This is a genomic window from Kribbella ginsengisoli (assembly GCF_039537185.1).
In the GTDB taxonomy this organism is placed as follows: Bacteria; Actinomycetota; Actinomycetes; order Propionibacteriales; family Kribbellaceae; genus Kribbella; species Kribbella koreensis.
The window spans coordinates 168,305-219,207 of record NZ_BAABAA010000010.1 but is presented as its reverse complement, the minus strand read 5'-3'; the positions used below and the strand labels follow the sequence as shown (position 1 = coordinate 219,207).

At 67.7% G+C, this 50,903-nt stretch carries 49 protein-coding genes and 1 tRNA gene (1 of these 50 cut by a window edge); 21 read left to right on the top strand and 29 right to left on the bottom strand.

What is annotated here, in order from left to right; genetic code table 11:
* The 3 genes from ABD768_RS31470 to ABD768_RS31460 form a co-directional block, all read right to left on the bottom strand.
* Positions 1-246: DUF222 domain-containing protein (locus tag ABD768_RS31470; protein ID WP_344846646.1), on the bottom strand; the 246-nt coding region annotated here is incomplete at its 3' end.
* 569 nt (positions 247-815) lie between these two features.
* A complete protein-coding gene (locus ABD768_RS31465; protein WP_344846644.1) occupies positions 816-2,246 on the bottom strand; it encodes an ATP-binding protein in 1,431 nt (476 codons plus the stop codon).
* Positions 2,247-2,248: 2 nt separating this feature from the next.
* Positions 2,249-2,932 carry a response regulator gene (locus tag ABD768_RS31460; RefSeq protein ID WP_343980708.1) on the bottom strand — a complete coding sequence of 228 codons (684 nt, stop codon included), beginning with the start codon at positions 2,930-2,932 and terminating at the stop codon, positions 2,249-2,251.
* 204 nt (positions 2,933-3,136) lie between these two features.
* Here ABD768_RS31460 and ABD768_RS31455 point away from each other — a divergent pair, with 204 nt between their 5' ends.
* The 5 genes from ABD768_RS31455 (at position 3,137) to ABD768_RS31435 (ending at position 8,977) form a co-directional block, all read left to right on the top strand.
* Positions 3,137-4,939, top strand: a complete 1,803-nt coding sequence (locus ABD768_RS31455; protein WP_343980705.1) for an ABC transporter substrate-binding protein — start codon at positions 3,137-3,139, stop codon at positions 4,937-4,939.
* Positions 4,940-4,942: 3 nt separating this feature from the next.
* Positions 4,943-5,932 (top strand): ABC transporter ATP-binding protein, encoded by a 990-nt coding sequence (locus tag ABD768_RS31450; RefSeq protein ID WP_344846642.1) that lies wholly within the window; start codon positions 4,943-4,945, stop codon positions 5,930-5,932.
* Positions 5,929-6,966: an ABC transporter ATP-binding protein gene (locus ABD768_RS31445; protein ID WP_425552217.1), complete on the top strand. Its 1,038-nt coding sequence runs from the start codon at positions 5,929-5,931 to the stop codon at positions 6,964-6,966. The genes ABD768_RS31450 and ABD768_RS31445 overlap by 4 nt, the downstream gene beginning before the upstream one ends.
* A 115-nt stretch (positions 6,967-7,081) precedes the next feature.
* Entirely contained in the window at positions 7,082-8,005 is a 924-nt protein-coding gene (locus ABD768_RS31440; RefSeq protein WP_343980696.1) for an ABC transporter permease, read from the top strand.
* A 12-nt stretch (positions 8,006-8,017) separates the two neighbouring features.
* Positions 8,018-8,977, top strand: coding sequence for an ABC transporter permease (locus ABD768_RS31435; RefSeq protein ID WP_343980692.1), 960 nt, complete (start codon positions 8,018-8,020; stop codon positions 8,975-8,977).
* Here the strand turns inward: ABD768_RS31435 and ABD768_RS31430 are convergent.
* Positions 8,974-9,885, bottom strand: coding sequence for an AraC family transcriptional regulator (locus ABD768_RS31430; protein ID WP_344846639.1), 912 nt, complete (start codon positions 9,883-9,885; stop codon positions 8,974-8,976). The two genes, ABD768_RS31435 and ABD768_RS31430, sit on opposite strands and share 4 nt — an antisense overlap.
* Before the next feature lie 111 nt (positions 9,886-9,996).
* On the opposite strand from ABD768_RS31430, the gene ABD768_RS31425 reads away from it, so the two are divergent.
* Positions 9,997-11,016, top strand: a complete 1,020-nt coding sequence (locus ABD768_RS31425) for an aldo/keto reductase (RefSeq protein ID WP_344846637.1) — start codon at positions 9,997-9,999, stop codon at positions 11,014-11,016.
* 146 nt (positions 11,017-11,162) lie between these two features.
* On the opposite strand, the gene ABD768_RS31420 is transcribed toward ABD768_RS31425, so the two are convergent.
* Positions 11,163-13,256, bottom strand: a complete 2,094-nt coding sequence (locus ABD768_RS31420; protein ID WP_344846635.1) for an AAA family ATPase — start codon at positions 13,254-13,256, stop codon at positions 11,163-11,165.
* 1 nt (position 13,257) lies between these two features.
* On the bottom strand, positions 13,258-13,716 hold the full coding sequence (locus tag ABD768_RS31415; protein WP_344846633.1) for a VOC family protein: 459 nt from the start codon (positions 13,714-13,716) through the stop codon (positions 13,258-13,260).
* Positions 13,717-13,780: 64 nt separating this feature from the next.
* Here ABD768_RS31415 and ABD768_RS31410 point away from each other — a divergent pair, with 64 nt between their 5' ends.
* Positions 13,781-14,419, top strand: coding sequence for a TetR/AcrR family transcriptional regulator (locus ABD768_RS31410; protein ID WP_344846631.1), 639 nt, complete (start codon positions 13,781-13,783; stop codon positions 14,417-14,419).
* Here ABD768_RS31410 and ABD768_RS31405 read toward each other — a convergent pair.
* Positions 14,416-14,817: a methyltransferase gene (locus tag ABD768_RS31405; protein ID WP_344846648.1), complete on the bottom strand. Its 402-nt coding sequence runs from the start codon at positions 14,815-14,817 to the stop codon at positions 14,416-14,418. The genes ABD768_RS31410 and ABD768_RS31405 overlap by 4 nt on opposite strands.
* A 146-nt stretch (positions 14,818-14,963) precedes the next feature.
* Between ABD768_RS31405 and ABD768_RS31400 the strand changes: the two genes are divergently transcribed.
* On the top strand, positions 14,964-15,962 hold the full coding sequence (locus ABD768_RS31400) for a 2-dehydropantoate 2-reductase (RefSeq protein ID WP_344846629.1): 999 nt from the start codon (positions 14,964-14,966) through the stop codon (positions 15,960-15,962).
* 52 nt (positions 15,963-16,014) lie between these two features.
* Here ABD768_RS31400 and idi read toward each other — a convergent pair whose 3' ends face one another.
* Positions 16,015-16,605 carry an isopentenyl-diphosphate Delta-isomerase gene (gene idi, locus ABD768_RS31395; RefSeq protein ID WP_344846627.1) on the bottom strand — a complete coding sequence of 197 codons (591 nt, stop codon included), beginning with the start codon at positions 16,603-16,605 and terminating at the stop codon, positions 16,015-16,017.
* A gap of 346 nt (positions 16,606-16,951) precedes the next feature.
* Here idi and tyrS point away from each other — a divergent pair, with 346 nt between their 5' ends.
* From tyrS to ABD768_RS31375, 4 genes are all read left to right on the top strand, one after another.
* Positions 16,952-18,157, top strand: coding sequence for a tyrosine--tRNA ligase (gene tyrS / locus ABD768_RS31390; protein ID WP_344846625.1), 1,206 nt, complete (start codon positions 16,952-16,954; stop codon positions 18,155-18,157).
* A gap of 10 nt (positions 18,158-18,167) precedes the next feature.
* Entirely contained in the window at positions 18,168-19,352 is a 1,185-nt protein-coding gene (locus ABD768_RS31385) for an aminoglycoside phosphotransferase family protein (protein WP_344846623.1), read from the top strand.
* 482 nt (positions 19,353-19,834) lie between these two features.
* Positions 19,835-20,545: a 3-keto-5-aminohexanoate cleavage protein gene (locus ABD768_RS31380; RefSeq protein WP_344846621.1), complete on the top strand. Its 711-nt coding sequence runs from the start codon at positions 19,835-19,837 to the stop codon at positions 20,543-20,545.
* Complete coding sequence (locus tag ABD768_RS31375; protein ID WP_344846619.1) at positions 20,542-21,369, top strand: NAD(P)H-binding protein; 828 nt, start codon at positions 20,542-20,544, stop codon at positions 21,367-21,369. The genes ABD768_RS31380 and ABD768_RS31375 overlap by 4 nt, the downstream gene beginning before the upstream one ends.
* Positions 21,370-21,372: 3 nt before the next feature.
* Here the strand turns inward: ABD768_RS31375 and ABD768_RS31370 are convergent, their stop codons facing one another.
* From ABD768_RS31370 to ABD768_RS31360, 3 genes are all read right to left on the bottom strand, one after another.
* Entirely contained in the window at positions 21,373-21,603 is a 231-nt protein-coding gene (locus ABD768_RS31370; RefSeq protein WP_344846617.1) for a hypothetical protein, read from the bottom strand.
* Positions 21,604-21,763: 160 nt separating this feature from the next.
* Positions 21,764-22,285: an isochorismatase family protein gene (locus ABD768_RS31365; protein ID WP_344846615.1), complete on the bottom strand. Its 522-nt coding sequence runs from the start codon at positions 22,283-22,285 to the stop codon at positions 21,764-21,766.
* Between the two features lie 11 nt (positions 22,286-22,296).
* A complete protein-coding gene (locus ABD768_RS31360; protein WP_344846613.1) occupies positions 22,297-27,090 on the bottom strand; it encodes a DUF2961 domain-containing protein in 4,794 nt (1,597 codons plus the stop codon).
* Between the two features lie 188 nt (positions 27,091-27,278).
* Here ABD768_RS31360 and gndA point away from each other — a divergent pair, with 188 nt between their 5' ends.
* From gndA to ABD768_RS31345, 3 genes are all read left to right on the top strand, one after another.
* Complete coding sequence (gene gndA / locus ABD768_RS31355; protein WP_344846611.1) at positions 27,279-28,721, top strand: NADP-dependent phosphogluconate dehydrogenase; 1,443 nt, start codon at positions 27,279-27,281, stop codon at positions 28,719-28,721.
* A gap of 147 nt (positions 28,722-28,868) precedes the next feature.
* Positions 28,869-29,363, top strand: a complete 495-nt coding sequence (locus ABD768_RS31350; RefSeq protein ID WP_344846609.1) for a DUF6319 family protein — start codon at positions 28,869-28,871, stop codon at positions 29,361-29,363.
* A gap of 350 nt (positions 29,364-29,713) precedes the next feature.
* Entirely contained in the window at positions 29,714-30,250 is a 537-nt protein-coding gene (locus ABD768_RS31345) for a DUF6817 domain-containing protein (RefSeq protein ID WP_343980644.1), read from the top strand.
* A 19-nt stretch (positions 30,251-30,269) separates the two neighbouring features.
* On the opposite strand, the gene ABD768_RS31340 is transcribed toward ABD768_RS31345, so the two are convergent.
* Complete coding sequence (locus tag ABD768_RS31340; RefSeq protein ID WP_344846606.1) at positions 30,270-30,665, bottom strand: hypothetical protein; 396 nt, start codon at positions 30,663-30,665, stop codon at positions 30,270-30,272.
* A gap of 93 nt (positions 30,666-30,758) precedes the next feature.
* Between ABD768_RS31340 and ABD768_RS31335 the strand changes: the two genes are divergently transcribed.
* Complete coding sequence (locus ABD768_RS31335; protein ID WP_343980639.1) at positions 30,759-31,172, top strand: hypothetical protein; 414 nt, start codon at positions 30,759-30,761, stop codon at positions 31,170-31,172.
* A gap of 152 nt (positions 31,173-31,324) precedes the next feature.
* On the opposite strand, the gene ABD768_RS31330 is transcribed toward ABD768_RS31335, so the two are convergent.
* From ABD768_RS31330 to ABD768_RS31290, 9 genes are all read right to left on the bottom strand, one after another.
* Positions 31,325-32,047 carry a PIG-L deacetylase family protein gene (locus tag ABD768_RS31330; RefSeq protein WP_343980636.1) on the bottom strand — a complete coding sequence of 241 codons (723 nt, stop codon included), beginning with the start codon at positions 32,045-32,047 and terminating at the stop codon, positions 31,325-31,327.
* A gap of 70 nt (positions 32,048-32,117) precedes the next feature.
* Entirely contained in the window at positions 32,118-33,425 is a 1,308-nt protein-coding gene (locus tag ABD768_RS31325) for a D-arabinono-1,4-lactone oxidase (protein ID WP_343980632.1), read from the bottom strand.
* Positions 33,422-34,576 (bottom strand): amino acid deaminase/aldolase, encoded by a 1,155-nt coding sequence (locus tag ABD768_RS31320; protein WP_344846603.1) that lies wholly within the window; start codon positions 34,574-34,576, stop codon positions 33,422-33,424. Before ABD768_RS31320 ends, ABD768_RS31325 begins: the two co-directional genes overlap by 4 nt.
* A 43-nt stretch (positions 34,577-34,619) precedes the next feature.
* Positions 34,620-35,378, bottom strand: a complete 759-nt coding sequence (locus ABD768_RS31315) for a hypothetical protein (RefSeq protein WP_344846601.1) — start codon at positions 35,376-35,378, stop codon at positions 34,620-34,622.
* Positions 35,375-36,739: a M15 family metallopeptidase gene (locus tag ABD768_RS31310; protein WP_344846599.1), complete on the bottom strand. Its 1,365-nt coding sequence runs from the start codon at positions 36,737-36,739 to the stop codon at positions 35,375-35,377. Before ABD768_RS31310 ends, ABD768_RS31315 begins: the two co-directional genes overlap by 4 nt.
* A gap of 101 nt (positions 36,740-36,840) precedes the next feature.
* Positions 36,841-37,947: a succinyldiaminopimelate transaminase gene (gene dapC / locus ABD768_RS31305; RefSeq protein ID WP_344846597.1), complete on the bottom strand. Its 1,107-nt coding sequence runs from the start codon at positions 37,945-37,947 to the stop codon at positions 36,841-36,843.
* The gene (locus ABD768_RS31300; protein WP_344846595.1) at positions 37,944-38,921 is read right to left on the bottom strand and encodes an alpha/beta fold hydrolase; all 978 of its coding nucleotides are present in this window, start codon (positions 38,919-38,921) and stop codon (positions 37,944-37,946) included. The genes dapC and ABD768_RS31300 overlap by 4 nt, the downstream gene beginning before the upstream one ends.
* 22 nt (positions 38,922-38,943) lie before the next feature.
* The gene (locus ABD768_RS31295; protein WP_343980612.1) at positions 38,944-39,540 is read right to left on the bottom strand and encodes a TetR/AcrR family transcriptional regulator; all 597 of its coding nucleotides are present in this window, start codon (positions 39,538-39,540) and stop codon (positions 38,944-38,946) included.
* A 43-nt stretch (positions 39,541-39,583) separates the two neighbouring features.
* Complete coding sequence (locus tag ABD768_RS31290; RefSeq protein WP_343980609.1) at positions 39,584-40,063, bottom strand: MarR family winged helix-turn-helix transcriptional regulator; 480 nt, start codon at positions 40,061-40,063, stop codon at positions 39,584-39,586.
* 89 nt (positions 40,064-40,152) lie between these two features.
* Between ABD768_RS31290 and ABD768_RS31285 the strand changes: the two genes are divergently transcribed.
* A complete protein-coding gene (locus ABD768_RS31285; protein WP_344846593.1) occupies positions 40,153-40,530 on the top strand; it encodes a DoxX family protein in 378 nt (125 codons plus the stop codon).
* A 76-nt stretch (positions 40,531-40,606) separates the two neighbouring features.
* On the opposite strand, the gene ABD768_RS31280 is transcribed toward ABD768_RS31285, so the two are convergent.
* The 6 genes from ABD768_RS31280 to ABD768_RS31255 are packed head-to-tail and all read right to left on the bottom strand — an operon-like array spanning position 40,607 to position 45,737.
* Positions 40,607-40,945 carry a GroES family chaperonin gene (locus tag ABD768_RS31280; RefSeq protein ID WP_343980603.1) on the bottom strand — a complete coding sequence of 113 codons (339 nt, stop codon included), beginning with the start codon at positions 40,943-40,945 and terminating at the stop codon, positions 40,607-40,609.
* Positions 40,942-41,205: a DUF3618 domain-containing protein gene (locus ABD768_RS31275; protein ID WP_344846591.1), complete on the bottom strand. Its 264-nt coding sequence runs from the start codon at positions 41,203-41,205 to the stop codon at positions 40,942-40,944. Before ABD768_RS31275 ends, ABD768_RS31280 begins: the two co-directional genes overlap by 4 nt.
* A gap of 53 nt (positions 41,206-41,258) precedes the next feature.
* Complete coding sequence (locus ABD768_RS31270) at positions 41,259-42,302, bottom strand: glucose 1-dehydrogenase (protein WP_344846589.1); 1,044 nt, start codon at positions 42,300-42,302, stop codon at positions 41,259-41,261.
* A gap of 36 nt (positions 42,303-42,338) precedes the next feature.
* Entirely contained in the window at positions 42,339-43,181 is an 843-nt protein-coding gene (locus tag ABD768_RS31265) for a transglutaminase family protein (protein WP_344846587.1), read from the bottom strand.
* The gene (locus ABD768_RS31260; RefSeq protein WP_343980591.1) at positions 43,178-44,125 is read right to left on the bottom strand and encodes an alpha-E domain-containing protein; all 948 of its coding nucleotides are present in this window, start codon (positions 44,123-44,125) and stop codon (positions 43,178-43,180) included. Before ABD768_RS31260 ends, ABD768_RS31265 begins: the two co-directional genes overlap by 4 nt.
* A gap of 16 nt (positions 44,126-44,141) precedes the next feature.
* Positions 44,142-45,737, bottom strand: a complete 1,596-nt coding sequence (locus ABD768_RS31255; RefSeq protein ID WP_425558462.1) for a circularly permuted type 2 ATP-grasp protein — start codon at positions 45,735-45,737, stop codon at positions 44,142-44,144.
* Positions 45,738-45,920: 183 nt separating this feature from the next.
* On the opposite strand from ABD768_RS31255, the gene bcp reads away from it, so the two are divergent.
* The 3 genes from bcp to ABD768_RS31240 all read left to right on the top strand — a co-directional run bounded on the left by bcp (position 45,921) and on the right by ABD768_RS31240 (position 48,478).
* A complete protein-coding gene (gene bcp, locus ABD768_RS31250; RefSeq protein ID WP_343980588.1) occupies positions 45,921-46,391 on the top strand; it encodes a thioredoxin-dependent thiol peroxidase in 471 nt (156 codons plus the stop codon).
* Between the two features lie 327 nt (positions 46,392-46,718).
* Positions 46,719-48,350 carry a substrate-binding domain-containing protein gene (locus tag ABD768_RS31245; protein ID WP_343980584.1) on the top strand — a complete coding sequence of 544 codons (1,632 nt, stop codon included), beginning with the start codon at positions 46,719-46,721 and terminating at the stop codon, positions 48,348-48,350.
* Between the two features lie 47 nt (positions 48,351-48,397).
* A tRNA-Leu gene (locus tag ABD768_RS31240) sits at positions 48,398-48,478 on the top strand.
* Between the two features lie 16 nt (positions 48,479-48,494).
* Here ABD768_RS31240 and ABD768_RS31235 read toward each other — a convergent pair.
* Entirely contained in the window at positions 48,495-48,920 is a 426-nt protein-coding gene (locus ABD768_RS31235; protein WP_344846584.1) for a hypothetical protein, read from the bottom strand.
* A gap of 336 nt (positions 48,921-49,256) precedes the next feature.
* Between ABD768_RS31235 and ABD768_RS31230 the strand changes: the two genes are divergently transcribed.
* Positions 49,257-50,864, top strand: coding sequence for a DUF6119 family protein (locus ABD768_RS31230; protein ID WP_344846582.1), 1,608 nt, complete (start codon positions 49,257-49,259; stop codon positions 50,862-50,864).
* Positions 50,865-50,870: 6 nt separating this feature from the next.
* Here ABD768_RS31230 and ABD768_RS31225 read toward each other — a convergent pair whose 3' ends face one another.
* A protein-coding gene (locus ABD768_RS31225; protein WP_344846580.1) for a hypothetical protein crosses the window boundary here: on the bottom strand, positions 50,871-50,903 show its 3' portion. Its footprint extends 552 nt past the window's final position; the window shows 33 of its 585 coding nt (coding positions 553-585); its start codon lies beyond the right edge, outside the window — the gene reads right to left on this strand; the stop codon is at positions 50,871-50,873.

The window sequence follows — 50,903 nt, the reverse complement described above, 5'->3', positions numbered from 1 at the left end:
CGGGTGTTTCGGGAGTGCGAGGGCCAGGCGGACGCGGCGGCGGGCCTCGGCGGGGTCGAGGCGGTAGCGTTTCTCGAGCAGCCGGGCGGTGTCGTGGGCGCCGATCTCCTCGGCGTACCTGATCTCGTCCAGGCGGCGGATGACCTGGTGGCGGCGGGCCAGCAGTTCCTCGATCGTGGCCTCGATGACGTCGGAGTCGCACAGCAGCTCGTCGCCGCTCATCGTCTCCACCGCCCGGTCATCCATACCCGTAACGTTAGACGAGTCCGGGGACAGTTTCGGGCCGGAAAGCCCTTATCCACAAGGTGAATTCCTCACCACTTCACATCGACCAAGTACCTGTAGGTTGTTTGAAGGGCCGGCCTCGTTCGGGGTAGGCGTCTTCGCCACTTGAGTTCGATATCGACCGACCCCAACGCTGTCCTCACACTGACACCCAAGGTGACCATCGGCCAACCAGGGACTCTCTTTTACGTTATATGTTGCTCATAGCAACATACGCTCCGCGTGGGCAGGTCTCTTGGGTGGGGAGAGTCTGTTGCCTTCCAGCGAGGCGCTCGACAAGCCCCCGCTAGCTTTCACAAGCCCTTGAAACGCCGGAGTCTCAGCCCCAGCACGATGGCAGCACCAGCATGACTGCCGTTTCCGCGACTGCGGTCGCCGCCCGAGAATCAACCCCCGGCCCGGAGCCGCGTGAACTACAGCGGCTGCAGTCCGTCTCTGCAGTCCGTCTCTGTAGTTCGTCTGGCCTCCGCACCTGGGCTCCCGGCGCCGCCTTAACCACAGCAGCAGCTGGGACTGTCTGTTGCTTTTGGTTATGGGTTTTTGGCGGGGAGGTCGATGATGAAGCGGGCGCCGCCTTCGGGGCGGGCGGTGGCTTGGATTGTGCCGTGGTGCCATTCGACGTGGCGGGCGACGATGGCCAGGCCCAGGCCGGTGCCGGTGCGGTGGGGGTTGGGGGGTGTGCCGGGGGTGCCTCGGCCGAAGCGTTCGAAGATTCTTTCGCGGTCGGCTTCGGGGACGCCGGGGCCGGCGTCGTCCACGTAGATGACTACGCCTTTGCCGCCGGCTTGGACGAGGACGCCCTTGCAGCCGCCGGCGTGTTGTTCGGCGTTGTCGACCAGGTTGGCGATTACGCGTTCCAGGCGGCGTTTGTCGGCTTCCATGGTCAGGTCGGCGGCGTCGGGGGCCACCTCGGTGATTTCGCGGCCGGCGGTGGCGTCGGCGGCGGCGCGGACCAGGTCGCCGATCCGGACGAGTTCGCGGCTGCCCTGGTCGCCGCCGTCGTCGCGGGAGATCTCGAGAAGGTCGACGACCAGTTGGCGGAAGCGGTCCAGGTCGTCGCCGAGGAGTTCGACCGGCTCGCGGACGGACGTCGGTAGTTCCGCGCGGTGGTTCTGGATCAGCTGCATCGAGTTCATCATCGTCATCAGCGGGGTGCGCAGCTCGTGGCTGACGTCGCCGGCGAAGCGGGCGTCGGCGATCACCCGTTTCTCCAGCGCAGCGGCTGTTTGGTTGAAGGATCGCGCCAGGCCGCCTAGGTCTGGATCGTTCTCAGCCTCCAGTCGGGCGTCGAGCCGCCCGCGTGCGACGGCCGCCGCGACCTGGGTCAGTTTCGCCAGCGGCCGCAGCGCCACCGTGCTGGCGAGCCGCCCGACCGCCAGCCCGAGCAGCGCGGTCACGATCGCGGCCAGGATGAGCGTGAGCTTCAAGGTCCGCAGCGTGTTGTCGAGCCGGTTCAAGGGGTGGAGTTCGAAGAAGGCCTCGCCCGGGCGCCCCACCGGCACCCCGACCGCGAGCACCTCGTCGCCGCCGACCTCGAGCCGCCGGTCCACCTTGACCCCACCCTGGGCGCTCTCCACCATGTCGGCCGGGATGTCGCTCGACTTCGCCGACACCGTGTACCAGGCGCCGTCGTAGTGCATCAGCATCGCGGCTGTGTCGGTCGACGGCAGCGCCTCCACCAGGTTCATCACCATGGACGGCGACTGCGGCACAACCGTCCCGCAGGCGGGCTCCTGGCCCAGCCGGCGTACCGGTCCGCAGGATGACGTCAGGCCGTACAGCCCGTAGTGCAGGGTGTTCGCGTTGTCGGTCGTCTCCACGATCGCCGACGAGATCCGCTGATTGGTCAAGTAGTTGGAGACGACGCTCCAGGTGACCAGCGCCAGTACGCCGGACAGCCCGAGCGCAAGCAACCCGTACGCGAGCATGACCCGGTCACGCAGGCCGAACCGCCGCCGCAACGTCAGCTCACCAGTCGATAGCCGAGACCCCGGGCGGTGACGAGGTGCTTGGGGGTGGCCGGGTCGCGCTCGATCTTCAGCCGCAGCCGGCGGATGTGCACGTCGACGATCCGGCTGTCCCCGAAGTACCCGTAGCCCCAGACCTTCGACAGCAGGTGCTCGCGGCTGCACACCTTGCCCTGCAGGCTGGCCAGCTCGACCAGCAGCTTGAACTCGGTCCGGGTCAGCGGCAGCACACACCCGTCCCGGACCACCTCGGCGGCCGGTACGTCGATCTCCAGGTCGCCGATCACGAACTGCTCGAGCACGGGCGTACCGTTCGGCTCGACCCGGCGCAGCAGCGCCCTGATCCGCGCCGACAACTCTTTGGCAACAAGCGGCTTCGTAACGTAGTCGTCCGCGCCCGCCTCGAGCCCGGCAACGATGTCGTGGCTGTCGGTCCGCGCCGTCACCATGATCACCGGTACGTCGCTGGTACGCCGGATCTCCCGGCAGACCGTGAATCCGTCCCGGTCCGGCAGCATCAGGTCGAGCAGGACCACGTCCGGCGGCTCGTGCCGCAGCGCCGTCAGCGCGTCCAGGCCGTTGGCCGCCTCGGACACCTCGTAGCCCTCGTCCTCGAGGGCGAGCCGCAGTACCCGCCGGATCCGCGGTTCGTCGTCAACCAGTAACAAGCTGTGCGCCACGGGACCAGTGTCGCTCGTCGAAGGGCTGCGGCCCAACCACCTGCACCTAACTGCAGATGACGGCTGTCACGACTTCGTCATAGAAGCGCCTGGCCGTAGATGACAAGACGTTGACGCTTCAGTGACCACGGCCGCGAGACCAGCCCGCAGTTCTAGCTTCGGCCCCATAGGGGCGAACACAGCAAGTCTCGCGAGGAGGAAGTAATGGCCAGTTCCGGAAGACGGCTCGCGGCGGTGGCGATCGTCGCCGTCACGAGTCTCACGCTGGCAGCGTGCAACGCCGACCAGGGAACCACAACCGCGGGCGGCGGCACCAATTCAGGCGGTACGCCGGTCACCGGCGGCACCCTGAACATGCTGGGCAAGGGCGATGTCGACTACATGGACCCGAACGTCAGCTACTACTCGGTCGGCTACACCAACCTGCGGATGTGGAGCCGCCAGCTGTTCACCTACCCGGCCGATCCCGGGGGCAAGAACACCACGCCGGTCGCCGACCTGGCCACCGAGCTGCCGACCGTCGCGAACGGCGGGATCAGCGCGGACGGCAAGACGTACACGATCAAGATCCGCACCGGCGCCAAGTGGAACACCAGCCCGGCCCGCCAGGTGACCGCGGCCGACATGGTCCGCGGCGTCAAGCGGACCGCGAACCCGGTCCAGCCGTTCGGCGGCATCCCGGACTTCTACGGCCTGATCGACGGCTACTCGAAGTTCGCCGACGGGTTCGCCAAGGTCGCCAAGACCCCGGCCGCGATCCAGGCCTACATCGACAAGACGCCACTGCCCGGCGTGGTCGCCAAGGACGAGACCACCGTCGTGTTCAAGCTGACCCGCCCCGCCTCGTACTTCGTCGGCATGCTGACGCTGTCCGCCTTCTCCCCCGCCCCGGTCGAGTCGCTCAAGTACCTCCCGGCCAGCACCGAACTCGGCAACAACTTCCCCTCCGACGGCCCGTACAAGGTCGACTCGTGGGTACCGACCAAGTCGGTCAACTACTCCCGCAACCCCGCCTGGGACCCGGCCAGTGACCCGGTCCGCAAGGCGTACGTCGACAAGATCGTCGTCAACGAGACGGTCAGCCAGGACTCCGTCCAACAGCAACTGCAGACCGGTACGCCGTCCGCCGACATGGAGTGGGACGTCGCCCCACCGCCGTCGCAGCTCCCCGCGTTGCAGGCCAAGAAGGACCAGAACCTGACCATCGGCGACACCGCGGGCAGCAACCCGTATGTCATCTACAACACCGTCTCGCCGAACAACAACAAGGCACTCGCCAACCCCAAGGTCCGCCAGGCGCTCAGCTACGCGATCAACCGCGACCACATCCTGCAGGTGCTCGGCGGCAAGACGCTCAACCCGCCGCTGACCCACGTGCTGCCGGACGTCATCGTCGGCTCCAAGCAGATCGATCCGTACCCGTACGACCCGGACAAGGCCAAGCAGTTGCTCGCCGAGGCAGGCTTCCCGCACCTGACGCTGAAGTTCCTCTACCGCAACGCGACCGAGGGCAGCAGCAAGACGTTCCAGACCATCCAGCAGGACCTGTCCAAGGCCGGCATCACCGTCACCGGCGTACCGTCGCCGAACGCGGACTTCTACGTGAAGTACCTGCAGGTGCCGACCGTCGCCCAGCGCGGCGTCTGGGACCTGTCGCTGGCCGGCTGGGGTGCTGACTGGTACGGCAACGCCGCCCTGTCGTTCTTCAACCCGCTGTTCTCGGGCAAGCCGTCCTTCCCGCCGGTCGGCAGCAACTTCGGCCTGTACGACGACGCGACCACGAACACCCTGATCCAGCAGGCCATCGCCGCGCCGACCGAAGAGGCGGCAGCCGACCTCTGGGCCAAGGCGGACGCCCGGGTGATGGAGCAGGCGGCCTTCTACCCGCTGACCAACAACAAGCAGGCGAACTACCACGCCGAGCAGGTGCACAACGCCGTCTACGTCCCGTCGCTGCAGAACTACGACCCGACGAACGTGTGGCTGGCCAAGGACAAGCAGGGCTGACCAGTGCCCAACACTGAGGCTTTGCTGCAGGTACGGGATCTCCGGGTCTCGTTCGACACCCCGGACGGCACCGTCCGCGCCGTCCGGGGGCTGTCCTTCGACGTCGAGCGTGGCCGCACGCTCGCCGTCGTCGGCGAGTCCGGTTCGGGCAAGAGCGTCTCGACCCAGACCATCACCGGTCTGACCCGAGGCGCCCAGGTCTCCGGTACTGCGTACTTCGACGGCACCGACCTGATCACCGCCGACGCCGGCACTCTCCGCCGGTTGCGCGGCGCCAAGATCGGGATGATCTTCCAGGACCCGCTGTCGAGCCTCCATCCGCAGTACCGGATCGGCTGGCAGATCGTGGAGATGATCCAGGCGCACGACCGGCAGATCTCCAAGCAGGCGGCCCGTCGCCGGGCCGCCGAGCTGCTCACCCTGGTCGGCATCCCGCGGGCGGCCGAACGGATCGACGACTACCCGCACCAGTTCTCCGGCGGGATGCGGCAGCGGGTGATGATCGCAATGGCGATGGCGCTCGACCCGGCGCTGCTGATCGCCGACGAGCCGACGACGGCGCTCGACGTGACCGTCCAGGCGCAGGTGCTGAGCGTGATGCGCAAGCTCCAGGAGGAGTTCGGCACCGCGATCATCCTGATCACGCACGACCTGGGCGTGGTCGCGGAGATGTCCGACGAGGTGATCGTGATGTACGCCGGCGCGGTGATGGAACGGGCGCCCCGCCGGGACATCTTCTATCGCAACCATCACCCTTATACCCAAGGGCTGCTGGCCTCGCTGCCGGCCCAGAGCGGGAAGCGGCTGACCCCGATCCAGGGCACGCCGCCGAGCCTGATCAACCTGCCGGCGGGCTGCCCGTTCGCCAACCGGTGTACGCACGTTTTCGATCGTTGCCGGGTGGAGACGCCGCCGCTCACCGACGTACAGGGTGATCCACGGCATCAGTCGGCCTGCTGGCTCGACCATGACATCACCAAGGCGGTGGCCTGATGACCGAAACCCTAGTCCAGCAAGCGGAAACCTTGCTCAAAGTGCAGGACGTCCGCAAGGAGTTCCCGACCCAGAGCAAGGAGGTGGTCAGAGCCGTCGACGGCGTGTCGCTGGAGGTGCGCAAGGGCGAGACGCTCGGCCTGGTCGGCGAGACCGGCTGCGGCAAGTCGACGTTGGCCCGCTGCATCGCTCACCTGTACGACGTGACGGACGGCTCGGTCTGGTTCGACGGACGGGACATCACCCGACTGACCCGTCGCCAGATGCGGCCGTTGCGGCGGGAGGTCCAGATGATCTTCCAGGACCCGTACGGTTCGCTGAACCCGCGCCGCCGGGTCGGCTCGATCATCGGCGACCCGTTCGCCATCCACGGCATCGCGTCGGGGGCCGAGCGCAAGCGCAAGGTGCAGGACCTGATGGCGCTGGTCGGGCTGAATCCCGAGCACTACAACAGGTTCCCGGCCGACTTCTCCGGGGGCCAACGGCAACGGATCGGGGTGGCCAGGGCGCTCGCGCTGCGGCCGAAGCTGGTGATCTGCGACGAGCCGGTGTCGGCGCTGGACGTGTCGATCCAGGCACAGATCATCAACCTGCTGGCCGATCTGCAGCACGAGTTCGACCTCACGTACGTGTTCATCTCGCACGATCTGTCGGTGGTCCGGCATGTGAGCGACCGGATCGCGGTGATGTATCTGGGCAAGATCGTCGAGGTCGCGCCGACCGCCGAGCTGTTCAAGGAGACCCGGCATCCCTACACGAGAGCGCTGCTGTCCGCGCTGCCGGTCGCGGATCCGGACACCTCGGACAGCCGGGAACAGATCATCCTGATGGGCGACATCCCGTCGGCGACGAACCCGCCGCCGGGGTGCCGGTTCCACACCCGGTGCCCGAAGGCCCGAGTGCAGTGCGCCGAATCCGAGCCGGGGTTGGAGCCCGCGTTCGACGACGACCCGGCGCACCGAACAGCGTGCTTCTTCCCGTTGCGAGTCGGCGAGGACCTGTCGGCCGCAGTACCGGAGTTGAAGGCATCATGACCGTGTATATGCCACGCCTCCGGCGCGGCGGCTCATGGTGCTGGAACTCCTGCCCTTCCCTCGTCCCTCCAGTCGCTTCGCTCCTTCCACTCCTCAGTCCAGGGCAGGAGGCACCATGAGCAGCGCACTGGAGGTGATCGAGGCGCCGGCGGCTGCGATCGAGGGGCGTAGTCCGCTGGTGCTGGCGGTCGCGCGGCTGCGCAAGGACAAGGTGGCGATGATCTCGCTGGCGGTGATCGTGCTGATCGTGCTGATGGCGATCTTCGCGCCGGTCTTCGCCTCGATCACCGGGCATCCGCCGAACGAGCAGTACCGCGACATCGGGCTGACGCCGGACGGGCTGCCCAAGGGGCCGAACGGGACGTTCTGGCTCGGCACCGACGATCTGGGGCGCGACATCCTGGTCCGGATCGCGTACGGGGCGAGGGTTTCGTTGCTGGTCGGCGTACTGGCGACCGCGATCACGGTCGTGATCGGCGTCGTGCTCGGCCTGGCGGCCGGGTTCCTCGGCGGGATCGTCGACACCATCCTGGCCCGGCTGATCGACGTGGTGCTGTCGGTGCCGTTCCTGCTGGTGGCGATCGCGCTGGTGTCGGTGACGGGCCCGAGCCTGACGGTGACGGTCTGCGTGATCGGCTTCTTCAGCTGGGCCTCGGTGGCGAGGATCGTGCGTGGGCAGGTGCTGTCGCTGCGCGAACGCGAGTTCGTCGAGGCGGCCCGCTCGCTGGGCGCCGGCGACACCCGGATCATGTTCGTCGACGTGCTGCCCAACGTGCTCGCGCCGGTGATCGTCTACACGACCCTGCTGATCCCGGTCGTGATCGTCACGCAGGCGACGTTGTCGTTCCTCGGTCTCGGGCTGCCGCCGCCGACGGCTGACTGGGGCGGGATGATCAGCGCCTCGCAGAACTACTACACGACCGCCTGGTGGTTCATCTTCTTCCCCGGGATCGCGCTGCTCGTCACGACGCTCGCCTTCAACCTGTTCGGCGACGGTGTGCGGGACGCGTTCGATCCACGGGCCGACCGGTTGCGCTGAAGGGAGTCTGCGATGGCGCTGTTCCTGATCCGCCGGATCGGTCACGGCATCCTGGTGCTCTGGCTGATCTCACTGGCCGTCTTCGGTCTGTTCTTCGTTGCCCCCAGCAACGTCGCGCAGACGCTGGCCGGCCGGCAGGCGACGCCGGAGACGATCGAGTTGATCAAGCACCGGCTCGGCCTCGACCTGCCGGTCTGGAAGCAGTACCTGCACTTCGTCGAGAACGCGGTGCAGGGCAATCTGGGCTACGACTACTACCACCAGGTCGCGGTGACCTCGATCATCGGGCAGGCGCTGCCGATCACGGTCTCACTGGCGCTCGGTGCGGCCGTGCTGTGGCTGCTGCTCGGGGTGTTCAACGGAGTGATCTCCGCCGTGCATCCCCGGTCGCTCGCCGATCGCGGCCTGACCCTGTTCTCCTTGTTCTTCTACTCGTTCCCGTCATTCCTCCTCGGTCTGCTGCTCCTGTACTTCCTGTACTTCCAGTTGACCCTGGCCGGCTACAAGTGGTTCCCGGCCGGCGGCTACAGCAGCATCACCCAGGGCATCGGGCCCTGGTTCCAGCACATGCTGCTGCCGTGGGTCGCGCTCGCGTTGCTGCTCGCGGCGACGTACACGCGGCTGACCCGCGGCGCGATGCTCGACGTACTGGGTGAGGACTACATCCGTACCGCGCGGTCGAAAGGCATCCGCGAGCGCCGGGTGATCGTCCGGCACGGACTGCGCAGCGCACTGACGCCGGTCGTCACCCAGTTCGGCATCGACCTCGGGCAGCTGATCGGTGGCGTGGTCGTGATCGAGACGGTGTTCAGCCTGCCGGGGCTCGGCCAGACGGCGATCACCGCGATCAACCAGCAGGACCTGCCGGTGATCATCGGGATCGTCCTGTTCGCCTCCGCGGCGGTCGTGGTCTCGAACATCCTGGTCGATATCGCCTACGCCGTCCTCGACCCGAGGGTGAGGTTGCACTAATGAGCGCGGTATTTGGCTGGGGACTGTCCGGTCATGCGTTTGAAGGCGTTGCTGAAGGCGCTCTCGGAGCCGTAGCCGAACTCGCCGGCGACGGAGAACACGGTGCGGTCGGTCGAGCGGAGGACCCGGCCGGCGGCCTGGATCCGCCAGCGGGCGAGGTAGTCGAGAGGGGACATCCCGACGAGGGTCTTGAAGCGGAGCGCGAAGGTACTGCGGGACATGCCGACCTTCTCCGCCAGCTCGGCCACGGTCCACCGGCGGGCTGGTTCACGGTGCAGCAACTCCAGCGCCACGCCGATGCTGGGGTCGGCGAGCGCGCCCAGCCAGCCGGACGGACGCTCGTCGGAGGCAATCATCGCCCGGAGCGCCTGGACGAAGAGCACCTTCGTGAGCTGGTCGCGCACGGTGGCGGCACCGGGTTCGGCGTGCGCGAACTCCTCGCCGAGAAGCTCAAGCAGTGGGCGGAGAGCAGCAGCGGGCTTGCTGTCGGCAGGGATCCGGACGGTGGTGGGTAGATGATCCAGCAACAACGCCGCGGTGGTCTGGTCGAAGTCGACCGCGCCTCCGACGATCACCGTCTGGTCCGGAGCGCCTTCGGTGGTCTGGTACCGGACGGTGTCCGGGTAGCCGCCGTTCTCGAAGACGGCGGTCCCGTCCACCGGAGCGAGGGCGGGATCGGAGGTTGCGCCGAAGGCCCGGGCGCTGGCCACCAGATAGCAGTCACCCGTTGCCAGATGCAACGGTTCGCAGCCCTCCGCGGTGATCCAGCAACTACCCTCCAGAACGGCGCCGACCTTGATGTCGGCGTACCCGCCGAATTCGAGAGCCCAGTCGCCTGCCGCCTCGAAGCGGGACGGGAGCGCGGCCTGGAGGTTGAGCAGGGCAAGCATCTCCGACAGCGGATCCATCCCGGCTCCTCTCAGCCTCGGACGCTCGATCAAGTAGTCCGGACGCCTACTCATGGAGTATGCACGGTCGTCCTCCTAGCGTGGTGAGTAGACCACGAGAGGAAGAACGCAATGAAGTTCGCTCAGCTTGGTGCGACTGGTTTGTACGTGTCCCGGATCGCGCTGGGCGCCATGTCCTTCGGCGGGGCCGGTACGCCGCCCTGGAACTTCGTCGGCGGGCTCGACGACGCCGCGGCCGGGCTGCTCGTCAACACCGCCCTCGACGCGGGGGTGAACCTGATCGACACGGCCGACATGTACGCCGACGGCGAGTCCGAGGAGATTCTCGGCCGGGTGATCAAGTCCCGCCGCGACGAGGTCATCCTGGCGACCAAGCTGGCCGCACGGATGGGACCGGGGCCGAACGACGCCGGGCTGTCGCGGTACCACGTCACGAACGCGCTGGACGCGAGCCTGCGGCGACTCGGGACCGATCACATCGACCTGTACCAGATCCACAACATCGACCCGATCACGCCGATCGAGGAGACGCTGCGCGCGCTCGACGACGCAGTGCGGGCCGGGAAGATCCGGTACCTGGGTGCGTCGAACCTGGCCGCGTGGCAGCTCGCCCGGGCGCTCGGCAAGTCGGATCAGCTCGGGTTGTCGCGGTTCGTCGCGTCGCAGTCGTACTACTCGCTGGCTGGCCGGGATATCGAGGCCGAGCTGGTGCCGTTGCTGACTGAGGAGAAGGTCGGGCTGATCGTGTGGAGCCCACTGGCCGGCGGGTTCCTGTCTGGCAAGTTCGGTCGCGACGGCAGTACCGATGCTGAGGCGCGGCACGGGAAGACCGGGTTCCCGCCGGTTGATCCCGAGGCCGGCTACGACATCGTCGATGTGCTGCGGAAGGTGGCGGAGCGGCGGGAGGCGACGGTGGCTCAGACGGCCCTGGCGTGGGTGCTGGCGCAGCCTGCGGTGACGAGCGTGATCGCAGGGGTCAAGCGGCTCGATCAGCTGACCGGGAACTTGGCCGCGGTGGAGCTCGAGCTGACTGCGGAGGACCTGGCCGAGCTGGACGAGGTCAGTCGGCCGGCGGCGCGCTACCCGAATTGGTTGCAGGCCGATCAGAGTTGGCGCCACCCTGCCGCTTGATGTGGGCGGGTGGCGGGCGAGATACGGGCAGGTGTCACCGATGAGGTGAGCTGCGCGTCCGCCGTACAAAGAATCGCCGGGTCCGTCTGGGGCCCGGCCCGATTCTTTCCAGGCGGAAACCGAATGACGCTCTCAACGGAGCAGGGTCAGGCGACTGCGGTGGTGTTCGGGGGTGGGGTTGCGGCGGCTGCGGCTTCTCGGCGGGTGGGGACGTTGAGGCGGGTGAGGATGGCGGAGACATGGTGGTCGACTGTGCGGACGGAGAGGATCAGCTTTTCGGCGATCTCGGCGTTGGTCAGGCCCTCGGCGATGAGGGTCAGGACGTCGGCTTGTCGGGCGGTTAGACCGATGGGGTTGGCGCGGGTGGTGGGGACGGGGCCGCGGGGGATGACTCGGAGGCCTAGTTTGCGGAGGCGGCGGCGGACGAGGTCGGCGGCGGGGCGGGCGTCCAGGGCGTCTAGCAGGCGCAGGGCTTCTAGGGTTGGTTCGGTTTCGCCGGATCGGGCCAGCTCCAGCGCTTGCTCGTAGGTGTCGCCCAGCCGCGCCCACTCGTCGGCGGCTTGCTTCCAGTGGCGGGTGGCCGGCTCGAGGCCGGCGCGGACGTAGTACCGGTGGAGCTCAGGCCAGATCGGGGTGGATTCGAGGGCGCGCCATTCGTCGCGTAGCGCTGCGATCCGCTCGAGGTCTCCAGCCAGGAAGGCTTGCTCGATCAAGACCGGTACGACGTACGCGGGCTCGCCCTTCGGGTCGGCCGGCTGCCCGCGGCGTACCAGCAAGCGCGCGGCGATTGCCTCGACACGTGAGCGGATGAAGTCGCTTGGGTTGGAGCGGAGCGGTTCGAGGGCGGCCTCGGCTCTGGCCCAGTCGCCGCGGCGGAGCTGGATCAGGGCGTGCAGGGTGGTGAGCAGATCCTGGCCGGGACGGTTGCACTCGGCAACTACTGAGGCGAGTTCGTCCCAGCGCGACTCGTGGTAGAGCGTCTCCAGCCAGTCGACTCGATCCTGGAAGGAGTCAAAGTCGAAACCGGCCTCCCGCGCCTCATCCCACCGATAAGCGTTGAACAATTCCCACGCATACGCAGTCCTGTGATCCGCCGGCAACAGACCCAACCGCGACGCCGCATCGAACAGCCACAGCGCCTCGTCATGCGCACCGGCCGCGGCCGCCTGCTGGCCGGCTCGCGGAGCATACAAAGCAACCGCCTCGACATCCGCCGCCGCGATCGCGTGATGCGCGAGGCGAGCCAGATACCGCTCACCCTGACCAGCCTGTACGTCGAGCGCGCGCTTGTGCAGCCGCCGTCGCGCCAACCCACGCATCCCCTGCTCGATCGCGAGCCGGACGATCTCGTACCGGAAGCCGATCCCCTCGTGCCGCGCCTCCAGCAACCCGTACTGCTCCGCCTCCGCCAGCAACTCCTCGTCGCCGTCCGTCAGCCGCTCGGCCAGCCCCAGATCGATCGTCCCCGGCAGCACCGCCAACTGCTCGACAACCGACCGGCACGCATCGCTCAACCGCGCGGTCTTCGCCAGTACCGCGTCGCGGACGGCATCCGGTACGCCGGTCCCGGGAGAAGCGAGCATCGCCGACAGGTAGAACGGATTCCCGCCCGTCAACGCATACAACTGCTCCGCCCTGGAACCGGCGACCCATCGACGGACCTCGTCGAGCCCCAAAGGCGCCAATGGCAACCTCCGGGCACCTGCAGTCGCCAGTCCCCCGAGCCAGCGATGCAGCCGTTCCGGCAGCCGACTGTCGTCAGCCAACGTCAGTACGACGACCAGCGGATACCCCTCCACCCGCCGAGCCAAGTACCCCACCAGATCAAGCGTCGCGTCATCAGCCCACTGAATGTCATCGATCAACAACGCGGTAGGCACTTCCCCCAACCCCACCAACAACTCCTGATAGCCGACCTCAACCCGCCACCCCGCCTCCCGCAACGGCCCCAACCGAACCGGCTCCCGCACGTCATCACAGGCTCCGGCCACCACTCGAAGCTCGCCCGCCAACTCACCCGCGAGCACCCGCAGCAGACTGCTCTTCCCAACTCCACTCTCGCCAGTCACCAACACCACAGACCCATTCCCGCCCAGAGCACGCCGAGCGGCAGCCCGCACCACGGCCACCCGCTCGTCGGCCGGAGCGTCGGGGCTACCGGCGGGCCGGGCGCCTCGGCCCGCGACCGGGCCACCGGGCAACGCGGCGCGGCGCGCCTCGGGTGCGTGGGCGGGGTTCATGTCAGGCTCCGGTGGCGGGTCGGCCGCGGCCCGGCGTACCGGCTAGCTCTTTGCCGTGGCGTTCTCGGCTGTAGAGGTGGATTTCCAGACCGTCGGGGTCGTGGAAGATGACGAGCCAGCCGATCGTGGCCAGGACCAGCTGGTGGTCGATGCCGAGCGTGGTGAGGTGGTCGACCCAGGCGTCGACGGCCAACTTGTCCTTGACGCCGAAGAGGACTGGGTCGAAGCCGGAGAGGCCGGCTATGTCGGGGCGTTCGCGGAGGGCAAGGCCGCTGTTACCCAGGCCTGGGGCGTCGTAGGCGACTCCGCGGATGACCCCGTGCTCGTCCGGGAACTCGAACTGCGTCGTCAGGTCGAAGACCTTCTCGTACCAGCGCCGGCTCGTCGCCAGCTCCTTCACCGGGAGCTTCACGGCGAAGATCCCGTCCAGTTCGGCTTTCATCAGGTCCCCCGAAGTCATAGGATTGAACTACATACAATTAGTTTGAAGCTGATTCCAACGAAGTGTCAAGGAGTTCGTCCCGGTGACCGAGAAGCGCCGCTACTCCAGCGCCCTGCGCAGTGAGCAGACCGAGCTGGCCCGCAGCCGGATCCTGACCGCGGCCAGCGCCCTGTTCCTCGACAAGGGCTATCTCGGGACCACGCTGGCAGCGATCGCCGGCGAGGCCGGAGTGAGCGTGCAGACCGTCTACAACGTGATCGGCGGCAAGCCGGCCGTCCTGAAGGCCGCGTACGACGTACTGCTGGCCGGCGACGACGAGCCGATCCCGATGGTCGACCGCCCGATCTACCAGGCGATCGCCGGCGCACCCACCGCCGGTGAATGCCTCGCCCTGTACGCCGGCCTCGCCCGCGGAATCGCCGAGCGCACCACCCCACTGATCCGGATGGCCCGGGCCCAGGCCTCCACCGGCGACCGCGACCTGACGGAGTACCTCAAGACCCTCGACGGCGAACTCGCGTTCGGCTGCCGCTACATGGCCGGCCACCTCGCCGAGAAGTTCGGCCTGCGCGCCGGACTCGACATCGACAGCGCCGCGGACATCCTCTGGTCGATCAACGGCTCCGACCTGGGCCATCGACTCGTCAACGAGCGCGAGTGGGGCTGGGACCGGTACGAGCAATGGCTTGCCACCACACTGACGGACCTGCTGATCGGCTAGAAGGCCTCCAGCAAGGAGAACCGCTCGTCACACCGAACCACTCGACCCGGCTCGAACCCGGCAGCGGTCACCAGCGCGGCCCATTCCGCCTCGGTACGGTCGTTGCGGCCGGCAATCACCATCATCTCGACGTCGTCGAACTTCGAGTAGTGCGGCTCGTTCCCGGCCGGGATCATCGTGTCGACCAGCAGCAGCGGCGCGCCGGCACGGCGGAGTACGCCAAACAGCTCGATCGCCCGCTCGTCGCCGAAGTTGTGCACACAACTCTTGATCAGGTACGCATCGCCGGGCGGCACCTCCACGAAGAAGTCACCCGCGACCAGCTCGACGCGATCGCTCAGACCCTCGGCCTCGAAGGTCTTCGAGGCCTCAGGCAGCACCTCCGCGAGCTCGAACAGTTGTGGGCCACGCTCCAGCAGTTGACCGGCGAGACGACCCCACTGCCGGACCGCGCCCTGATCCGCTTGGATGAGAGCTGACGTGGCTGATCCGCTGGGATGGAAGCTGACGTAGTGGCTGATGACTATGCAGGAGGAGGCGGGTAGTGGCGATCGCGGTCTATGGCGCGGGTGGGATTGGCTGTTACGTCGGCGGACGGTTGGCGGCTGGTGGCGCGGACGTCGTCTTCGTCGGGCGGCAGCGGCTGGCCGATGAGGTGGCTGAGCATGGGCTGCATCTGACCGACTACCTCGGCGCCGATCTCGTCGTACCGGCTGTGCGTTATGAGACGACGCCGGCCGCTGCTGCCGAGGCCGACCTCGTGCTCGTCACGGTGAAGTCCGCCGGTACTGCGGACGCTGCCGACGAACTCGCGTCGGTGCTCGAGCCCGGTGCGACTGTCGTGAGCTTCCAGAACGGGATCCGCAACGGCGAGGTGCTGCACGAGCGGCTGCCGGAGCAGACCGTGCTGACCGGGATGGTTCCGTTCAACGTGCTCAACCGCGGCAGCGGGTCGTTTCATCAAGGGACGCAGGGCAAGCTCGACGTACAGAAGCATGCGGCGTTGGAGCCGTATGTCGACGCGTTCGCGCGAGCCGGACTGCCGCTGACGCAGCACGACGAGATCCTGCCGGTCCAGTGGGCGAAGCTGCTGCTCAACCTCAACAACCCGGTCAACGCGCTCTCCGACCTGCCCCTGCGCGACGAGCTGGCCCAACGCGCGTACCGCCGCTCCTTCGCTGCCGCCCAGACCGAAACCCTGGCGCTGCTGAAGGCCGCCGGCATCACCCCGGCCAAGGTCACCGCCGTCCCCGCACACCGCCTGCCTGCCTTGCTGAGCCTCCCCGACTTCCTCTTCAAACGCCTTGCCAGCAAGATGCTTGCGATCGACCCACACGCCCGCACCTCCATGTGGGAAGACCTCCAGGCCGGCCGCCGCACCGAGATCGACTACCTGAACGGCGAGGTGGTCCGCCTCGCCGAATCCCTCGGCCGCCAGGCACCCATCAACAGCAAGCTGATCGACCTGATCCGGCAAGCCGAAGCTGGCGACACCACAGCCATCCCCGGCCCCACCTTGCTGAAACTCCTCACCTCAGCCTGAGACGACCATTCAACTGGCTGCGGAGGTGGGAGCGGAGGGAGGCCAGGCGGCCCTACCTATCAACCCGCCCAGAGCTGCCCATTCGAGCGGCGGCAGGCAGCCGGCCGGCATCGGCGACCGGCCACTCCAGCGGCGACTCACCAAGCGCCGCCAGCTCCTTCAGCTGCAGTACGCACCAAGGCGACAAATCGGTCCGTACGCCGAGATCGACCCACTCGACCCACTCGTACGCCGCGACCTCAGCCTCATCAGCCACCGGCTCCCCGGCACACGTCACCCGGAACACCGGGCACAACTCGTTCTCGACCATCCCGTCCGCCATCACCGCGCGATACCGGAACTCCGGAAGTACCAGTTCCACTGACGAAGCGACCAACCCGAGCTCATCGGCCAGCCGGCGCCGCACCGCGGACTCCATCGACTCACCCGGCAGCGGATGCCCACAACAACTGTTGGTCCAGATGCCCGGCCAAGTCCGCTTCCCGAACGCGCGCTGCGTCAGCAACAACCGCCCGCGCTCGTCGAAGACGTAGCTGGAGAACGCGAGATGCAGCGGCGTCGCGCTGTGATGCACCGTCGCCTTGGCCTCGGTCCCGACCGCGCGGCCGAAATCATCGACCAGGACCACCATTTCCGTCTCCACCCAGCGAGCCTAACGGTTCCGCCTGCAGCTCGGTGACCGGCCGACGCCCCCGGTACCTTCGCCGACGTCGACTGGTCGATGACCGGATTGGTTGCCGCCGGACGAGGTCGGCCGCCTGGTCGGCCGGCGGCTGGAATCAACTCGGTACCCGGTCGAGCTCGGCGCTGTTAGCCTGAGCCGGTGATCAAGCGACCCGCGCAGTATCGACCGGCTCTGGGACGAGCCGGCCTGCTGTCGTAGTTCGCTCCACCCCAGAGCCTCCGAGGCAGGAACCGTCGTGGTTCCTGCCTCTTTCCGTTGCCGGAGGCGCTGGACCGGGTGCCTCTGTTCCCCGAGAGGATCCAGAATGACCGACGTACCGGCCGTGCTCGAACGGCTGCGGCGGACGACCGACACCATCGTCGGCGAGCAGGACCTGATCGACCGGCTCGCGTCCGGGCGCAGGCTGCGGATCAAGTACGGCGTCGACTGCACCGCGCCCGATCTGCATCTCGGCCATGCCGTCAACCTGTGGATGATGCGCCAGTTGCAGGATCTCGGCCACCAGGTGGTCTTCCTGCTCGGCGACCTGACCACCCGGATCGGCGACCCGACCGGGCGTTCGGAGACGCGACCGACGCTGACGCCCGAGGAGATCGAGGTGAACGCGGCGTCGTTCCTCGAGCAGGTTTCGCTGGTGCTGCGGACCGAGCCGGACGTTCTCGAAGTACGGCGGAACTCCGAGTGGTACGGATCGATGGAGGTGGCGACGCTGCTCGGGCTGTTCAGCCAGGTGACGCAGGCGCAGTTGATGGCGCGGGACATGTTCCGCGACCGGGTGGCCGCCGGGCGGGAGATCGCGCTGCATGAGCTGGTCTACCCGGTGCTGCAGGGCTACGACAGCTTCGCGATGGACAGCGATCTCACGATCGTGGGGTCCGACCAGCTCTTCAACGAGCAGCTCGGGCGGCATTTCCAGCAGCGGCTCGGGGCGCCGCCGCAGGCCGTCGTGATCACCACGATCACGCCGGGGATCGACGGTGGGCCGAAGCAGTCGAAGTCGCTGAACAACTACATCGGGCTGACGGACTCGCCGAAGGAGAAGTTCGGCAAGCTGATGAGCCTGCCGGACACGCTCGTCCAGACGTACGCGCACGTCTACAGCGAGCTTCCGCTGGAGTTGGTCGCGGCGCTCGGCGAGGCTGCGGCACATGGCGGTCCACCTGCTCGCGATGCCAAGCTCAAGCTGGCCGCGGCGATCGTCACCCGTTACCACGGTGCGAACGTCGCGAAGGCCGAGCGGGCGGCGTTCACCGAGCAGTTCAGTCATCGCAGTGTCCCGGCCGATCTACCGGAGATCGCAGTGAAGACCTCCCGGCCGACCATCCTGGAGTTGCTGCAGGCGGCGCGTCCAGAGCTGAGCAACTCCGAACTCCGCCGCCTGATCCGCCAGGGAGCAGTCTCGATCGACGACCAGAAAGTGCTCAGCCATGACCAACCCGTCCCCCTCACCGAGCCCGTCACCCTCCGCTCCGGTTCCCGGACCTTCCACCGCGTCGTCGCCGACGTCTGAAACGAAGACCGTGGAGGCGTTGGTCAGCCTCGGCAGCCGGTACCTGGGTCAGGTACCGCTGTTCGAGGCGGACCGGCCGTGGTGGTCCGAGGTCGCGGCGACGACTCGCTATCTCGACGAGCTGCTCGGCGTACCGACCTTCGTGCTGCGCCTCGTGCACGCGGACAACGCGGAGCTAGGGCATGGCGGCCGGGTCGTCTTCCATGTCCAGGTGGCTGGGGAGCCGCGGGCCGGCGTACTCGATCCGACGCCGCGCGCGGACTGGCCGGAGATCATCGCTGCGCAGCCGCTGCGAGCGACTTGGGCCGAGGTCGACGGCCCGCAGCGGCTGGTGGATTGGGCGACCGGGATCGTCGGGGCCGCGGGCAAGCCGGTCCAGTACAAGACCTGGAACCTCTCCTGCCTGATCCAATTGCCTGACGCCGGCGCTTGGGCGAAGGCGACCAGCCGGTTCTGCAGCGTCGACGCGGACGTGATCAACCACGTTCACCAGTACGACTCGCAGCTCGCACCAGCGGTTCTCGGGATCGACCTCGAGAACCGCTGGTCCCTCCTCGCCCACGCCCCCGGCACCGACTGCTGGGAACCCGACCGGGCCACCATCGAAGACATCGTCAGCCGCTGGGTCGCAGTACAAGCCGCGATCGCCGACGACAACCTCCGCGTGCCCCGCCTACTCCCCGCTGACCTCCCGGCGGAACTCGACCGCCTACTCGCAGGCGAAGTAGGCGACCGCCTCACCCCCACCGAACTGACCCAAGCCCACACCCTCCGGGCCCAACTCCCGGCGATCATCTCCGAGCTGGACTCGGCGGGCCTCCCCAACACCTTGGTCCACGGCGACTTCCACCCCGGCAACTGGCGCTCCAACGGCACCCACCGCGTCATCGTCGACTGGGCCGACAGCTACGTCGGCCACCCCGCCACCGACCTCCAACGCCTCACCAACTGGCTCCCCACCGAGAAGCGCCCGCTCGCCGTCCAGACCTGGACCACCGCCTGGCAATCCGCCCACCCATCCAGCAATCCGCTGCGCGCTCTCAAGCCGATGTCGGTCCTCATCCATCTGCTCGGCGCCGCCACCTACCAGCGCTTCCTCGACAACATCGAACCCGACGAACGCATTTACCACGAGGACGACCCCACGAACGAAATCCGCGCCGCCATCCAAGCAACGCTGACCCCGGACCACTGACGCCAGGCACGCCGAAACATCACGCCAGCGCCACAACCCCGCCAACGAACCCCGTTACTTCGCCCACTCCCACCCTGCAGGTCGCCACCGGCCGAACAACCCGCCAGCCGACCCCACCCGGCGGCGCCCCCACCGGGCAAAGCACCCCGTCCGCCCAGCGACTGGACGGAAACACCCCGCCGCCCTCCCAAACCAGTTGCCTGAGGCACCTAGTGCTCCACCTGCGCATCTCCCGGCAACGGATCCACTCACACCGAGCACAAGTCGCCAAACCCGCACCGCCACGCACGCACAACCCCCACCAACCACTCCGACACGCCGAAGGCAAGCGATTACCCGCCGAGTTGGGTACGCACTCACGACCGCTACGTGCGCCGGCCGCCGGCCGAATTCGAGATTCCTGCTGACTTCCTTTCCGGCGGCACCCCGTACGCCGCGAATCCGGTTCGGGATCGCCCCTTTGTCTGGCACTGTGGTCAGCGATGGATGCGATCCTGAAGTGCTGCCTCAACGGCGATCGCTCGCGCGCCGATCACCCCGCCGTACCGCTGACTCCCGCCGAGCTCGCGCAGTCTGCGTACGACGCTGTCGTGGCGGGTGCTGTGGCGGTGCATTTCCATCCGCGCGACGCGGAGGGGCGGGAGAGTCTGCGCTGGGCCGACGTCGAGCCGGCCGTCACCGCAGTACGGGAGCGGTGTCCCGAGCTGCCGCTGGGTGTGTCGACCCGCGAGGAGATCGAGCCGGACCTGCCCACCCGCTTGGCGTTGCTCGGTGAGTGGGACGCCGGACCGGATTTCGCGAGCGTCAACTGGCACGAGGACGGCGCGGAGCAGATCGCGAGGCTGCTGCTCGAGCGCGGGATCGGGATCGAGGCGGGTCTCTTCACCCCGGACGCGGCCCGGAAGTTCCTGAACTGGCGTGGTCCGGTCGTGCGGCTGCTCGTGGAGGCGATCCCCGGGGTCTCACCCGGTACGGACGGCATCGCGGCAGCGCAGGCGGTACTCGACGTGCTCCCGACCGGCGTCGAGCTCGTCGTCCATGGCGAAGGCGAGTGGGCGTGGCCGGTACTGGAGTGGGCGCGCCGGCAGGGCTACGGACTGCGGGCCGGCTTCGAGGACATGCTGACCGGCCCGGACGGAGAGAGCGTCACCGACAACGGCCAACTGGTCGGCTACGTGAGGAGGAATCGATGACGATCCTGGTGACCGGCGCGACCGGCAACGCGGGTGGAGCGGTCGTACGAGCACTGGCCGCGCAGGGCATCCCCGCGAAGGCGCTCGTGCGCAAGCCGGTCGAGTTGCCGCCCGGTGTCGGGGCCGTGGTCGGCGACCTCAACCAACCGGACACCTTCACCGACGCCCTCGACGGAGTCAGCGGGCTGTTCCTGCTTGCCGGCTACGACCGGATGAAGGAGTTGCTGGCGAACGCAGTACAGGCCGGTGTACGCCGGGCCGCCCTGCTGTCGAGCAGCTCGATCGTCGGGACGAGAACGGACAACGCGATCGCGCAGTACCACGCCGAGGCAGAGGCGGCCGTCGAGCAATCGGGGCTGGAGTGGACGTTCCTGCGGCCGAACGCGTTCATGTCGAACACGCTGCGCTGGCTCCCGCAGATCCAGGCGGGCGACGTGGTCCGGCTGCAGTTCCCCGACGTACCGATCTCGACGATTCATCCGGACGACATCGCCGACGTCGCGGTCACCGCGCTGACGGCGGACGGGCATGCGGGAGCGGCGTACCGGCTGAGTGGGCCGGTGGCGTTGAGGCCGGCCGAGCAGCTGGCGATCGTGGCCGAGGCGATCGGGCGGCCCTTGCAGGCTGTCGAGCTGAGTGCGGACGAGACGCACGAGGAAGTGTTCGGGTCGATGCCGGCGAAGTACGCGGAGGCGATCGAGTCGTTCTATCGCGACGGGATCATCGACGAGACGACGGTGACGGACACCGTCGAGCAGGTGACCGGGCACGCGCCGCGGACCTTGCAGCAGTGGGCCAGGGAGAACGCCGCGCTGTTCAGCTAGCGGCTAGGTGCCGACGCGGTCGAGGGAGCGGACGGTGACCTCGTAGCCGAGGTTGACCACCAGAGCGAGCGCGACGCCGGTACAGCGATGGCACCAGCGCACCTCGTGATTGGGCCAGCGCGCGATGACGTCGGCGTCGTGCCCGTGGCATTCGGCGCAGTCGTCTCTGGAATGCGGATAGTGCGCAACGGAAGGGGCGGAGCTCTCGGCACCAAGCGTGGCCGGCCTCGTCATGCCTCTAGCGTGCTCTTACTTTCCGCCGGCGCGCAAACAGTCAGCACCACTTTTCCGTGGCTCGAGCCTGAAGATAGCGGAAAGTAATCGATTCGCTACCACAACCCACTTTGTATCGCGGGCGGTTGGCCGTCTGGGCGGGTGGCCGGGCCGTCTGGGGTTAGGCGGGGCTGAGGGCTGCTACGTACTCCGTGCCGGTGCAGACGGTGCCGAATCTGGGGAAGACGTAGGAGATGGCGAAGTCGTGGGCAGCGGCGTCCAGGCCGGTCATCGCGTCGGTGACGTAGATCGTGTCGTAGCCGTGTTCGTCGGCGGCGCGGCCGGTGGACTCGACGCCGAAGTTGGTGGCGATGCCGGCCAGGACGACGGTCTTGATGCCGTGTTCTTGCAGTACGTCGTCCAGGCCGGTGAGGTGGAAGGCGCCGACTGTGCGCTTGACGATCTCGATGTCCCCTGGCTCCGGGTCGAGCGCGAAGCCGCTGCCCTCGGGCTGGACGTCAACGCCGGGACGCTCGACCCGGACGTTGACGACCAGCCCGCCGACGGCTCTGGTGGCTTGGGCCAATGCTGTGCTGCGTTCCAGTACCTCCGCGCCGGTCAGTGGCGCGGTGTCCAGCGCGATGATCCTCGGCATCAAGTCGATCAACAGCAATGCCGTGGTACGAGGCTCGAGTGTGGTCACGTTTTCGGAGACTACGACATGGTTGAGGCCAAGCTGTCGGCGAAGGCGGTGTCCTTCTCGGTGGCGGAGAAGCCGAAGCGCCAGGTGCCGCCGTCGTAGGTCCCGGGCTGCCAAGCGCGGCCGCCTGGTTGCCAGCGGGGCTGCCAGGCGATGGCCGCGTTCGCCGGGTCGTACCAGTGGTTGTCGGCCGCCCACGCCGAGCCTTGCTTGTACGCCGAGACGACGCTCAACCCCGGACTCGTCGCCATCGACCACTTCGGCAGACCGGGGTAGTCGCCGTCGCGGCCGAAGCCGGCCGGATCGCCCTGGTCGGTCAGCGCGGAGTCGACGTTGAAGGAGACCTCCCAGAGCGGCGCGGACGGTTGGGTGACCTGCCAGCGCAGGCTCGTATCGAAGGTCTTCGCACTGAAGGCGAAGGACCAATCGACCGTGATCAGCTCATCGCCGAGCGGAATGCCCTTGAGCGCAAGCGCGTCGCCCTCCGCCTGTACCTGCGCCGCCGCGCCAGTCAGATCGGTCGCGCCGAAGTTACCGACTCCGAGATAAGGCGCGGTCGCCCGAGACGACGCATCCAGCGCGGGCTTGTACTGAGCTTGTCCCGCCGGATCCACATCCAGCGCGGTCAGAACCGCCCGCGGAGTCGTCTGCACCGTCGCTCGGTAGTACTTCGTGCTGACCACCATCCCCTGCGTGACCTGCGTCTTGCTGAAGTCGAGCGGCGCGACGAACAGCCCGCCCTTCCCCCAGCCGGCGCCCGTCACGTACCAGTCGTCCCCGTTCTGGACGACCTCCGCCGCATGCGACTGGATCGTCCCGACCAGCTGGTCGATCGTGAAGTGCAGCGGATCCCTGCTCTTGTAGACCTTTGTCGACTCGTAGCCACCGTCGCAGCAGACGAACAGGTACCAGTCCTTGCCGCGCTGGACGACGAACGGCGACTCGGTCGGCCCACCGAACGTCCCGGCCTGCGGGTGCTGGAACGCGACCTGCCGCTCGCCCCAGTGGATGAGATCCGTGCTGGTGCGGTAGGCGACGATGTGGTTGCCGCCGCTCGGCGTCGAGTTGGCGGTGTAGTACATCACCCACTGATCGCCGACCTTGTGCACCATCGGATCGCGCCCGTCGAAGCCGTCGGTGAACAGCGGGTTCGCCGGATTCTTCGTCCAGTGCACGAGATCGGTCGACGTCGCCACAGACAGCCGGTACGCCGTATGGTCTGCCGTCCCGCCCGCGTAGAACATGTAGTAGGTGCCCCGGTCGTACATCACGTAAGGCGCCCAGATGTGGGTCTCGCCCACTGCCGGATCGGCGAACAGCGCCGGTGGCTGCTTGGTCCACGGACCGGTCAGCGACGGCGCGGTCGCGTGGCCGAAGCTCTTCTCGTCGAGCGGGTCGGCCGGCTCGGCGTGGGTGATCGCGTAGACGTGCCAGGTGCCGGTCCTGCGGTCCTGGACCATCGTGTGGTCGTTGTAGTACCAGGGGCTGGACTCGCCGACGCTCGGGTCGTAGACCTTCACGAACTTCCCGGCCGCCACCACCTTCTCGGTCTTGCTGAAGGACTCCTTCTTGATCACGGACAACTCCAGATCGAGCAGGTCGAGGCCTGCCAGGTAGCCGATCGCGGCTGCGTTCTTTCCGGTCACCGTGATGCCTAGTTGATGCTTGCCTCGAGCAAGCTGCTTGGCGCCGAGGTCGACCTTTGCCGTACTGACACCGGTTGCCGCATAGCCGTCGAAGGTGGCTAGGTCGGCACCGTCGATGCTGAGGTCGACGATGCCGTAGTCGGCGGCCTTGGTGAGCACGGTCGAGAGGGTGTAGTCGCCGGCGGTCGGGACGGTGAAGGGCAGGACTACCTTGTCGCCGGCCTTTGCGCCGTGGATCCAGAGTTGCGCGCCTGCCGACCAGTTGACGCCACAGCAGTTGCCCTGCGGATCGACCGGTACCGTGGCCTCGTCGGCCGGGAGCATGGACTCGCCTTCGATCCGGATCGTGCTTCCCGAGGTCGCCTGCGCCGTCGCGGACTTCGGTCCGGTGTTGCCGGCCAGGTCGGTCGCCGCGACGCGATACGTCCAGGTCTCCTCCAGACCGATTCCCTTGTGCACGAAGCCGGGCACGCGACTCGTGCCGACCAGCTTCTCGGCTTCGTTCTTCTTCGCGGCATAGATGGTGTACTTCGCGATGCCGCTCTCATCGGCGGGCTCGGACCAGCTGAGTGCGATCGCGTTGTCGGCGCGGCTGGTGGCGGTCAGGTTCTGGACCTGGCCGGGGGCGCGGCGGTCGGCGTACGGGCTGACTTGAGATTGAACGACGTAGGCGGCTGCCGTCCAGGGTGTGGCCGGTTTCAGCTCGATGGTCAGCTTGGTGCGGCCGGTGGTGGTTGCTGCGGGCAACTGGTAGTTGTCGTCCAGCCAACGTTGCTTGGTGTTGCCGAGGGCTTGCGACCAGGTGCCGACCTCCTTGCCGTCGACGAACACCTTGGCCGATTGGCCAGGCGAGTTCTGGTCGCTGGTACGGCGTAGCGTCACGCCTCGGTTGGCCGGGTCGACCTTTGCGGTGAAGCGGATCGGGGTTGCGCTGGTCCTGACCTGGTCGGTGACGGCGATGTCGTCGTGGTCGCCTTCGTAGACGCTGGTCAGGTCGGCCTGGGTCGCCGTCGGGCCGTCCGTGTATTGGTGCTGCCGGCGGCTTTGCGGGTCGCCGGCATCGAGGCGGTCGGTTTCACGGGCGCCGAACTTCTGCTTTGCAGCGGAGTACAGGAAGGCGGTTGAGCCGTAGATCGCGGGGACGTCGTCCTGCTGGCCGTGTTCGATGCCGAAGGTGAGCTGGTTCTGGAAGTTGATCGAGTCGGTGATGTGCAGGCGGAAGGCGCTGTCGCATTCGTTCTTGCACTCCCCTGCCTGGACCTCGTGGCCGGAGTTGCCGTGGAAGGGGGTGGAGTAGGTGCCTTGGTTGAAGTACCAGCCGGACTCGTAGTAGTCCTCGGTGCCGGTGCCATGGATGGCCGGGGTGCGCTCGCCGTCGACGTGGACGCGCTCGTCGCCCTCGAGGTAGCCGCGGGTGTTGCCGTCCGGTTGCAGGCCTTCCATCGTGTGCGAGACGCCGACGAACTTGCCGCGGCCGGTGGTGTCCGCGATCAGCCAGTCGCTGCCCATGGCGGGCTGTGCCCGGTGGGAGATCGCGGTGAAGTAGCCGGTCTTGCCGGTGAGGAGGTCGGCTGCCGCTTTGACGTTGCGTGCGTCGGTGACCTCGGCCTGACCGGCGGACAGCTGGTACTGCGTGGTGTTGACGAGCTTGACGGTGGCGCGGGTGAGGTAGGGCATCGGCCACCAGGACTGGTACCAGCCGTCGGGGTCCATGGCGAAGAAGAGGGAGCGGACGTCGTTCTCGCCCAGGCCGGAGCCGAAGAATTCGCCGAGCGGGGCGTCGACGCGCTGCTGGCCGTCCACGGTGACCTGGATTCGTACGCCGGACAGTAGGGCGTCGGACGGTTTGACGCGTTCGGCGTCGGCGGGCGTGGCGGCGTACGGCATCGAGTGGGAGCCTTCCCAGTTCTGCTTGGTGATCTGGTAGGCGTGGGCCTGCTCGTCGGCCACGTGCTGCGGGCCGACGTCGAGGGTGTCGGTGCGCTTGACTATCTGGTTCATGACCGAGTCGGCCCAGTAGGTGAACTCGTTGAAGTCGAGGTCGGAGGAGACGAACTCGTTGCGGATCTCGATCTGCGATTTGCCGGCGGTCGCACTGGCGGGGAGGTCGACCACCTGGTCGGCCCATTGCGCGCCCTTGGCCGGCAGCGGCGTCCACTCACCGGACTGGACGCCGTCGACGAAGACCTTGGCCCGCTGGTTGCCGATCCGCAGATCCATCCGGCGGATCAGTTTGACGCCGGTGTTGGCGGGGTCGATCCTGAGCGTGAACTTGCTGCCGCCGAGGAAGGCGCGGCCGTCGTCGGCGAAGCTCTTCAGGTCGAGGCCGACGAGCTGTGGCAGCTTCAGCTTGAGCGCGCTGAGCTCGCCGGGGCCGTGGGTGTCGGCGATCGACAGTTGCTTGCCAGGGGCAAGGGTCACCGGGGTCTTCGTGGTTCTGGCCTGCGGTTGGGCCGGTTTGGGGTCTTTGGTGCCGGACGCCTTGAGGAGGGCGATGACGTCTTCTGCTTTGTCGGCCGGGTCGAAGGTGGTGACGCCGGCCGGGTCGGGGAACTCGCGGTAGTCGACGTGGTAGAAGAGCGGGTTGTTCTGGACGGTGACCCGCATCGACTTCTGGTACGGCATCGGGACGCGGATGTAGACGCCGCCGCTGGTCTGGAGGGCGTTGGCGACCAGCGGGTAGACGAAGGGCGCGCCTCGCTTGCCGTCGACCACGTCCTGGAGGCCGGCGTCGAGCACCTTCTTGCCGTCGACCTCGACGGTGATGGTGCCGGTTTTGCGGACGTCGCCCTCGTCGCGGGTGAACCAGATCGAGGCGAGCTCGCCGGGGCCGTCATCCTCGGCGATGACGCAGCCTTGAGCGGTGGTCCTCAGGCAGGAGTAGGTGCCGTCGAAGCCGTCGTTGTTGGTGCCGTCGCGGCCGAAGCTGGAGAACTGCTTGGTGCGGACGCCGGTCTGCAGTTCGGGGAGGCGGTCGAGATGGCGGTAGGCGTCCCAGCCGACGGGGCCGTTGCCGGTGCCGGCGCCACGGCCGGCGCTGCTGCTGTTGCCGCTGCCCGGGGCGGGGGCGTACGTCGTACCGGCTGCTGTTTGGAGGGTGGCCGGGACTACCAGGACAGCGCCGAGAAGGGCGGCCACGGCGCGTCTGAGGGAGCTGGTCATGGGCGGACCTCACGATCTGGGAAATCGATTTCTCAGATGTCTACCACCGATTCGGAGCGGTTGAGAAGGGCTCGGCGGGAATGGGAAGCGCGTTCCGGCAGTTGGCCACCCGATGGACGACCGGGTTGCCCATGGCAGCAGACTGGTCTCGCACTCAGACTTCCAGCACTCACTCGCAGGAGACCTCCATGAGTACTGCTCCAGCCCAGATCGCCGTCACCGGACTCGCGGTGATGGGCCGCAACCTGGCCCGGAACCTGGCGCGCAACGGCTTCCGCGTCGCCGTCCACAACCGGTCACAGGGCCGTACGGATGCGCTGATCAAGGAGTTCGGCCACGAGGGTGAGTTCACCCCGGCCGCCGACCTGCCCGAGCTGGTCGCGTCGCTGGAGCAGCCGCGCAAGATCATCATCATGGTCAAGGCCGGCGAGCCGACCGACGCGGTGATCGACGAGCTCGTGCCGCTGCTCGACCAGGGCGACATCGTGATCGACGCCGGTAACGCGCACTTCGCGGACACCCGGCGGCGCGAGGATGCACTCAAGGCCAAGGGGCTGCACTTCGTCGGCGCCGGCGTGTCCGGTGGCGAGGAAGGCGCACTGAACGGGCCGAGCATCATGCCGGGCGGCTCGGTCGAGTCGTACGCCTCGCTCGGCCCGATCCTGACCAAGATCGCGGCGCAGGTGAACGGCGAGGCGTGCTGCGTGCACGTCGGGCCGGACGGCGCCGGGCACTTCGTGAAGATGCTGCACAACGGCATCGAGTACGCCGACATGCAGCTGATCGCGGAGGCGTACGACCTGCTGCGCAGCGTGCTGGGGCTGAGCGCTCCGGAGATCGCTGACGTGTTCCGCGAGTGGAACACGGGCGACCTGGAGTCGTTCCTGATCGAGATCACCGCGGAGGTGCTGAGCCAGGTCGACGAGTCGACCGGTGGGCCGTTCGTGGATGTCATACTCGACCAGGCGGAGCAGAAGGGGACCGGGCGCTGGACCGTACAGGTCGCGCTGGACCTGGGGATCCCGGTGAGCGGGATGGCGGAGGCCGTCTTCGCCCGGTCGCTGTCCGGCGACACGGTGCGGCGGTCGGCGGCCGCGGGTGTGCTGGCCGGGCCTTCGGACGACACCGGCGTCTCGGTCGACCGGGACGCGTTCATCGACGACGTCCGGCACGCGCTGTACTCGTCGAAGCTGGTTGCCTACGCGCAGGGGTTCGACGCGATCCGGGCGGCTTCGGATCAGTACGGGTGGAACATCGACCTCGGTGCGATGGCGAAGATCTGGCGGGGTGGGTGCATCATCCGGGCGCGCTTCCTGGACCGGATCAAGGAGGCGTACGACCGGGACGCGGCGCTGCCGTCACTGCTGGTCGACGACTACTTCAAGGAAGCTGTTGTGAGCGGGCAGGACGCTTGGCGTCGCGTCGTGGCCACCGCGGCCACCGCGGGCGTGCCTGCGCCGGGCTTCTCGGCGGCGCTGTCGTACTACGACGGACTGCGGGCCGAGCGGCTGCCTGCGTCGCTGATCCAGGGATTGCGGGATCTGTTCGGCGCGCACACGTATCACCGGGTGGACCGCGAGGGCGCTTTCCACCTCGACTGGTCCGGTGACCGCAAGGAGCACTCGGCCTGATGCTGTGAGCCTGGCTCGCCGTGATTGGTGGAGCCAGGCTCGGTGCGGCGTGGCGATTGGCGCTGAGGGTCGAACGTATGTTCTAATGTGCTCTCAGCGCCAGCCCGCTTCGGCGGGGACATGTCACCCAGGGAGATCGCCGCAACGATGACTGTAGACACCTTCGCAGCAGAAGCCCAGACCGACGCCGTCGACACTCCCGAGGCGGCGCTCGACTCTTCGGCTGCCGTTGATTCGACCACCGAGGCGCCGGCTGCCGACGCGTCCGTGGACGGCCCGGCCTCCTCCGACGACGCGGACTCCCCGGAGACCGCCGCGCCCGTCGCCGAGAAGCCGAAGAAAGCGCCGGCCAAGAAGGCTGCGCCGAAGAAGACCAAGACGCTCGAGCTCACCCTGACCGTCACGGGCACCGCCGACGGCGAGTGGAAGGCCGAGCTCAAGCAGGGCAACAGCTACATCGCGAAGAACCTGCTGGTCGCGGCCGCCGCCGTCTCGCGCGCGGCCAAGGAGCTGCACGAGGACCTGTCCGGCCCGATCGACGAGGTCATCGACGCCGCCCGCGAGCAACAGGCCGCGAAGGTCGCCGCCCTCGAGGCGGAGCTCGAAGCCGCCCGCAAGGCGCTCGCCGAGCTCGACGACTAGTTCAGCAGTTTCCTGCCGGCTCATCACCGGCAGGCGCTACCCGTCACCCCACCGGCTCGCCCCGGGTGGGGTGACGGGTACAACCCGACGACGGGAACTGGCTCGCCTGGTGGTTGGTACCTTCCCTGTGCCGATCAGTGGGTGGATTCTCTGGTGGGGCCTGCCTGAGGCGTCCGGCGGGGCTTGCTGGAGAAGGTGTTGAGGTGGTGCCGGATCGGTTGAACTGTGGTCGAACGCAGTGTGACCGATTCGGCACGCCGCAGTGGTGGGCGAAGGTGGTTCGGGCGTCGTAGGTTGTTGGCCTGGGCCGGTCCCGTCGGGCCCTGACCGCTCCGAACAGAAGAGGTCAGATGAGCACATTCCAAGACCTGGGATCGTTGTTGCTCGTTCGTGGTGCCGATGAGCTGGAGCACGCGGGTGGCACGTTGTACGTGCATCTGCATCGGGTCGCCAAGCGACTCCGCTCGCTCGGCGGCTCCGAGACGCTGGTGCTGGCCGGGCTGGCGCATGCGGCGTACGGGACGGATGGGTTCCCGACGCATCTGTTCGACTGGCACGACGAACGGCCGGTGCTCGAGGCCGTGATCGGGCCGGAGGCGGAGCTGCTCGTCTACCGGTACGGCGCCTGCGAGCGTGAGACGACCTGGCGCGATCTCGCCGAGCACAGCACGGTGACGGATCGCTTCACCGGGACGTCGGAGGAGCTGACGTCAGCGGAGCTGCGCGACTTCATCGACCTCACGATCGTGAACGAGCTGGACGTCCTCGACCACGCCCCGGACCTCAAGCCCAAACTCCACGCGTTCCTCACCGAACAGATCCCGCGCTGGCAGTCCCTCGCCTCCCCCGCAGTACTGGCCGACGCCCACCGCGCACTGGAGCTCTAGGGTCCCGTAAGCGATGTAGCTACTCGGCCTGGGAGAAGGCGCGGATGGTGGTGATCACCAGCGCCAGCAGGGTGGCGGCAATCGTTGCCGCCACGCAGAGCCAGAGCGGCAGACTGGTCAGCAGGACGGTCGCGGCGAAGGTCAACGGACCTACAGAGAAACCGGCCAGCCGTGGGTGGTTCCTGATCCACCGCAGTACGACGGGGATCGGCATCCCGATCGGCGCCAGCAGAAGGCCGGCGACCAAGGCGACCTGCCAACCTCGGACGCTGAGCACCAACGCCCCGACCAGAAGCCAGCAGAACGGCGCGAAGGCCAGCAACCACCACGGCGGCTGCCACGCTTCCGGCGTATACGAGTCGTCGGTGTCCGGATCCGCCGGGTTCCGGGCGGGGTCGTCCTGTGTCACGCCCATCGCCCCCTCTGTCGGCTGGGCCCAACACTTCGAGTCTGGCACCAGCCGAACAGATTGCTGGAAAACAGCCCGTGGCCGACGCATGATCGGAACATGGCCCGCTACGAAGTGATCGCCCGCGCCACCATCGATCGAAGCCAGCCCACGTCCGCCTACTTCACCCTGGCCATGCTGTCCGGTCGTCTCGACAAGGGCATGCACCTGCGACGCATCGAGGACCTGCCCGACGGCAAGGTCGCACTCGTCCTGCAGCACAAGTTCAGTCCCCGGAAGCAGGACGAGGCCGCGCTGATGGCCAACCGGACGCTCGCCCAGCTCGGTATCCCGGCCAGCCAGGTGCAGCAGGTCGATCTGCTCCGGCTGTCCCGTAAGGGGCGCACTCTGGTCCGGTCCTGGATCGGCCCCGGCGACCCGCCCGGTCCCGGCTTCAGCGGGGACCGCGAGCCCCGCAAACCACTGCCCACTCCGCCGCACTTGAACGCCTCACTCGATCTCCCCAACGACTGACAAAGACAAAGCAGCCTCACCCGGCCTACGGCCGGGGCGGGGCGGCTGGGACGTACCGGCCCCGCCCCGTGATACGGACGGGGCGAGCGACCGGTTCAATCGGTACTCCGCGGCTGTCGCCGGACGGGGCGGCTGCCACGGAGCTCAGCGAGTCAGGGCGTGAAGACCTCGAAGGCGGCCGCGTACGTCGTACCGAGCCTGGTGCCGTGGGCGCGGCCGATGCCCTCGAGGAACTCCTCCGCGTCGAAGTGCGGCCAGTTGAGCCCTTCGATGTAGGCCTTGTGCGCCTTCAGCGAGTCGACCCCGACCGCGAAGGTGTCGGTCGTGTCGATGGCGTGCTTGCTCTTCGGTGAGCCGGCCGCCCACACCTGCCGGACACCGCCCCAGCGCTCGCCGTCATCGGGGAAGATCCACCGGTTGGCGGCGTCGCGGACCGCGTCGAGGGTGGCCCGGCCGGTGTTGATGTGGTCGGCCTGGTTGAGCAGTGCTTCGCCGTCCCAGGTGTCCCAGAAGTTGTTCGTGATGACGATCTCGGGCTGGTGCCGCCGGATCGCGCCCGCGATCAGCCGGCGCAGCGCGACGCCGTACTCGATCGTGCCGTCGGGCTGGCCGAGGAACTCGACCACGGGGACGCCGACGATCCGCGCCGACTCGATCTGCTCGGCCTCCCGCAGCGGGCCGCTCTCGGCCGGCGCGATGCCGTCGATGCCCGCCTCGCCGGAGGTGAGCAGGACGTAGACGATTTCCTTGCCCTGGCCGGTCCAGCGCGCGATCGCGGCGGCGGCGCCGAACTCGAGGTCGTCGGGGTGGGCGACCACCGCGAGGGCCTTGGTCCAGTCCTCGGGCAACGCTTCGAGCGGTTCCGGTGCAGTCATACCGGAAGGCTACGGCCGCGACGGTCCGTCCGGGAGCGGGGTTGCCCCGGAATACCAGCCATCCGGCCCACTAGGCCCCGAAGACCTGCCTGGTGTAGGGGTTGGCGAAGGTACGCTGCGGGTCGAGCCGGTCACGGACGGCGAGGAAGTCGTCGAACCGCGGGTACCGCTCGCGGAAGTCGGACGCCTCGAGCGTGTGCAGCTTGCCCCAGTGCGGCCGGCCGCCGAAGGCCCCGACGATCTGCTCGAAGGCGTCGAAGTACTTGTCGTGCGCGAGCCGGTGGTACTGATGGATCGCGATGTACCCGGTGTCGCGCCCGTACGCCGTCGACAGCCAGATGTCGTCGGCCGCCGCGACCCGGACCTCGATCGGGAACGGCAGCCGCTCCCCCGACCGGTCGATCCAGGAACGCAACTGCCGCACGACCTCGACCACATGCTCGCGCGGTACGGCGTACTCCGATTCGCGGAACACCACGTTGCGCTCCGAACAGAACACCTTGTACGACGAGTCGACGTACTCCCGTGCCGACAGCGCCCGGGACGCCAACTGGTTGATCCGCGGCACCAGCCCAGGTCGCCGTACCGACAGGCGGTTGGTCCACTCGAAGACGCGGTTGGACAGCAACTCGTCGTCGACCCAGCCGCGCAGCTTGCCGACCGGGGACGCGCCCACGCCGGGGCCGACCCGGTTGTTGCGCTTGGTCAGTGCGACGTCGGTGTGCGGGAACCAGTAGAACTCGAAGTGATCGTTGCCATCGGCAAGCTCATCGAAACCACCCAGTACTTCGCCCAGCGGCAGCGGCATCTCCTGAGCACGCAGCAGAAACGCCGGTACCGTCTGCAGAGTCAGCGCGGTGATCACGCCGAGCGAGCCGACCGAGACCCGCGCGGCGTTGAACACGTCCGGGTTCTCGTCCGCCGAGCAGTGCAGCACCGAGCCGTCGGCCGTGACGAGCTCGAGCCCGACGATCTGCGTCGCGATCCCACCGAGCTTCGCGCCGGTACCGTGCGTGCCGGTGGAGATGGCGCCCGCGATGGTCTGCTTGTCGATGTCGCCGAGGTTGGCCATCGCCAGGTCGAACGACGCGAGGCCCGCATTCAGCTTCGCGAGCCCGGTCCCCGCACCCAGCGTCACGTGACCGGAGGCCTGGTCGGCACTGGTGATCGAGGACAGCCCGTCGAGCCGGACCATCACCTGCTCAGGGACCGAGCAGCCGGTGAACGAGTGGCCGGAGCCGACCGCCTTGAGCTGCTTGCCCTGCTCGGCCGCCGTCTTGACCATCGCCGCGACCTCGTCGACCGACGACGGCCGCAGGGTCTCCACACCGGTTGCCGACTCAGTACCGGCCCAGTTCCGCCAGGTGGTGGTGCTCATCCGAAGTTCTTCCCCTCACCCCGGTAGGTGACGAGCTCGGTCAGCTCGTTGCCGTCGATCGCGTGCAGTACGTCGAATCGTTCCAGCATCTCGCCCGCCTTGGCATAGCGCATCCAGACCCGGTCGCCGATTCGCAGGCCACGGGCGTTCTCGCCCACGACGGGCGTCTGGACCTCGCCGGCTCCTTCGGTACCGAGCAAGCTCAGCCCGAGCGGCCAGCTCGGCGAAGGCAGCCGCGATTTCTTGGCCGGGCCGGATGCGACGTACCCGCCACCGAACAGGGTCGCGATCCGCGAGGTCGGGCGGCGGACCACTCCGAGCGCGTAGGCGACCGCGTGTTCAGGCTGGAAGACGTCGTACTTGTCGAAGAGCGTGGGCCCGTAGAGACCGGAGCCCGCGGTGACCTCGGTGACGGACGGGTCGGCGCTGCTGACCTCGATGCTTCCGGTGCCGCCCGAGTTGACCAGCTGCAGCAGCGCGACCTGCTTGAGGGCGTCGACGATCAGGCCGCGGCGGTCGGACAGTTCTCGCGCCGAGAGCTTCTTGACCAGGCGTACCGCCGGGGACGTGTCCGGCAGGCCGGCGATCTGTGCCTCGTAGAACATCACGCCGACGAGCTCGAACGCGTCGTCCGCCACCACTCGGCGAGCCAGTTCGAGAGCCTGGTCGGGCGTGCGCAGCGGCGACCGGCGTACGCCGAGATGCTGGCCGAAGATGCGCAGCGACGCGTCGACGTCGAGGCAGACCCGGATCCGTTCGCCGCCACCGGTGACCGACTTGATGAAGGCCAGCTGCTCGAAGTCGTCGATCATCAGCGTGATCCGCGACGCCAGCTCGGCATCGGCGGCCAGCTCCCGCAGGGCGGCGCGATGCACGGTCGGGTAGCCCATCAGGATGTCGTCGACGCCGTCCTGCGCCAGCCAGATCGCCTCCGGCAGCGCGTAGGCCATCACGCCGTGGAAGCCAGGACGGTCGAGCGCCGCCTTGATGAGCGCCCGTGAGCGCACGGACTTGGACGCCACGCGGATCGGCGTACCGGCGGCCCGGCGGACCAGATCGTCCGCGTTCCGGCGGAACGCGGCCAGGTCGACCACCGCGTACGGCGGCTCCAGCTCAGCCGTCAGCCGCGTGTACCTGTCGAAGTCAGCCATGTCAGGAGTTTAGAGCGAATAAATACTGAAAGGTAGTACATCTTTACGGCAAATCGATCACAGCCTGCAGAGCAGGTACTACGGCCCGCGCCCACGCGGCCTGCTGGTCGGGCGTTGTTGAGGATTGAGCCAGTAAGGCCACGGTAGAGCCCTTGAGCGTGGAAACCTCTACAAACGCCTCGGCAGCTTCGTAAGAACGGACCGCGGCGACTGCATCCGGGGAGGACCAGAGCTGCTTGACCTGCAGGCCGCCCTTCGTGCCGCAGGCTGTCATGCGGGCCTGGTAGCCGGTGTAGTAGGCCTTGGCGCGGGTGGAGTCGGCGAAGCGGAGTACCAGGACTGTGGCCGGTTTGGCGGCTGGTGTGCGGTAGGTGCCCTGTAGTGCGTGCGCCGGGACCGGCAGTGAGTCGGTGGGGAGTGGGTTGCCGCACCCGACGGGCAGTGCTTCGTAGGCGGCCTGCTGGGGTGCACGGCTGCGGGTCCAGGTGTCATTACCCACGAAGCCGACCTCTGCGCCGCCGGGGTCGGTGTAGGTCTTCCAGCCTTTGCCTAGCTTGGCGGGTGCTGGGAGGTTCTTGGCGGAGACAGGTCCGGCCGCTGCGGGTGGAGGGGCTGTCGCCTGCTCCGGGAGGGCAGGGGGCTCGGCAGCGTTGGTGGGCGGGGTTGTGTTCAGGGTGTTGGTCGGGACCGGCACAGTGCCGCCAGTCGCTGTGGGGGTTGGGGCGGGCTCAGCGGCTGGCTCGGCGCTGCAGCCGTACAGCAGAGCTGCAGCGCCCAGGACCAGAGCTAGTGCGGGTTTCACTGGGGCTCGAAGTGTTGGTAGTCGGGCTGACGCCAGCCGGCTCCCCAGAAGAAGCCTGCGGCGCGCAGTGCCTTGGTCGGAGCGCTACTGCTGAACAGCATCCCGGGACGGGCCACTGACCGGTTGCGGTAGGCCAGGCCGTTCGACGGGTACCAGACGTTGTTCGCCGCGAGGTACGGGTTCTCCACGGTGTTGATGTCGATCGCGTAGCCGTAGGAGTGCGGCGAGAGCGCGTACGGGTTGCCGGTGACCTGGCGGCAGTTGAAGGCCGAGGTGTTGTCCGCCGCCATCGACCGGATGTCGCTTCCGCCGTACAGATCGACGCGCTGCATCCTGCGGATCGGGAACTTGGCGTTGAAGCTCGCGGTCCAGACGGTGATCATCTTGGCCACGGCCGCGTCCCGGACGATCAGTTCACCGCGATGCACCAGGCCGTCGAAACCCCAGTAGTTCAAGGTCAGCAGGCGCAGCTGCGACGGCTTCACCGGGCAGCCGGCCCGGTAGGTCTTGTTGACGTAGCCCGCGCCGACAAGGGCGACCTTGGCGTTCACCAGCGCCTTGATCGTGATGACGGCATAGCCGGAGGCTTCGACAGAGGCTGCCGGGACGCCGAGCGTGATGACCCGGACAGTCTTGGTCGCGGGCAGGTTGTCCGGGACCGGTACTGCGAAGGTCCCGTTGGCCGCGATCCAGGCGCTCGTCAGGGTCCGCCACTTGCCGCCGTACCGGTCCTGGAGGCCGACGAGCTTCTTGCCGGGCTCGGGCGGGGTCAGCTTGCCGGTCATCTTCACGCCGGTCAGGACGGTGTACGTCGCGGCCGGCTTGTTCATCACCAGCGTGCGGTCGAGCACGTTGACCGTGCGGTCCGGGGAGGTGCCGAGGGTGCCTGGGTTCTTGTTGCCGATCACGACGCGGAAGGTCGCGGCGCCGGGGGCCGGCCAGGTGTAGAGGAACTTGTAGGCGCCGTCGGCGATCGTGCGGGTCGAGCCGCGCAGTACCCAGGTGGTGCCTTGCTTCTGCCAGAGGGTCAGGTACCAGTTCGCCAGGCCGCTCTCCATCCGGCCCGCGAGCGTGATCGGGCGGTCCTCCCAGGTGTTGGCCGGCTGGGTCAGCGTGATCGGCGTCGCCACCGCCGGAGTCGGTGGTGGTGTCGTCGGCGGTGGTGGTACCGGCGGCGTCGTCGGTTCGTCCGCCGGAGCAGGCGTCGGCGTGGTGGCCTCGGCCGCGGCGGGCGGCGCTGCCGGCTGCGTCGCCACCGGTGTCGACGGCGGTGGAGTCTCCGCGGCAGTCGCGACCGCAGGTATCAGTGCGAGACACAGCACCGCCGTGAAGGCGGCCGATCCCAAGGCACGAGCCTTCATGGGCCAGTCCTCCCCAGTTCGGGAGAGCCACCCCAGCTCTCCTCTCACCTACTAAGAGGCTTCTACCCAGGAAGACGTCACACTCTGCCCGAAATGTTCGACTATTCGTGCAATCTCTTGACGGCGGCGTCGACCCGCTCATCGGTCGCGGTCAACGCGACCCGCACGTGCCGCTCACCCGCTGCGCCGTAGAAGGCACCCGGCGCGACGAGAATGCCGCGCTCGGACAGTGCCTCGACAGAGCCATAGGCGTCGTACGCCGGATTGCTCGCCCACAAGTAGAGGCCGCCCTGCGACAAGGTGATCTCCCAGCCGGCAACGGTCAGCGCATCACGCAGTACTGTCCGGCGGCGGATGTACCGGGCGCGCTGCTCGTCTACATGCACGTCGTCGGCGAAGGCAGCAGCCATAGCGGCCTGGATCGGCGACGGGACCATCAGGCCCGCGTGCTTGCGCACTGCCAGCAACTCGGCGACCACTGCCTCGTCACCCGCCACGAAGCCGGCACGGTAGCCGGCGAGGTTGGAGCGCTTGGACAGCGAGTGCACTGCAAGCAGGTTGTCGAAGCTGCCGCCACAGACGTCCGGGTGCAGCACCGACACAGGGGTCGAGTCCCAGCCGAACTCCATGTAGCACTCGTCGCTGACCAGCAGTACGTCGTTTGCCCGGGCCCACTCGACCGCTGCGCGCAGTTCGTCGGCAGAGGTGATCTGGCCGGAGGGGTTGCGCGGTGAGTTGAGGTAGGCGACCTGTACCGGGCCGTCATACTGCGTGGGGTTGGCTACCGGGACGCTGGTGGCCCGGGCGAGCGCTGCACCGGCCTCATACGTCGGGTAGGCGAGGTCTGGGATCAATACGGTGTCGCCGGCACCGATGCCGAGCAGTGTCGGCAGCAGCATGATCAGCTCCTTGGTGCCGATCACCGGGAGGATGCCGTGCTGCGGGTCGACGTTGGGGACGTCCAGCCGGCGTGCGAGCCAGTCGACGGCCGCCTGGCGCGCAGTACCGGTCCCGATGGTCGTCGGGTACGCCGGTGCGTCGGCAGCGTCCGCCAGTGCCTTCTTGACCAGCTCCGGCACCGGGTCGACCGGGCTTCCGATCGACAGATCCACGATCCCGTCCGGATGAGCCGCCGCCTTCTGCTTGAAGGGAGCGAGCTTGTCCCAGGGGAAGTCCGGCAAACGACTGGAGGTGGCTGCGAAGTTCACCCCTGCATTGTCTCCTGCTCTTCCTTCGGCAGGTCGGCGGCTGCCCGCTCCGTGGAACCTTCGGCGAGGAAGCCGGTGGCGGCGGCTACTACGGCGGGGTCGCGGAGGACCCGGTTGTGGCCGAGGCCGTCGGTGAGGTGGAGCTTCGCGTCCGGCCAGACGTCGACGAGGGCGATGCTGCCGTCGGCGGAGGTTTCGCGATCCGAGCGGTCGTGTATCACCAGCAAGGCCGGCAGTTCGCGCTCCTCGGCCAGGGCATCGACGATCGTCGGGACGGTGTAGCCCTCCATCGGCCCGAATCTGCGGCTGAACCGGCGCAGGAAGCCGGCCCGGATCCGGGGACCGAAGCCGAGATGAGCCTCGTACTGCGCCAGCCCCTCGCGGAAGTCCGTCGCCGTCGCGAGGAACACGATCCGCCGCGCGCCGAACCCATCCCGCAACGCCAGCGTCACCGCGGCCGCACCCAGCGAATGCGCCATCACCCCGTACGCCGGTCCGTACGCCGCGACGACCGCTTCGAACGCATCAGCCAACTCCGGCAGCGTGGACCGCTGAGCCCCGTCCCGGCCCGGCTCGGACTCCCCATGACTCGGCGCGTCGAACGCAATGACCCGGAACCCCGCATCGAGCAGCGGCGGAATGAACGCGGCCAACTGAAGCCCCCAGCCGCCCCACCCATGCACCAGGTAGATCGTCGGGCCATCGACCCCGCCCTGGCCCCGAACCGCCCCACCGGCTACGCCGCCGCTCCAGATCCGTCCACGGACGATGCCACCTTCGAACGGCAACTCCAGGGGCGTCGCCTCCGGCAACTCCACCCGTAGCCGTTTGGCCTTCTCGGAGACCTGTGGGAGGCGGAACCAGATCGTGTCCAGCATCCGCGCGCCCACCGCCGGCGCGACCCGTTCGAGCACCTGGAAGATCCGGCGCCGTCTGGCCAGAGTCCGACCGTTCGTGCTTTTCTTTGCCGACATGACCGCTCCTCAGGGGAAGGATTCAGACCTTGGCCGCCCGGAGCAGCGCCTCGAAAGCGGCGCGGGCCCGATCCTCGGCCTGGGGGTCGGCCAGCAACCGGCTGGCCAGGTGGTACGACATCAGCACACCGCGGATGTCGAAGGCGTACTGCTCCGGATCGGCATCAGCGCGGAACTGCCCCTCGCTGACCCCGGTCCGGAAGACGGTGGCGATCGTGTCCACGTAGTCGCGCTCGATCTGCACCACCCGATCACGCACCGGACCGGGCGGGGCGTCGTCCAGTTCGGCCGACACGCTCGTGAAGAAACAGCCACCAGGCAGGGCGAGATCGCCGTTGTCCCAGCGCAGCTTGCGATCGAACAGCTCCCGCAACCGCGGCTCGCCACGCGGCATCTTCAGGGCCGGCCGCAGCACCCGCTCGGCGAACAACTCCCCGGCCCAGTCGATCACCGCGACCTGCAGTTGCTCCTTGGACCGGAAGTGCCCGAACAGCCCGCTCTTGGAGAGGCCGGTCTTGTCCGCGAGCAGCCCGATGGTGAGCGCGCCCAGCCCGACCAGGCTGACCTGACGGGCCGCCTCGTCCAGCACCGCGGCGCGCGTCTCTTCACCCTTGCTCACGGGATCAATAAAAGCACGGTCGTTCGCAACAGAGCAAGCCGATTCAGCAGGACCGGGCCGGGTCGACCTTCCGGTGGATCGCGTCGCCGATCTCCTTGAGCTGCGCCAACTGCCCGGGAGTCAGCGCATCGATCACGTACTCCCGTACCGCCGCCACATGCCCAGGAGCCGCCGCGACGACCTGCTCCCACCCGGCGTCGGTGAGCTCGGCGACCGTGATCCGGCCGTCCTCGACGTCTGGCCTGCGTACGACGAAGCCGCGCTTCTCGAGTCGCTTCACCACATGCGACAGGCGGGACAGCGACCCATTGGCGAAGCCGGCGAGCTCACTCATCCGGCGCGAGCGATCCGGCGACTCGGACAGCCCGGCCATCACCAGGTACTCGAAATGGGTCAGCCCCGAGTCGCGCTGCAACTGGTAGTCGAGCGCGCCCGGCAGCTTGAACATCAGCGCGGCCAGCGACATCCAGGCCGCCAGCTCGTCGGGCGCGAGCCAGCGCACCCCGTCGTCCTCCCCGGTCATGTCACCACTCTAGCCGATTAGTTGACGCTTCAACCCACTGCGACTAGGGTTGACGCGTCAACTAACACTTCGAGAGCGGAACGTCACTGATGAATGTGTTCCTGTGGATCCTGGCCGGCCTGCTGGCTGCTTTGTTCCTCGGCGCGGGCGGCAGCAAGCTGGCTCAGTCCAAGGAGAAGCTCGGCGCGAACCCGAACATGAAATGGACCGAGGACTTCTCGGCCGGCCCGCTCAAGCTGATCGGCACCGCCGAGGTGCTGGCGGCTCTCGGCCTGATCCTGCCGGGCGCGCTGGACATCGCCCCGATCCTGGTCCCGCTGGCTGCGAGCGGGCTGGTGGTCCTGATGGCCGGCGCGATCGTCACCCACCTCCGCCGCAAGGAGTACCCGCCGCTCCTCATCAACACCATCATCCTGATCCTGGCCCTGGTCGTCGCGATCTTCCGCTTCGGCCCCAACAGTTTCTGATCCAAAACGCGGCCGCCGCTGCACTGGTCCCAGTGCAGCGGCGGCGGCGTACGTAGTACCGGCTGTCAGAGGTCTGTCAGAGGTAGAGCCCGGTCTGGCCGTCCTCGAGGCGGCCGGCGGCCACCGCGTGCAGGTCGCGTTCGCGCAGCAGGACGTAGTCGTCGCCGCGGACCTCGACCTCGGCGCGGTCCTCGGGGTCGAACAGCACCCGGTCGTCGACCTCGACGGTGCGCACGTTGGCGCCGATCGCGACCACCTTGGCCCAGGCCAGCCGGCGGCCCATCTGCGCGGTCGCGGGAATCAGGATGCCGGCCGAGGACTTGCGCTCGCCTTCGGCCTCGGTCGAGACCAGCACCCGGTCGTGCAGCATCCGGATCGGCAGCTTGTCGTCGGCCAGCCGCTTGCGAGCCGTCACCGGCGACCCACCAGCTTGCGGATCATGATCAGCATGCCGAGGACGCCCACCGCCGCGGCACCGACGGCGACCAGCTTCTGGGTGCGCAACTGCCCGCGCTCGTCGAACACCTGGGCCCTGGCCTGTTCGACCTGCCGCTTGGCGACGTTCTTCGGGTGCGCCCGGTCGACCAGCTCATCGACGGTCGAGGCCAGTCGGGCGCGGGTGGCGGCGATGTCCGCCTCGATCTGCTCGGTGGTCCGAGCCTTCGTCTCCGGCACCTTGGGCTCCCTTCACAGTGTTTGATCCCATCCTTGCAGACACGTCTTGCAGGTCAGCGCTGGAGATCCACGACCACCTTGATATCGCCGGGCTCCTTGACCAGGGCTGCAGGCCAGTTCGACAGCGGCACCGACCGTGTGATGAGCCGCTCCAGCCACGCCGGGTCTGCGGCCAGCAGTACCTCCACCGCATCCGCATAGTGCCGCTTGGCCGCGTTCACCGTCCCGACCAGCGCAGCGTTCCGTACTACGAGTTGCCGCGTCAGCGCGTCGAGCTGTACGTCGATGGACGCCGGCCCCGGCGAGATCCCGGTCAGACACATGACGCCGGCCGGCGGCAGCAGCTTCGCGCAGTCGAACACGAGCTGCCCGGCCCCGGTCGCCTCGACCACCACGTCAGGCGTCACTGTCAGGTCGGAGACGTCATTGAGGTACTCCGCGCCGAGGTCCCGGACCAGTTGCGGCTTGGGGCCGTCGGTCGCGAGGTCGAGTACATGGACGGTGTGCCCGCGCTGGGTGGCGATGAGGGCGGCCAGTAGGCCGATCGGGCCGGCACCTGTGATCAGCACGTGCTCGGGGCCGTACCAGGAGCGGGCACCGACATGTTCGATCTGGTCCCAGGCCTTGGTCAGGATGCTGGCGGGCTCGACCAGTACGCCGAGCTGCCCGAGTTGCTGTGGCACCGGGACGGCGTAGTACGGGTCTACTCGCCAGCGCTCGGCGCCGTAGCCGTCCATCTCCTTGATGCCGCGCTCGGTGTAGCGGCCGTTGCGGCAGAAGTCCCACTCGCCGCGTGCGCAGGCTGGGCAGGGCACTGGGTCGGGGCGGCGGACTATGCCGACAATTAGGTCACCAGTGGCGAACCCTGAACCCGTCGGCGCCTCCAGTACCCGGCCGAGGGACTCATGCCCGATCACCAGCCTGTCGGCGCCGGGACGGCCCGTACCGAAGAGACCGCTGCAGAGCTCGATATCCGTACCGCAGATCCCAGCGAGCAGTCCCTCGACCAGTACCGAGCCGTCGGACTCAGGCGGCTCCGGCACCTCGCCGACCGAGGCAGAGTCAGCCTTGCCCGGCACCACCGTCATCGCCCGCATGAGACCACTCTGCCCCATTCAGCCTGGTTGAAGCCGTCACGCCAGTCGGGTGATGTCCACGGTGACATCGATTGCCGTGGCAGCCCCTCCCGAGTAGATGCCCTTCAGCGGCGAGACGTCCCCGTAGTCGCGACCAGTGGCGACCCAGACGTGCCGGTGAGCGATCGGGATGTCGTTGGTCGGGTCGTACCCCCACCAGCCACCCGTCCACGCCTCGATCCACGCATGGCTCTCACCGACCACCGTCTCCCCCACCGCCGCATCAGTCTTGGTGTGCAGATAGCCGGAGACATACCGAGCCGGTACTCCGACAGCCCGGAGCATTGCCAGCGTCAGGTGCGCGTAGTCCTGGCAAACTCCTTCACCGGCCTGCCACGCGTCCACTGCCGACGAGTGCACGCCAGTGGTCCCACGCTGGTAGGTCATGGTGCCGTGAACCCACTTGGAGATCGCCAGGACGGTCTCTGCCGGGCTGAGGCCCTTGCGGAGGCTCCGGGCGATCGCAGCCAGCTCCCTGTTCTTGGGGACGTACTCCGCGAACTCCAGGTACTCGCCGTACCGGTCGAGGCTCTGTGGCGAACGCACGTCAGCCCAGGTCGCTTCCTCTTCCGGCGTGGGCTGTGCGGTGGTCTCGACGACCGAGGCTGCGATCACCTTCAGCTCGGTGTGCGGGGCGTGCAGGTCGAAGGAGTTGACCTCGGTGCCCCAGTAGTCGGTGTAGCGGTAGGAGCGGGTGGCCGGAACTGTCTCCAGCCGGGCGACCATGAGGTTCTGCCGGTCGTCGCTGCGCGGAGTGAGTCGTGCCTCGTTGTAGGACTGCGTGACGGCGGTTGCATAGCGGTAGCCAGTCGTGTGGACCACACGGAGACGCCACTTCACAGGTTCACCTCCGCGTTGTTCCACTCCACCCAGGGCACTGCGTGGAAGTACTGCTGTGACACGGCCTCGCCCACCTCGCGCACTGTCGCCTGCAGGGCCTGCAGCCTTCCAGTGAGGTCGTCGAGCAGCTCGGCCGGTCGCAGGAACTCCAGGTCGCTCCTTGCCTTGCCCAACAACCTGCTGGCCTCTGCGCTCGCGCCGATGCGAGCAGACTCGCCGTGCTCGAGCTCCTCCAGGCAGGACTCGGCCTTGCTCAGCGCATGGAACACAGAGCGCGGGAACAGTCGGTCCATCAGCAGGAACTGGACTACCCGGGATGCGTCCAGGGCGCCACGGTAGGTGCGCAGGTACGTGTCGTGCGCGCCCGCTGAGCGCAGTACTGTCACCCACCCGGGCGAAGTCGGCTTGTCGCCTGCCCGGGACATCAGGAGCCGCACGATCATGTCGACGCGCTCCACCGACCGCCCGAGCACCAGGAAGCGCCAGCCGTCGTCCCTGCTCATCGTGGAGTCCGCGAGACCGGCGAACATCGCGGCGCGGTCCTCTACGAAGGTGAAGAACTCGTGCGGCCCTACCCGGCGAGCAGCGCGCTGCCGTTCGGGCACTGCGTTCCACATCGAGTTGATGCAGTGCCAGAGCTCACTGGAGACGACCTCGCGCGCCACCCGGGTGTTCTCGCGGGCGCTGGAGATGGACGACACGATCGAGCCGGAGCGGTCCGGGGACATCGCCACCAGCTCGGTCAGCGTCCACACGTCCAGAGTGGTCCCCTTGGGCGGTTCGATGCCCAGGACCGCCAGCAGCCGGCGACTGGCGGTGTCGGCGTCCACGGTCGCGTCCTCGAGCAGTTGGTGCACCGATACGTCGAGGATCCGGGCCGTGTCGTCCGCGCGTTCGACGTACCGGCCGATCCAGTACAGCGACTCGGCATTGCGTGCGAGCATCGTCAGCACCTCCCCATCACTGTTGCTGCTGTTGGGCGACGTTGAGCTCCGGGCCCTGCTCCGGAGTACTGGCCTCGTCCGAGCGCAGGCCGGCCGCGGCCAGGCCCCGGCCGCGCAGCTCGGCGTTCTCGTCGGACGCCCTGGGCGCCAGCACCCAGGTGTCCTTGGAGCCGCCGCCCTGGGACGAGTTCACGACCAGGCTGCCCTCCGGGATCGCCACCCGGGTCAGGCCACCGGGCAGGACGAACACGGACTCGCCGTCGTTCACAGCGAAGGGCCGCAGGTCCACATGTCTCGGCTGCAGCCGCTCACCGACCTTGGTCGGCACAGTGGACAGCTGTACTACGGGTTGCGCGATCCACCCGCGTGGGTTGCTCCGGATCCGGCGGCGCTGGGCAGCGAGCTCCTTGGCCGACGCATCCGGGCCGAACACGATCCCGTAGCCGCCCGAGCCCTCCACCGGCTTGGTGACCAGCTCGTCCAGCCGGTCGAGCACCTCGTCGTGCTCAGCGGGCAGCCAGCAGCGGAAGGTGTCGACGTTCGGCAGCAGCGGGGTCTCACCCAGGTAGTACTTCAGGATCTCGGGCAGGTAGGTGTAGACCAGCTTGTCGTCGCCGACGCCGTTGCCGATCGCATTGGCGACCACTACGTTGCCGGCCCGCGCCGCGTTCACCAGGCCCGCGACGCCGAGCACTGAGTCGGGTACGAAGTGCACCGGGTCCAGGAACTCGTCATCGATCCGCCGGTAGATCACATCCACCCGCTGCTCGCCCTCGGTGGTCCGCAGGTAGATGACGTTGTTGCGGGCGAACAGGTCCCGGCCCTCGACCAGTTCGACCCCCATCTGGCGGGCTAGGAGCGAGTGCTCGAAGTAGGCCGAGTTGTAGACGCCCGGGGTCAGGACGACCACGTTCGGGTCCGTAGTACCGGCTGGTGCTGCTGCGCGAAGGGCGCGGAGTAGATGGACGGCGTAGTCGCCTACTGCGCGCACCCGGTGCTTGGCGAAGAGGTCTGGGAACACCCGGGCCATGGTCCGGCGGTTCTCCATCACGTAGGACACCCCGGATGGGCTGCGCAGGTTGTCCTCCAGCACCCGGAAGTCGCCCTGCTCGTCCCGTACTACGTCAATGCCGGCCACGTGGATCCGCACGCCGTTGGGCGGCGCAATGCCGGCCGCCTGGCGATGGAAGTGCTCGCAGGAGGTGATGAGCCGCCGTGGCAGTACGCCGTCCGCCACGATCTCCTGCGCGCCGTAGATGTCCGCGAGGAACGCCTCCAGCGCCCGGACCCGCTGGACGATGCCGCGCTCCAGCCGAGCCCACTCGGAGGCAGTGATGACGCGCGGGACCAGGTCGAGCGGGAACGGCCGCTCCTCCCCCGACAGCGAGAAGGTGATGCCCTGGTCGACCAGGGCCCGGTCGAGCGCCTCGGACCTGGCCGTCAGGTCGGCAGGCTGCAGCGGCGTCAGCGACTCGTGCAACCGCCGGTACGCCGGCCGCACCTCCTCGCCGGCGCCGAACATCTCGTCGTACGCGCCGGCATGCGGCCGTCCCGGATCGAGGTAGCCGTCGAACAACTGTGGGCCAGCGGGGCGGATCGATGCGCGGCTCATCTCCGAATCTTCACCCACCGATGCCCGCCTCGCACCTGGATCCCGGGTCAGTTTTCCCGCACGTAACAAGCGAACCGCATCCGTGTAACACAAGCGCTTGCTCTCGGCCGGAGCCGCTGAGGCGACTGTCGGAGCAGTACGGCAGAATGTCGGACAATCACCTGCTCCTGGGAGGGACACCTCATGCCCGATCGTCTGGCCGTCGGCGACGCCGCACCCGATTTCACCCTCCCGGACGCGGACGGCAACGACGTCTCGCTGGCCTCGCTGCGCGGCAAGAGCGTGATCGTGTACTTCTACCCGGCCGCGATGACGCCGGGCTGCACCAAGCAGGCCTGCGACTTCCGCGACTCGCTCGACTCACTGCAGGCCCACGGGTACGCCGTACTCGGCATCTCCCCGGACAAGCCGGCCAAGCTGGCGAAGTTCCGCGAGCGCGACGGCGTGACGTTCCCGCTGCTCAGCGACCCGGACAAAGAGGTGCTGACCGCGTACGGCGCCTTCGGCGAGAAGACGATGTACGGCAAGAAGGTGACCGGGGTGATCCGGTCGACCTTCGTCGTCGACCCGGACGGCAAGATCGCGGTCGCGCAGTACAACGTGAAGGCCACCGGCCACGTGGCGAAGTTGCGCCGCGATCTCGGTCTCGACTGATTGTCAGGACATTTTCCGAAGGTAAACCCGCAACCGTTTCATAACGGTGGTCCAGGGAACGTCCGTTGGCGCGGTCGAGTCGATGTGATTTGGATCACACAAAGTTTTCACCTGTTCGCAGCGGAAACACTACGTTCCGTCATATTTGCAGACCTCTGAGGGACGAGCAGTACTGCCGACGCGCTCCGCGTCCAGTTGCAACCCTCCATCTGGTGCGTGGACATCGGCCGCGCTCTTCGCCCTGACCAGTGCAAACCGGGTAATCTGCGCGCGCAGTCTGCCTCTGGGAGGGAGGGACCTGCCGCGATGGGAAAACACTCCTCTGCGGTGACGAAAAGTAACAACAACAACCGGCGTCCGCTGTATCTGACGGCCGCCGGGCTACTGGTGCTGTCGTTGGGCGCCGTGTTTGTGGTCCGCTCCTTCGGGTCGGAATCCGGTGCCGACGGGTTCCTGGGTGGTAAGTCGTGCAACGACAAGACCCAGATCCGGCTCAGCACCACGCCCGAGATCCAGCCCTTGCTGGAGCGGGCGGCCAAGGCCGTGGCGGACCGCAAGGACGACAGCACCACCGCGTGCCTGCAGTTCAACATCACCGGGGCCCCGTCGTCCAAGGTGGCCAGGGACATCGCGAACAACGCGGAGGGCCGGCCCGATCTGTGGGTGCCGGACTCCTCGCTGTGGGTGTCCCAGGCCGACGACGGCCAGTCGGTGCCGACCATCGCCGTCCCGTCGGTCGCGACCTCACCGCTGGTACTGGTCGGCCGCTCGGACAACTTCGCCGACGTCTCGTCCTGGCTCGGCACGTTCTCCAAGACAACGCCGGCCCTGCTCGACCCGTTGAGCCAGTCGCCCGGCGCGCTGGCCCTGCTCGCCATCCAGGCGGAGCGGGCCAGAACGACGGCCTCCGAGACCCAGGTGGGCGAGGTCATCGTGCCGCTGGCCCAGAAGCTCGGGTCGATGGCCAAGCCGTACACCGACGTGAACGGGTTGCTCGGCCGGGCCGGCCAGCCCGACAGCACTCTCGTCGTACCGGCCTCGGAGCAGAGCTTCGTCAAGTACCAGGACGAACACCCCGACTCGGAGTTGAAGGCGGTCGTGCCGCGGACCGGCACGCTGCTGCTCGACTACCCGATCGTGGTCACCTCGTCGTCGGACAACGAGGCGTACTCCGACGCGGCCAAGGCACTCGGCGAGGAGCTGATCAACAACGCGGTCGCGCAGGCGCGTGACGACCTCGGTTTCCGCGACGCACTGGTCAGCGACCTGGGTGGCGGCCGCGGTGTCGGTGCGGTCAGCCGGCTGCCCGTGCCGTCCACGGCGGCCATCAACAAGGTGCTGGGCGAATGGACCCGGCTGTCGCTGTCGGCGCACTCGCTCGCGGTGATCGACGTGTCCGGTTCGATGGCCGAGAAGGTCGGCAACAAGACCCGGATGCAGCTCACGATCGAGGCCGCGGTCAGCGGCCTGAAGCTGTTCCCGGACAACGCCGCGCTCGGCCTGTGGACGTTCTCCACGAAGATCGGCAAATCCAACGCCGACTTCCGCGAGCTCGTCCCGATCGCCAAGCTGACCGAGGCCCAGCGCCAGCGGATCACCACCGCGCTGGCGCCGCAACAGGCGATCAAGGGCGGCGGAACCGGCCTGTACGACACCGCGATCGCCGCCGTCCAGGCGGTCCGCAGTGGCTACGACTCCAGCGCCGTGAACGCCGTCCTGCTGTTCACCGACGGCAAGAACGACGACCCGGGCAGCCTCTCGCTGGCCCAGACCGTCGCGACCCTGAAGGCGCTGAAGGACCCGGCCCGCCCGGTCCGCATCATCGCCTTGGGCATGGGTCCCGACGTCGACATCAACGAACTCCAGGCACTGGCCATCGCCACCGGCGGCCAGGCGTTCGTCGCGAAGAACCCCCAGGACCTGCGGACCGTCTTCATCAACGCCCTGCAGAGCCGCTGACGATCGGCGTCCCCCTAAGATGTCACCAGGGGGACGCCGATCCTCCAGCCAGAGTGGTGGAATGGCAGACACGCCGGCTTTAGGTGCCGGTGCCCCCGGGCGTGCGGGTTCAAGTCCCGCCTCTGGCACAACCCGGCTTGATGGTCAGCTCACGATGCCGTGGGCGGTGTTCCATTTTTTGGCGCCTTGGTAGGCGTCGATCATTCCCCAGACCCAGACGGCGGGGAGCAGGACGAAGCCGATGATGACGAAGCAGAGGACCGCCGCGACGCAGTAGGCGGCGAAGATGGCGATGCCCAGGCCTACGTTGCCGTTGATCAGGGTGCCCAGACCGGGAATGAAGAAGGACGCCACCAGCGCCAGGCCCGGGTTCTTGGGTGCTACCTGTTGTGGGTAGCCGATGCCGTACGGCTGCGGCGCCGGAAGGTTGCCGTACTGCGGTGGGCTTCCGTACTGCGGTTGTTGCTGCCCGTACTGCGGTGGGCTTCCGTACTGCGGTTGTTGCTGCCCGTACTGCGGCTCTTGTGCGGGCTGGTCCGGGTGTTGCCACTCCGGATACTGCTGAGACATGGTTCTCCCCTCATCCCCGAGCCCCCCTCGGGATGTGGGCCAACGTAACGCTCTGTGCTGGTGTTGCCTAGCCCTGGGGCCTAGATCGTTCGAACTGTGACCGTGCGTCAGTTTCGCGTCGAGCCTTCGCGGGAAGGTCTGCACTGCGCCACGTAGTTGTCCGGCCTGGTAGCCAACGGCGCAGGGGAGGCAACTGTGGACAAGAAGGCGAACGTGGCGCTGTGGAAGATCCAGCTCACCCAAGGTGGTACCGCCCAGACGACTCTCGATGACCTCTTGGAGTCCTACAACAGGCTGCGGAGGGCAGAACCCGCAAACCATCCCCGCCTCGTCCAGGTGACGCTGGCTCAGGCAGTCGGCGGTGTCTCGTTGGAGCTCTACACGCGCTCTCGCCGATCGCCAGGGTTCGCCCCTTTCGTAGCCGACCACCTCGTCTCCGAGGACGACCGGAAGAAATTCGCCTACAACGTCATCGACGCATGCCTCTTCATCGTCACGAAGCCTTCGCTTTTCGCGGTGACCTCCGGCTTCGGCTACCGCGTCTTCGACGGGTACGTGGATTACGCCTTCCCCTTCGAGGTGGCCAAGCGACTGGTGGCGAACAACTTCGTCGCCGCGGACGTCCGGGAGTTCTCCGGACCGAGGGCAAGCCGAACCGAGACCTATCGGCGAGCCCAGTCGATCTCCGGTAGCGAGTCCTTCGGGAAGGTATGGAAGCGACTGGTCGGCCGCCTGGACACCGGCCTGCTACCGGCGGGCGGATATCTGGCCAGCATCATCGACCTCAACAAACCGCCGGCCCTGGAGATGAAATCCTCTTTCACAATTCGAAAGCGGCTCGACCTTCTCGAGGTGGTCAAGCTCGCCCAGGAACTCGACGACCTGCCGGAACCGTCGGCCGATCAGACTCGCCAGCTCGCCTTCCTGGACAACCTCTATGTCGTGCGCGATCAACAGCTGATCCTTGATCTGCGCTACCAACTGCTCGACGACGTGCGCCGAGCGATCGTCGACGGGGCGGAACTCGACCTCGATCTCGGTGACCCTGACGAGCTCGCCGCCTACCAAACCGGCACGGACTTCCAACTGTCGCGTTGGACGGTACCGGGCGATCCGCCCGACAAGGACGACCTGTTCAAGGTGATTCGTCAGCAGCTCGGCAGTCTTCTCAAGAAGCCGGCAGCCTTCGTCGAGAAGCTGGAGACCTTGCGGTTCTCCTACCGCAGGCAGTCCGACGACGCCCAGCCGATCCGCAAGGAAGTTCACAAGTTCATGCATGGCCAGGTCGACCTCAACGGTCAGACCTACTTCCTGCTCGACGGTGTCTGGTACCGGGCTCAGGGCGCATGTCTCGAGAACCTCAAGCGAGATTTCCTGGCCGAGGTGTTCGCCGACAGGGATCCCATCCTGTCGCGGGAGGATCTCGGTCTGATGACGTGGTCGGGGACCGACGAAGACGGCTACAACCGGGCCCAGGGCGGCGCGGGACCGTTCTACTACGGCGACAAGGTGTTCGCCTTGACCGATCGCGGGAAAGTAGAACTCTTCGACCTGCTTCGGGTGGACAAAGCGGCCGGAGTTCTGCATGTCATTCACGTCAAAGACGGTTTCGATGGCAAGATGCGCGACGCCTGCTCGCAGATATCACTGGCCCGGGAGGTCATCACCGCGGATCTGACCAACGGAAAGGTCCTCTTGCGGGCCTTCTATCCGCGTTGGCAGGCCGCCAACGCCGGCCGAGGGATCAGCGAGGAAGAGTTTCTGGGCTGGTTCGACCTGAACATCATCTATGCCGTCCTGGCGTCGACCAAGACTGACTTCACCGAACAATCCTTTGATCAACAGCTCAGGTCACACATAGCCCGTCGCGAGATCATCGCGACCCGGAACGAGTTCAAATCCAGCGGAGCCGTTTTCAGGCTCCTCCACACCAGGCGTTCTTGAATATGGTCAGAGGGACTTGAGGTACGCCACTCCGCGCGG

Coding starts and splice junctions, on each gene's coding strand:
- ABD768_RS31260 (WP_343980591.1), bottom strand. CDS start 44,125: ATGCTCGCACGCAATGCCGAGTCGCTGTACTGGATCGGCCGGTACGTC.
- ABD768_RS31270 (WP_344846589.1), bottom strand. CDS start 42,302: ATGCGGGCGATGACGGTGGTGCCGGGCAAGGCTGACTCTGCCTCGGTC.
- tyrS (WP_344846625.1), top strand. CDS start 16,952: ATGACCGACGTACCGGCCGTGCTCGAACGGCTGCGGCGGACGACCGAC.
- ABD768_RS31375 (WP_344846619.1), top strand. CDS start 20,542: ATGACGATCCTGGTGACCGGCGCGACCGGCAACGCGGGTGGAGCGGTC.
- ABD768_RS31285 (WP_344846593.1), top strand. CDS start 40,153: ATGAATGTGTTCCTGTGGATCCTGGCCGGCCTGCTGGCTGCTTTGTTC.
- ABD768_RS31325 (WP_343980632.1), bottom strand. CDS start 33,425: ATGAGCACCACCACCTGGCGGAACTGGGCCGGTACTGAGTCGGCAACC.
- bcp (WP_343980588.1), top strand. CDS start 45,921: ATGCCCGATCGTCTGGCCGTCGGCGACGCCGCACCCGATTTCACCCTC.
- ABD768_RS31255 (WP_425558462.1), bottom strand. CDS start 45,737: ATGAGCCGCGCATCGATCCGCCCCGCTGGCCCACAGTTGTTCGACGGC.
- ABD768_RS31370 (WP_344846617.1), bottom strand. CDS start 21,603: ATGACGAGGCCGGCCACGCTTGGTGCCGAGAGCTCCGCCCCTTCCGTT.
- ABD768_RS31415 (WP_344846633.1), bottom strand. CDS start 13,716: ATGACTTCGGGGGACCTGATGAAAGCCGAACTGGACGGGATCTTCGCC.
- ABD768_RS31300 (WP_344846595.1), bottom strand. CDS start 38,921: ATGTCGGCAAAGAAAAGCACGAACGGTCGGACTCTGGCCAGACGGCGC.
- ABD768_RS31455 (WP_343980705.1), top strand. CDS start 3,137: ATGGCCAGTTCCGGAAGACGGCTCGCGGCGGTGGCGATCGTCGCCGTC.
- ABD768_RS31320 (WP_344846603.1), bottom strand. CDS start 34,576: ATGGCTGACTTCGACAGGTACACGCGGCTGACGGCTGAGCTGGAGCCG.
- ABD768_RS31310 (WP_344846599.1), bottom strand. CDS start 36,739: ATGAAGGCTCGTGCCTTGGGATCGGCCGCCTTCACGGCGGTGCTGTGT.
- ABD768_RS31340 (WP_344846606.1), bottom strand. CDS start 30,665: ATGGGCGTGACACAGGACGACCCCGCCCGGAACCCGGCGGATCCGGAC.
- ABD768_RS31235 (WP_344846584.1), bottom strand. CDS start 48,920: ATGTCTCAGCAGTATCCGGAGTGGCAACACCCGGACCAGCCCGCACAA.
- ABD768_RS31360 (WP_344846613.1), bottom strand. CDS start 27,090: ATGACCAGCTCCCTCAGACGCGCCGTGGCCGCCCTTCTCGGCGCTGTC.
- ABD768_RS31425 (WP_344846637.1), top strand. CDS start 9,997: ATGAAGTTCGCTCAGCTTGGTGCGACTGGTTTGTACGTGTCCCGGATC.
- ABD768_RS31380 (WP_344846621.1), top strand. CDS start 19,835: ATGGATGCGATCCTGAAGTGCTGCCTCAACGGCGATCGCTCGCGCGCC.
- ABD768_RS31350 (WP_344846609.1), top strand. CDS start 28,869: ATGACTGTAGACACCTTCGCAGCAGAAGCCCAGACCGACGCCGTCGAC.
- gndA (WP_344846611.1), top strand. CDS start 27,279: ATGAGTACTGCTCCAGCCCAGATCGCCGTCACCGGACTCGCGGTGATG.
- ABD768_RS31420 (WP_344846635.1), bottom strand. CDS start 13,256: ATGAACCCCGCCCACGCACCCGAGGCGCGCCGCGCCGCGTTGCCCGGT.
- ABD768_RS31330 (WP_343980636.1), bottom strand. CDS start 32,047: ATGACTGCACCGGAACCGCTCGAAGCGTTGCCCGAGGACTGGACCAAG.
- ABD768_RS31435 (WP_343980692.1), top strand. CDS start 8,018: ATGGCGCTGTTCCTGATCCGCCGGATCGGTCACGGCATCCTGGTGCTC.
- ABD768_RS31335 (WP_343980639.1), top strand. CDS start 30,759: ATGGCCCGCTACGAAGTGATCGCCCGCGCCACCATCGATCGAAGCCAG.
- ABD768_RS31440 (WP_343980696.1), top strand. CDS start 7,082: ATGAGCAGCGCACTGGAGGTGATCGAGGCGCCGGCGGCTGCGATCGAG.
- ABD768_RS31430 (WP_344846639.1), bottom strand. CDS start 9,885: ATGGATCCGCTGTCGGAGATGCTTGCCCTGCTCAACCTCCAGGCCGCG.
- ABD768_RS31290 (WP_343980609.1), bottom strand. CDS start 40,063: ATGACCGGGGAGGACGACGGGGTGCGCTGGCTCGCGCCCGACGAGCTG.
- ABD768_RS31345 (WP_343980644.1), top strand. CDS start 29,714: ATGAGCACATTCCAAGACCTGGGATCGTTGTTGCTCGTTCGTGGTGCC.